The sequence below is a fragment of the Pinisolibacter sp. DMC19 genome (assembly GCF_056313985.1).
In genome coordinates this window covers 280837-336462 of record NZ_JBQUZF010000004.1, presented here as the reverse complement: position 1 = coordinate 336462, position 55626 = coordinate 280837, and the positions used below count along the sequence as shown (strand labels likewise).

The following is a 55626-nucleotide window of genomic DNA, read 5'->3' as shown; positions in this document are numbered from 1 at the left end:
CTGTCCCCGACCGTCGTCACCCGCGGCGGTGCGGTGGCGACGCCTCTGGCGCCGGGGCTGCTGCTGGCGGCGATCGCCCTCGCTCTGATCGACGGCCTCGTCGTCCTCGTCCCCGCGCTCGGCCTGCGGCTGCCGCGGCGAGAGACGACGACGGCCCTCGTCGCCCTCGCCTTCGCCGGCCTCGTCGCGCTCGCGCCCGGCCCGGCGCGTGCAGAAGGTCCGCCCGTGCCAGAGGTGACCCGCGACGCGGCGCTCTCGCCCCGCCTCGCCTGGGTCGCGACCGGCGATCCGACTGTCGACGACATCACCCGGCGCGGCCTCGAGGCCCTGTCGCGCACGCTCGCCGACCGCACCTCCTTCGAGCCGGCGGAACCCGTCGCCGTCGACCCCGCCCGCGACGATCTCTCGGTCTTGGCGCTGATCTATTGGCCGGTGACACCGAACGCCGCTTCGATCGCGCCCTCGACGCTCGCCCGCGTCGATGCCTTCATGCGCGGCGGCGGCACCGTCGTCTTCGACACCCGCGACGCCGACGAGGCCGATGCGCTCGGTGCCGGCCGCACCACCGCAGCCGGCGCGGCGCTCAGGCGCATGCTCGCCGGCCTCGACCTGCCCGAGCTCGAGCCGGTCCCCACCGACCACGTCCTCGGCCGCACCTTCTACCTGTTGCAGGGCTTCCCCGGCCGTTTCGACGGCCGCGTCTGGGTCGAGGCGACGAGCCGCGACGAGGCGAGCACCCCGGAAGGCCGCGTCGTCCGCACCAGCGACGGCGTCTCGCCGATCCTCGTCACCGGCAACGACTTCGCCGGCGCCTGGGCGCAGGGCGACGACGGATCGCCCCTGCTGCCGATGGGAACACCCGATCGCCGCGGCCGCGAGATGGCGCTGCGCACCGGCGTGAACCTCGTGATGTATGTGCTGACCGGCAACTACAAGGCCGATCAGGTCCATGTCCCCGCCCTGCTCGAGAGGCTCGGCCGATGAGCGAGGGCAGGAACCCATGACCTGGAGCCTCGGCTTCGCCCCCTTCGTCGATCTGTGGATCGTCGTCGCGATCGCCCTCGCGGCCGCCGTGATCGCCGGCCTCGGCCTCGCGCTTCGTCGGCGCGGTGGGATCCTTCGTGCCGTCGCCCTCGCCCTGCTGATCGCGGCGCTCTCAGGCCCGGAGATCCGTCGCGAGGCGCGCGAGACGCTGCCCGGCGTCGCCGTGGTGCTGACCGACCGCTCCGCCAGCCAACGCCTGCCCGGCCGCGAGGCGACGACCGAGGCCGCCCGCGTCGCGCTTCTCGAAAAGCTGAAGGCCGTCCGCAACCTCGAGGTCCGCGAGGCGATCTTCGACGACCGCGAGACCCCCGGCGAAGGCACACGCCTGTTCGAGGCGCTGTCGCGGACGCTCGCCGACGTGCCGCCCGAACGCGTCGCCGGGGTGATCGCGATCACCGACGGCGAGGTCCACGACGTGCCGGCGACGCCCGCCGCGCTCGGCTTCCGCGCCCCCGTCCATGCGCTGATCACCGGCCGCGCCGACGAGATCGACCGCCGCCTCGTCGTCCTCTCCGCGCCGCGCTTCGGCCTCGTCGGCAAGACGCAGCGCCTGTCGTTCCGCGTCGACGACGAAGGCACGACCGGCCCGCGCCCGCCGGTCACGGTGACGCTCGGCCGCGACGGGACCGAGATCGCCCGCGCCCGCGTCGTGCCCGGCCAGCCGTTCCATTTCGACGTCGACGTGCCGCATGCCGGCGAGATCCTGTTCGAGGCGGCGGTGGAGCCGCTCGCCGGCGACATCACGCCGCTCGACGACCGCGCCGTCGTGTCGCTGCGCGGCGTGCGCGAGAACCTGAGGGTGCTGCTGATCTCCGGCGAGCCGCACCCCGGCGAACGCGCCTGGCGCAACCTGATGAAGTCCGACGCCTCGGTCGACCTCGTCCACTTCACCATCCTGCGCCAGCCCGAGAAGCAGGACTTCGTGCCGGTCAACGAACTGGCGCTGATCGCCTTCCCGACCCGTGAGCTGTTCCAGGAGAAGCTCGGCGAATTCGATCTCGTCGTCTTCGACCGCTACCGCCGCCGCGGCCTCCTGACCTGGGCCTATTTTCGCAACATCGTCGAGCGGGTGAAGAACGGCGGCGCCGTGCTGGTCGCCTCGGGCTCCGACCTCGCCGACCCCGACGGCTTGATGGACACGCCGCTCGCCGAGATCCTGCCGGCGACGCCGCTCGATCGCACCGTCGAGGAGGCCTTCCGTCCGCACCTCTCGACCGTCGGCGCCCGCCATCCGGTGACGCGCGACCTGCCGCAGGGTGGCGACAACCCCTCCTGGGGCCGCTGGCTGCGCGCCTCGGCGGTGCGCCCCACCGACGATGCTCAGACCCTGCTCACCGGGCCGGAGGATCTACCGCTTCTGTCGATCGCCCGGCGCGGCAAGGGTCGCGTCGGTCTCATCGCGTCGGATCAGGTCTGGCTCTGGGCGCGCGGCTTCGAGGGCGGCGGCCCGCACGGCGCGCTGCTGCGCCGGCTGGCGCATTGGCTGATGCAGGAACCCGACCTCGAGGAGGAGACGCTGCGCGCCACCTCCGACGGCCGCACCATCGCCGTCGAACGCCGGACGCTGGGCGATGCCGTCGCCCCGGTCCGCCTCGTCGATCCGACCGGCAAGGAACACGTCGCCACACTGGCGTCCGAGGCCCCCGGCCTGTGGCGCGGAAGCCTTCCCGCCGACGTGCCCGGCCTGTGGCGCGCCTCCGACGGCACGCTCACTGCCCTCGTCCACGTCGGCCCCGCCGATCCGCTGGAATTCACCGCCATGCGCTCGACCGAGGCGAAGCTCGCGCCGATCGCCGCGGCGACCGGCGGCAGCGTGCGTCGTCTGTTACCGGTCGGAGCGAGCGAACCGGTCGTCCCCGGTGTCGCGCTGCGCGAGAGCATCAGTGGCGCGGCAGGCCGCGACACGCTCGATCTCCTCGCCTCGCGGGCCGTGGTCACGACGGGCGCGGAGACGACGCGGCTCGCTTCCGGATTGGCCGCCGCCGCCCTGCTCTTCGCCCTCTTCGCCGCCGCCTGGTGGCGCGAGGGCGGTCGCGGCGTCAGAAGCCCGCGCGACTGACGTCGCCCGACACAGCCTCGAGCGCACCCTCGACGAGACCGGCGACCAGCACCCGGCGCGGATCGACCGGCCCGGGCAGGCGCACCTTGTCGGGACCCACGTGGTGGAAGCCGAAACGGCCGTAATAGGGCGGATCGCCGACCAGCAGCACCAGCCGATGACCGGCGGCGCGCGCCCGCTCCAGCGTCGCCCGGACGAGCCGGCCGCCGATGCCGCGGTTCTCGAAGTCGGGATCGACCGCCAGCGGCCCGAGCAGGAAGGCCGCGTCGGTGCCGATGGTGATCGGCGTCATGGTGACCGAACCGGCGAGCCGGCCGCCGACCATCGCCACCAGCGACAGATCGGGATCGGCCGCCACGCCCTCGCGCAGACGCGAGGCGGTGCGCACGAAACGACCCGGCCCGAAGGCATGGTCGTGCAGGGCTTCGATCGCGGGCATGTCGGCGGCCGTCTGGGGCCGAATTTCAGGATTGGAGTAGGGCATCGGGGGCGTTTCCGGGTCGTCGTGTCGATCCGTCGCGCCAGCTCCGGCGCCCTTCCGGCCGCGCGTCCTTAAGGGGACGCGGGCAACGAGGCGCGGCACGGCGCGACGACGGCGTGGGCGGAGCCACGTCGTTCGGTTCGTCGTCGCAGGAAAACGGCCGTCGGCTGCATCGATACTCTCTCGTCACCCGGGTCGCGGGGTTCGAAGGCGGTTACACGACCGCGCGCGCCCATGCAAGAGGCAAGCGGTAAAACCGGGCATCACCAGTCGCGCGCCGGCGGCCGACCCTCGACGAATTCGGCGATCCGCCGCGCCGTCGCGCCCGTGACGCCCTCCGGCAACAGGCCGGGTGCGAAGAAGCCGACCTCGGCGATCTCGCCGGGGCGGGCGAAGGCCTGCACTTCCTCGGTGTCGCAATGGAAGAAGGCGACGTGATCCCGCCCCGACACGCGGGGGTTGACATGCAGCGAGATCAGACGCGGCCGGCCGGCGATGCGGATCGCGGTCTCCTCGAAGACCTCGCGCACCGCGGCCTCCGCCGCCGATTCGTGCGCCTCGACGCCACCCCCGGGGAAATACCAACCCGGCACGTAGCCGTGCCGGACGAGCAGGACGCGACCCGACGGATCGGTGACGAGCGCGCGAACGCCCAGCGTCGTGCGCGCCGAAAACCGCGCCTTGAGGATGGCCAACCGCTTCGCCGCGGCGCCGATCATGGGCCAGTCACGCATTCTTCACCCTGTTTTCCCTTCGTGGGGACTGCGTATCGTGAAAACACGGCCATTTTCCGCCGTCATGCACGGCATGCATGGGTGATCGACGGGCGGGCCTCTGTCTCATTTTTCGGCAATTGCATATATCTCGTGCATTCGATTTGCCCGAGGTGCTGCTGCTTCGATCCGCAACGGACCGAAGTCAACGTCGACCATGCCCGAAACCTGGTCGGCCCGCTCGCCCGAAAGAATGGACGTACCAAGATGTTCTCGCTGTTCCGCCGCAAGGCCCGCAAGGCTCCCGAGGCCGCCTATCAGTGGAAGCCGGCCCTGGACCTGACCGACCCGCGCGTGTCGGCGATCCTGCTGACCTTCGGCCGCGCCTGATACGGGCCGCCGATCTCGATCTCGAAAGGGCGATGCGCGCCGCGCATTGCCCTTTTTTTGTGCCTGCCTCGGAGCAGTTCCGACGCATGGCCGGCTGGACGCTGCGCGGCGGGAGCGGTAGTTCGGTCTGATGTTTCGGCTCGCTCACGTCTCCGACCCTCACCTCGGCCCGATGCCCGACGTTCGCCCGCGCGAGCTGATCGGCAAGCGCGTGCTCGGCTGGATCAACTGGCGGCTGAACCGCGGCCGCGGCGGCATGCGCCCGGCGGTTCTCGACGCCCTCGTCGCCGACCTGCGCGGCCATGCGCCCGACCACGTCGCCGTCACCGGCGACATCGTCAACATCGCGCTGGACGCCGAGCTCGAACCGGCCCGCCGCTGGCTCGCCTCGCTGGGGGCCGGCCGCGACGTCTCCGCCGTGCCCGGCAACCACGACGCCTATGTCCCGGGTGCCCTGAAGCGCACCTCGGAGTCGTGGAGCGCCTTCATGAAGGGCGACCACGACGCCGGCGACCATCACCGCTGGCCCTTCCTGCGCCGCCGCGGCCCCGTCGCGGTGATCGGCGTGTCGTCGGCCGAGGCGACGCCGCCCTTCATGGCGACCGGCCGTTTCGACGCCGGTCAGGCGCTGCGGCTCGCCGAACTGCTCGATCACACCGCCCACGAGGGGCTCTATCGGGTGGTGCTGATCCATCACCCGCCGGCGAAGAAGCCCGTCCACTGGGCCGGCCGCCTGATCGGCACCGAGCGCATGCGCGAGGTGATCCAGCGCCACGGCGCCGAGCTGATCCTGCACGGCCACACCCATCGCGGCACGCTGGAATGGCTCGCGGGGCCCGAACGGGCGGTGCCGCTGGTCGGCGTGCCCTCGGCCTCGCGCACGCCGGGTCCCGGGCGACGCGGCGCCGGCTGGAACCTGTTCGAGATCGACGGCGCCCCCGGCGCCTGGCGCACCACCCGCATCGAGCGCGGCTTCGCCGACGCCGGCTCCGGCATCGTCGAGATCTCGCGCGCGAAACTCCTGCCCTGAGAGACGCCGAGATGACCGAGACCGCCCTTCCCGACAGCGCCGCCCGCGTCGCCGCCGCCGCCCGCACGCTGGGGCTGGCGATCACCGTACGCGAGATGCCGGATTCGACCCGCACCGCCGAGGAGGCCGCCACCGCCTGCGGCTGCGCCGTCGCCCAGATCGTCAAATCGCTGGTCTTTCGCGGCAAGACCTCGGGCAAGCCGTGGCTCTTCCTCGTCTCCGGCGCCAACCGGGTGAACGAGAAGGCGGCCGAGACGCGGATCGGCGAACGCGTCGTCCGCATGGACGCCCGCGACGTCCGCGAGGTCACCGGCTATGCGATCGGCGGCATCCCGCCCTTCGGCCACGCGACGCCCCTCGACACCGTGATGGACGAAGACCTCCTCGTCTTCGACACCGTCTGGGCCGCCGCCGGAACGCCCTTCGCGGTCTTCTCCGTCGCCCCGCGGGCGCTGGCGGAGGCCGTCGGCGCGACGATCACCCGGGTGGATTGATCGCACGCAAGGGGAAGCAGGCCCCTTGCGGAGGCCCTTCATGCTGAGGTGCCCGACGAAGTCGGGCCTCGAAGCGCGAAGGGCCGAGAGGCAAGGCCTGTCGACGGCTTCGCCCTTCGAGGCTCGCTTCGCGAGCACCTCAGGATGAAGCCGAACGAAAAAGACGGCCGGCATTTCATCCCCTGATCGACCGCGTCGGCCGATTTCGCCTCGCCTCGCGCCGCCGGTGGCGCTAGAGGTGGAGCCTTCGACAGTCCGGGAACCGCCATGGGTCGCCTCGCCGAACTCCTGCCCGCCCTCGGCCGGCGCACGCTGGTGATGGGCATACTCAACGCCACGCCCGACAGTTTCTCCGACGGCGGGCTGTGGCACGAGCGCGACGCCGCCCTCGCCCATGCCCGCGCGATGATCGCGGAAGGCGCCGACATCCTCGATCTCGGCGGAGAATCGACCCGTCCCGGCCACGTGCCCGTCGCGGCCGAGGACGAGATCGCCCGCGTCGTCCCCGTTCTCCAGAGCCTCGCCCCCGACTGCCCGGTGCCGATCTCGATCGACACGTTCAAGGCGAAGACGGCCGAGGCCGCCTTCCGCGCCGGCGCGACGATCCTCAACGACGTGCGCGGCCTGCAGTACGACCCCGACATCGCCCGCGTCGCCGCCGACCACCGCGCCCCGGTGATCGTCATGCACGATCGCGACATCTCGGAAAGCCGCGTCGACGTCGTCGCCGATCAGCTCGACTTCTTCCGCCGCTCGATCGACATCGCGCTCGCCGCCGGCATCGCCGAAGAGGACGTGGTGATCGATCCCGGCATCGGCTTCGGCAAGTCGGCCGAACAGGACCTCGCCGCGCTCGCCCGGCTCGACGAGCTGAAGGTACTCGGCCGGCCGATCCTGCTCGGCACCTCGCGCAAGCGCATCGTCGGCCGCATCCTCGACGTGCCCCCGCCCGAACGGCTCCACGGCACGATCGCCACCAATGTCGTGGGCGCGTGGCTCGGCGCGGCGATCCTGCGCGTCCACGACGTGAAACCCCATGTCGACGCCGCCCGCGTCGCCGACGCCGTCATCCGGAGCCGCCCATGAGCGATCGCATCGTCCTGACCCGCATCGCCGTCTACGCCTATCACGGCCTCCACGCCGAGGAGGAACGGCTCGGCCAGCGCTTCTACGTCTCGCTCGACTGCGGGCTCGACCTGCGCCCGGCCTCGACCACCGACGACTGGAAGAAGACGGTCTCCTACGACCGCCTCGCCAAGATCGTCGTCGACACCGCCACCGAACGGCGCTTCTCGCTGATCGAGGCGCTGGCGGAGGTGATCGCCGGCAAGATCCTCGAGACCTGGCACCAGATCCACACCGTCACCGTGCGGGTCGAGAAGCCGGCGGCGCCGATCCCGACCATCCTCGAGGGCGTCGCCATCGAGATCGAGCGCAAGCGCGATGCCTGACGCGCTGATCGGCCTCGGCGGCAATCTCGGCGACGTCACAGCAACCTTCCGCGCCGCCCTCGCGGCGCTCGGGGCCGGCGGTTGTCGCCTTCTCGCCGCCTCGTCGATCTGGAAGACGCCGCCCTGGGGGAAGACCGATCAGCCGGCCTTCCTCAACGCCTGCATCCGCGTCGAGACCGAACTCTCGCCCCGCGCCCTGCTCGAGCTCTGCCTCGCGACAGAGACCGCGCTCGGCCGTGTCCGTACCGAGAAATGGGGCCCGCGCACGCTCGACCTCGACGTGCTCGACGTCGACGGCCGGCAGGTCGACGAGCCGGGGCTGGTCCTGCCGCACCCGTTCCTCGCCGAACGCGCCTTCGTGCTCCTGCCGCTGGCCGAGATCGTGCCGGAACAGACGATCGCCGGACGCCGCGTCGCCGACATGGCGGCGGCGGTCGACGCCTCCGGCCTCGAACGGATGGGACCGCTCGTCGGGGTCTGACGTCGGCCCTCAGGCCGCCGTACGACGCCGCGCGGCGAGCGACGCGATCAGCGCCTCCGCCTCGGCGCGGTCCTCGAACACCGCCTCGTAGCCGCCGCCGAAGTCGCGGAAGCCGCCGACGTTCTCGGCGGTGACGCCGACCAGCAGCGGCACGCCGAGTTCGACGGCCTTCTCGACCACCTGACGGAAGCCGTGACCCTCGATCTCGCGCTTGCCGAACTTGGAGAGGACGAGAAGATCGGGCAGCCGCTCGGTGTCGAGCGCGGCGAGCGCCAGACCGGCGGCCTCCTCGAGCGCGCCGTGGTCGAGCCGGCAGCCGTGCGCATCGGCGCCGCGATCCTGCGACAGATGGAACCGCCGTCCGGTGGCGAGGTCGACCAGCGACATGTCGCAGCGCCGCCGATTGGGGCGGCGCTCGTCGTGCTGGATCATGCCGGCGACTGCGAGGCCCGCGGCGGCGGCGATCTCCGCCATGTCGGCGAGCATGGTCCCCTCGCCGGTCGGATAGACCAGCGCGGCGAGGATAGGATCGTCGTTCATGTCACTTGCCCTTGGGCCGGAAGGCGACCATGCGCTCCGGCCGGGTTTCGAGCCGATAGCCGCCGGCGAGGTCGATGCAGTAGGGCACCGCCGGCATCACCGCGTCGAGGCAGTCGCGGATCGACGAGGGCTTGCCCGGCAGGTTGATGATCAGCGACGAACCGCGCAGGCCCGCCTCCTGGCGCGACAGGATCGCCGTCGGCACGATGGTCAGGCTCTTCGCCCGCATCGCCTCGCCGAAGCCCGGCATCATCCGGTCGCAGACGGCGAAGAGCGCCTCGGGCGTCACGTCGCGCGGCGACGGCCCGGTGCCGCCGGTCGTCACCACCAGCGAACAGCCGGCGACGTCGCACAGATCGATCATCGCCGCCTCGATCGCCGGGCGTTCGTCTTCCACCAGCCGCTTCTCGATGCGGAAGGGCGTCGCCAGCACTTCCTCGAGGTAGGCTTCGATCGCCGGCCCCGACAGATCCTCGTAGATGCCGCGCGTCGCGCGATCGGAAACGGTGACGACGCCGATCGGAACGGCGGTGGAAGTGACATCGGACATCATGACCCTCTGGGCACGCGCGGACTCGCTCGGGCGACGGGCCCGACCTTCGGCGCCATCAAAGCCCCATGCCTTGCCATGGATCAAGAGGCCGACCGCCCAGCCGTGGCAGGAGGTGGCGAAGTTGAACTTTGGACGGAGAAATCTCATGGCCCGTACCGCGGAAGGATACCGCGCCCATCGCGGCCCCACCTGGCTCACCGGCGGGTTTCGCCCGTTCTTCCTGGCGGCCGGCCTGTGGGCGGCGCTGGCGGTGGCGCTGTGGCTGCCGCTGTGGGAAGGCATGATCACCCTGCCGAGCCGGCTCGCGCCGATCGACTGGCACGCCCACGAGATGCTGTGGGGCTATGCCGGTGCGGCGATCGCCGGCTTCCTGCTGACCGCCATCCCCAACTGGACGGGGCGCCTGCCCGTCGTAGGTCAGCCGCTGCTGGTCCTCGTCGTGCTGTGGGCGATCGGCCGTATCGCGATCTTCGCCTCGGCGCCGCTCGGCGCGGTGGCGACAGCGATCCTCGACCTGCTCTTCCCCCTCGGCCTGACCTTCGTCGCCGCCCGCGAGGTGGTCGTCGGGCGCAACTGGCGCAATCTCAAGGTCGTCGGCCTCGTCGGCCTGCTCGCCGTGTCGAATGCCGTCTTCCACGTCGAACTGGCGATGCGCGGCACCGCGCCGCTCGCGATCCGCATCGCCATCGCCGCGATCCTGATGCTGGTGGTGGTGATCGGCGGCCGCATCGTCCCGAGCTTCACCGCCAACTGGCTCAGGCCGCGCGGCCCCGGCCGCATGCCGATGCCCTTCGTCCGCTTCGATCAGGTGGCGAGCCTCGTCGTCGGCGTCGCACTGGCGATCTGGGTGGTGCTGCCGGAACATCGGGTGACGGCTGTCGCCCTGCTGATCGCCGGCGTCGTCGATCTCGCCCGCCTCGCCCGCTGGGCCGGCTGGCGGACGACCGGCGAGGCGCTGCTGGTGGTGCTCCACGTCGCCCGCCTCTTCGTCGGCCTCGGCTGCCTCGCGCTGGCGGCGAGCATCGCCGGTGCGAACCTCGCCCCGACCGCGGCGCTCCACGCCTGGACGGTCGGCGCCATTGGCCTGACCACGCTGGCGGTGATGACGCGCGCAAGCCTCGGCCACGCCGGCCGGCCGCTCCACGCGACACGGCCGATCGCGGCCCTCTACGTCGCCTGCACCGTCGCCGCGCTCGCCCGCGTCGCCGCCGGCTTCGGCTGGGCCGAGTTCGCGCTGCTGCACGTGGCGGCGCTCGGCTGGATCGTCGCCTTCGGCGGCTTCTTCGCCATCTACCTGCCGATCCTCACCCGCCCCCGCGACTGAGACGGCACGGACGCTTCCGGCAAAGAACAAGGGCGGCCCCGAGGGCCGCCCTTTTGCGTCGCGTCGCGCCGCCGATCAGTGGCCGGTGTGGTTCATGCCGCCGCCGGAATGATCCATCGGCTTCTGTGCCTCGACGACGAAGTCGACGTCGACCGAGCCGGCCTTCTCGAACACCAGCGTGCCCTTGAAGTCCTTGCCCACCTCGATCGGTCCACCGAGGCCGATGAACATCACGTGGAAGCCGCCGGGCTTCAGCTCGACGGTCTTGCCGGCGGGGATCTCGATGCCCTTGTCGAGGGCACGCATCTTCATCACGCCGCCGTCCATGCTCATCTCGTGGATCTCGACCGTCTTGGCGACGTCGGACTTCACCGCCACCAGACGGTCGTCGGTGGTGCCGGTGTTCTTGACCGTGAGATAGCCGCCGCCGACCGGCGCCGCCTTCGGCGTGGCACGGCTCCAGGGATGGCCGATCTCGAGCGCGCCCACCTTGTAGCCGTGGGCGAGCGCCACACCGGCCGAGAGGAGGAGAGCGAGGCCGGAAGCGAGCGCGAGGGTCCGGATGGTCTTCATGAGTCTGTCTTTCGCGTGGAGGGCGATCGGGCCGCGCCGCGTCGGGCGTCCGGGCCGTCGCCGGGAAGGGAAACGTCGGTGGATGGACGGATCATGCCGCCGGCGGGCCGCGGGCCGTCGCCCGCGGCGCGAGGACCGTCGTCCCCGCTTCGTCCCGCCACGCCAGCCGATCGACCGCGACCAGCCGCGGCGCCGGCACCTCCGCCACCACCACGGCGCCGAGGCCGGGGGCGGAGAACAGCACGCAGGTGCCGCAGAAGTGATCGCCGTGATCGACGCGGTGGCCGGCGATGTCTTCGGCCGCGCGCGCGCCGTCGACCGGGGCGCTGCAGATGCCGGCGACGGCGATGCCCGACCCTTCGACCAGATCGGCTGCGGTGACGAAGCCCGGCAGCACCCGCGGCGCGAAGGCGACGAGCACCAGCGCCACCGCGAGCGTCGCGGCGGCGACAAGGCGCTTCCATCGTCCGGGCGTCCACATCGTCATCGCCCGACCATGCGGGCTGTGACCGCGTCTCGTCAATCCGTCGCGGTCCCTTCCCCCCTCACCCGGCCGGCCCTTGCGCCGATCGCGACCGGCGTCTACGATTCCTCCTGTGATGGTGCCGCGTCGGAGTCCTCCGAAGCGGTGAAAAGGGAACACGGAAGGGCCGAATCGTGCCCGAGCCGTGGCCGCCCCCGCGACTGTGAGCGGCGAGGGGTCCGAACGAAGATCGCCTGCGGGCGATCGGTCACTGATCGCCCCCGAGACCACCCGGGGGAGCACGATCGGGAAGGCCGTCCGGATCTCGACGACCCGCGAGCCAGGAGACCTGCCATCCGCATGAGCGTCGTTCGCGTCCCTCGGGCGGGGTGTCCCGGTTGGCGTTGTCGGAGTGACCCGCGTCGCGGGCCTTCGCTTCACGGGCGACGCGCTCGAAGATCGAGGTGGAAGACATGCACATCATGGAAGGCTTCCTGCCTGCGCCGCACGCGCTCGGCTGGACGCTGGTCTCCGCGCCCTTCGTGGTCGGTGGCTTCGTCTCGCTGCGCCGTACGCTGCGCGAGCGTCCCGAGGCGCGCCTGACGCTGGCCGCCGCCGGCGCCTTCACCTTCATCCTCTCGGCGCTGAAGCTGCCGAGCGTGACCGGCTCCTGCTCGCATCCGACCGGCACCGGCCTCGGCGCCGTGCTCTTCGGCCCCGCCGTGATGGCGCCGATCGGCGTCATCGTGCTCCTGTTCCAGGGCCTGCTGCTCGCCCACGGCGGCCTCACCACGCTCGGCGCCAACGTCTTCTCGATGGCGATCGCCGGCCCCTGGGTCGGCTGGGCGACGTGGAAGCTCGCCTCCCGCGTCGGCCTGCCCGCCACCGTCGCCGTCTTCCTCGGCGCGGCGCTGGCCGACCTCGCGACCTATGTCGTGACGTCGTTCGAACTGGCGCTGGCCTTCCCCGACCCGACGTCGGGCATCGCCGGGGCCTTCGTGAAGTTCGCCGGCATCTTCGCCGTGACGCAGGTGCCGCTGGCGCTCGCCGAAGGCCTGCTCGTCGTCGTCGTCATGAATGCCCTCGTCGGCCGCCTCCCCGGCGCCTTCGACGGCAAGATCGCGGAGGCCGGCCGATGACCTCGACGCTCTCCAACCGCACCTCGATCGCGCTCCTGCTCGTCGCCACCGCCATCGTCGTCGCCCCGATGCTGCTGCCCTTCGGCGGCGAGTTCCTCGGCACCGACGACGCCGCCTCCAAGGCGATCGAGGAGAGCCATCCCGGCTTCGAACGCTGGACCAAACCCTTCTGGGAACCGCCGTCGAAGGAGATCGAGAGCGCGCTCTTCGCCCTCCAGGCGGCCATCGGTGCCGGCATCCTCGGCTATGCACTGGGCCACCGCAGCGGGAGCCGCCGTCGCGATGACGCCGATCGATAGGATCGCCGCCGGCAACCGCTGGCGCGACCGCTCGCTCGCCGAGAAGGCCCTGCTCGGGCTCGGCCTTCTCGCCCTCGCCCTCCTCACGCCGCCCTGGCCGACGGCCGTCGCGATCCTCACGGTCGCGACGCTCGCCGTGACGTGGCGGGCCGGCGTGCCGTTGGCGACGTGGGCGCGCCTGCTCGCCGCCCCGCTCGGCTTCGTGCTGACCGGCGCGGCGACGCTGCTCGTCACCATCGGCTCGGACGGCATCGGCTGGGCGCCCGGCGGCCTTACCGCCGCGGCGACCCTGACGCTGCGCGCGAGTGCCGCCGTCGCGGGCCTGCTGACGCTCTCGGCCACCACACCGGCGACCGACCTCGTCGCCGGCCTGCGCCGCCTGCGCGTGCCCGACGAGTTCGTCGAACTCGCCCTGCTCGTCCACCGCTTCCTGCAGGTGACGGGCGAGACCGCCGCCGCCATGAACGCCGCGCGGGCCGCCCGGCTCGGCGACGTCGACTGGAAGAGCCGCATCCGCTCCGCCGGCATGGTCGCCGCCAACCTCCTGCCGCGCACGCTCGATCGCGCCCGTCGGCTCGAGATCGGCCTCGCCGCCCGCGGATGGAACGGCGGGGCGCTGGCCGTACTTTCGCCCGCCCGCCCGGTCTCGCCGACCGGCCTCGCCGCGACCGTCGCGGTGCTCACGTCCCTCGCACTTCTCGGATGGATCTTCGCATGAGCCTCCTCGCCGTCGAAGGCCTCTCCTACGTTTACCCCGGCGGGGTGACGGCGCTCGACCGCATCGACCTCACGGTCGAACGCGGCCGCCGCCTCGCCATCCTCGGCCCCAACGGCGCCGGCAAGACGACGCTGCTCCTCCACCTCAACGGCACCCTGCGCCCGAGCGCCGGCCGCATCGCGCTCGACGGCGCGCCCGTCGCCTGGGACCGTGCCGGCCTCGTCGCCTGGCGCCGCCGCGTCGGTCTGGTGCTGCAGGAGGCCGACGACCAGCTCTTCGCCCCGACGGTCTTCGAGGACGTCTCCTTCGGCCCGCTCAACCTCGGCCTGACGCCGGCCGAGGCGCGCGCCCGCGTCGAGGAGGCGCTGACGGCGCTCGGCATCGCCGACCTCGCCGACCGCGCCACCCACATGCTGTCCTTCGGCCAGAAGAAGCGCGCCGCGATCGCCGGTGCCGTCGCCATGCGGCCGGAGATCCTGCTGCTCGACGAACCGACCGCCGGCCTCGACGCCCGTTCCGCCCGCCGCCTGCTCGCCACCCTCGAAGCGCTGGAGGCGGCCGGCACGACGCTGGTCTTCACCACCCACGACGTCGCCATGGCCCACCGCTTCGCCCATGACGCCGTCCTCTTCCAGGACGGCCGCATCGTCGCGACCGGCCCCGCCGCGACCCTGCTCGCGGACGCGCAAGCCATGGACCGGGCGGGCCTGGACTCCGTCGAACCGGACGCGGCCGTCACCCCGATCGCCGCGACCGGAGGCTGAGCCGGTGCCCGCCGCCGATCGCCGCGATCCGCTGGCCGATCTCGAACGCCCCTTCGTCCTCGTCGAGGACCGGCTGGCGCCCAGCCGCCCGGCCTTCCTCTATGCCAAGCCGCATCGCGTCGTCCGCGCCGATCGCCCGGACGAGGTCGAGCCGGCACTCGCCGCGCTCGATGCCGCCCGCGCCGCGGGGCTCCACGCCGCGGGCTTCCTCTCCTACGAGCTCGGCCACGTGCTGGAGCCGACGCTCCTCGCCTCGCTCGCGCCCGATCGCCGCCTGCCGCTCTTGTGGTTCGGCCTCTTCGACGCCCCCGAACGGCTCGACGCGACGGCACTGGACGAAGCCTTCGCCGAGCGTGGCCCGCCCGCCCCGCTCGCAGACCTCGCGCTGGGCGTCGACCGCGACACTCACGTCGCCCGCGTGGCCGAGGTGCTGGAGCACGTCGCCGCCGGCGATTGTTGGCAGATCAACCTGACGCTGCCGATCGATTTTCGCTTTGCCGGCGATCCCCTCGCCCTCCACGCCGCGCTGCGCGCCGCCCAGCCGGTCGCCCACGGCGCCGTCGTCGCCTTCGACGAGGCGACGCTGCTCTCGGTCTCGCCCGAGCTCTTCGTGTCGATCGAAGACGGCATCGCCACCACCCGGCCGATGAAGGGCACGGTCGCCCGCGGCGCTACGCCGGAGGAGGACGCGGCTGCCCGCGCCGGCCTCGCCGCCGATCCCAAGCAGCGCGCCGAGAACCTGATGATCGTCGACCTGATGCGCAACGACATCGGTCGCATCGCCGAGATCGGCTCGGTCGCGGTGCCCGATCTCTTCCGCGTCGAGACCTATCCGACGCTCCACACCATGACCTCGACCGTGACCGCCAGGCTCGCCCCGGGCACCACCACCGCCGACGTGATCCGCGCCGTCTTTCCCTGCGGCTCGATCACCGGCGCGCCGAAGATCAAGGCGATGGAGGTGATCCGCACCCTCGAGGGTACCGCCCGCAACGTCTATACCGGCGCCATCGGCACCTTCCGCCCCGACGGTTCGGTCGATCTGAACGTCGCCATCCGCACCGCGACGATCATGGCCGACGGCCGCGGCCGCTGGGGCACCGGCGGCGGTATCGTCGCCGACAGCATCGCCGCGAGCGAATGGGACGAGGCGCTGCTGAAGGCCCGCGTCCTGACCGATCTCGCGACCGACTGGGGCCTGATCGAGACGCTGCGCTTCGCCCGCGGCGAAGGCTTCACCCGCTTGCGCCTTCACCTCGACCGGCTCGCCGCTTCGGCCGCGTCGCTCGGCTTCGCCTTCGACCGCGCGGCCCTCGAGGCCGATCTCGCCGCCCTCACTGCCGGCATCGCCGACGATCACCCGCGCCGCGTCCGCATCGAGCTCTCCCGCGACGGCCGGACCACGCTCGCCGCGCCCGTCCTCGCCGCCGATCCCGATCGCCCGCTCCGCCTCGGCCTCGCGGCCGAGCCGGTCGATGCCGGCGATCCGTTCCTCGCCCACAAGACGACGCGCCGCGCCCGTTGGGACGCCGCGACCCGCGAGGCCGCCCGGCTCGGGCTCGACGACATGGTCTTCGTCAATCGCGACGGCTTCCTCACCGAGACGACGCGGGCGAACATCTTCGTGGAAAGGAACGGCCGTCTCCTCACCCCCGCCGCCCGCCACGGCCTGCTGCCGGGCATCCTGCGGGCGGAGCTGCTCGAGACGGGCCACGCCGTCGAGGCCGATCTCCGGATCGAAGACCTCGACGGCGCCCGCTGGTTCGTCGGCAATTCGCTGAGGGGACTGAAGGAAGCGACGCTCGGCTGAGCCTCACGCCGCCAGCCGGTCGACGCCTTCCGGCACGCCCTTGCGGATCATCGCCGCGAGCAGCGCCAGCGCCTGTTGGCGCGGCGTGTTGACCCGGTGGATCAGCCGCACCCGGCGGAAATGGTGATCGCCCTCGAGCGGCCGCGTCTCGAGCCGGCCGACGAGGCCGATGTCGTTGCCGACCGCCAGCCGCGGCACCAGCGTGATGCCGTAGTTCGCCGCCGTCAGATGCAGCAGCGTCTCGAGCGAGGTGGCGCGGATGTCGGCCCCCGCCGTCTCGCCGCGATCGGGATGGCCGCAGAACTCCAGCGCCTGATCGCGCAGGCAATGGCCGTCGGCGAGCAGCAGCAGCGACTTCGGATCGAGATCCTCCGCCGCCACGACCTGCTTCGCCGCCAGCGGATGGCCGGGCGGAAGCACCACCCAGAACGGCTCGTCGAAGAGGAGATGCGAGGCGAGCCGCGGATCCTCCGGATCGGAGGCGACGATCGCCGCCTCGAGCCGCCCTTCCGCGAGTGCCGCGAGGAGATTGGCCGTCAGATCCTCGTAGAGCATCAGCGGCGCCGCCGGCAGAGCCTCCGCCGCAATCGGCAGGACGAAGGGCATCAGATAGGGCGCGAGCGTCGGGATGACGCCGAGGCGGAGCGGGCCGGCGAGCGGGTCGCGGCTGGCGCGCGCCAGCGCGACGATGTCGTCGGCCGCCGAGATCGCGCGCCGCGCATGGGCGAGGATCTGCTCGCCGACCGGGGTCGCCCGGATCGACCGGCCGATGCGTTCGAAGATGCGGACCCCGAGTTCGTCCTCGAGCTTGAGGATCTGCCCCGACAGCGTCGGCTGCGACACGTGGCAGGCTTCGGCCGCACGCCCGAAATGGCCGAGATCGGCGACCGCCAAAAGGTATTGCAGATCACGCAGGTTCATCGTCTCGCCCCGTCGGCGCACACCGTCACGGCGTGCGTACGATCGAAGATAGCGATGGAAGGCGCATTGTCGATCCGTCGCGTCGATGAAATTCATCGACGCGACGTGACCGATCAGTCGCGCGGGTCGATGCAGATCCCACCGATGAGCACTCGCGGCGGGGTGCAGATGATCGGCGGTGCCGCCGGCGCGGCGATCGTGGAGACCGAGCCGCCGTTGATCGCCTCGTCGATGCCCGGCGCATAGATGGGATCGTCCTCGCGGTGGCGCCGGATCAGCGGCTTGTCCTTCGCCCCCCAATAGACGCGCACGCCGGCCATCACCGCGCCGTCGCCGTGCTCGCCGAGCGAGCCTTCCGCGAAGACCGCGCCCGAATAGCCCCGGCCGATCGGGAAGGCCCATTCGGCGCTGCCGATGCCGGCATGGCGGCCGCCGGAATAGCGATGGCCGAGCGCCAGCTTCAGGTCGTCGGTCGCGTACCAGCCGACCTGGATCTTGTCGAAGACACGCGAATGCAGGTCGATGCGGGTGGTGGTGCCGGCCGGATCGACCACGTCGCGACGCGTGCCGCCCTCCCAACCGACCATGCCCTCGGCCGTGAAGCGACCGACGTACCAGGCGAACTCGACGCCGGCCCGACCGATGTCGATGCCGTTGTACTTGTCCCAGCGGCCATACTGGCCGATCAGCCCGAGCAGGCCGAGGCCGGGATCGCGGCGGAAGAGATGGACGGTCGAGCTACCGAGCGCCCGCCCGCCGAAACTGGCGAGCTGTCCGTCGACCTGGACGCCGTAGTGGTCGCCGATCGGCAGCGAGACCGCACCGCGCGCGCCCCACAGTCCACCGGCCTGCCCCTTGGCACCGCCGCCCGCCACGTCGAGCTTCCAGTTGAAGCCGTCGACCGCGCGGAAGGTCTGCGCCAGCGAAGCGGCCGTCCCGGCCTTGCCGAGATCCGCCGCCTGCGCCGAAGTCGCCGCCAGGAGCGCCGCGGCGGCGGCGAGGAAAATGCGCTTGGTCACGGTCGACCCCCGTCGATTCAAATTGCGCACCCGACGATCCGCATTTTCACCTAAGAGTCCAGAGCACAGGCGAGGCTGCGGCGTACAAGATCGCAACGGATCGCACGGAAGCCCGGCGGCGTTGCCGAACAGGCACGATCCGCGCGCGGACGGCTGCCGCGACGCGGCTATTCCTCCTCGTCCTCTTCCTCCTCTTCGGACTCCTCGTCCTCCTCCTCCGACTCCTCGTCGTCCGACTCCTCCTCGTCCTCGGATTCGTCCTCGTCTTCGGATTCGTCCTCGTCTTCCTCCGACTCCTCCTCTTCTTCTTCGGAATCGTCGTCCTCGGACTCGTCCTCCTCCTCGTCGGACTCCTCTTCCTCTTCGCCGTCTTCTTCCTCGGAGTCCTCTTCCTCGTCCTCGGAGTCCTCGTCGCTCTCCTCGTCCGTCTCCTCGGCGTCGTCCTCCTCGGAGTCGTCCTCCTCGTCGTCGGCTTCGTCTTCCTCTGCGTCGTCTTCCGACCAGTCCTCGTCGTCCTCGACCCAGTCGGCCTCGTCTTCGTCCTCGCCGTGGTAGTCCTCGCCCGAAGCCTCGTCCCAGTCGGGGTCCTGGTCGTGACCGAAGAACGTGTGCTCGACGTCGGCGTAGGCGTCCTTGGTGAACGCGGCGACGATGCCGCCGGCGATGCGGCCGAAATCCTCGATCAGCGAGCCCTCGTCGAGCACCCAGGTCTCCTGCGGATTGGGCACGGCGGAGGACGACCGCAGGATCCAGCAGTCGCCGCCGTTGAACTTGTCGCTCATCAGGTAGTCGTAGGGCATGTAGCAGTAGCCGTTGACGCCCCAGTCCGAGCCCCACGAGTTGCGCACCACGAAGACGTTGTCGATGTCGGAATAGCCGACGCAGAGCATGGCGTGGCGACTGTGGTCACCGCGCTTGACTTCCTTCGGCTTGGGCATCGGCACGACGCCGCCGTTGTCGGTGCAGTCGTCGAAACTGTCGAAGAGGGCGCAGCCGAAGACGATCGGAAAGCCTTCCGCCAGCGCCTTCTTCCACTGGTCGAGTTCGACCTCGACGCGCTGCATGTCGAGCGCCTTGAAGCGCGACGCCTCACCGTAGGAGGTCTTCGACGGCTTCTCCAGCACCGCCTTCTCGCGGTAGGGCCAGACGGTCTCGGGACAGGCGCCGTATTTCTTCAGGCTCTCCATCCCGTACTGGATGACCGAGCCTTCGTCCTCGTCCTGCGAGCCGTCGCGCCAGCGGGCATTGTAGTAGATGAACAGCCGGGACACGTCGAGCGGCCGGGTCAGGTGCTTCTTCAGCAGGTATTCGTAGGCGCCGGCGATGGCGTTGGCGGTGCAGGAGTTGAGGTTGCCCTGGTTCTCGACCGGCGTCATCAGCGGCCGGAGATCGACCTTGGGCGGCAGGTCGAAACGCCGGCTCGACCGATAGACCGCCGCATCCGGCGCCGCCTTGACGAAGCGATAGCCGCCGGCCCGCTTGCCATTGAAAGACCTGTTGGAATCCGTCACGCCCCACCCTCTCGCTCGCATGCGGGGGTGCGGCGCGACCCGACGCGCCCGGCCCCCCCCGATGCCGTCACGGCAGATTACAGGATTTCGCGAGGCCGTCGACGCGGGTTCGGTCCGCCATCCACGCCGCATCGGCCGGGCTCTCGTCCAAAATCGCCACTGACGTCGCGTGTTCCGATCGCCCGGCGCGCAGAACCCGCATCGACGCGACCCAGGGGCGGTAAGGTTAAGAAAGGGTTTCCGCGCGGCTGCGTTGAAGACCATCCACCACGAGCATAGCGTGCAGCCATCCACAACCGTGCAGAGAGAGCCCTCGCCCTCTCGCCCGATCGATCGGCAGGTTCGCCATGCAGACCTCGAGCGATTCGACACGACTGGGCTCGATCCAGATCCTGAGAGGCGTCGCGGCGCTTCTCGTGGTGGTCGCCCACGTGATCGAACATCCGCTGACGCAGATTCCCAACGCCGCCTTCGTCACCGGACGGTTCGGCGTCGACATCTTCTTCGTCATCAGCGGCTTCATCATCATGTAGGTCACGCCGGACGGCCCCTTCGCGCCCTTCGGCTTCGCTGCGCGTCGCGTCCTGCGGATCGTGCCGCTCTACTGGGTGTGCACCGTCGCGGTCTTCGCCCTGGCGATCGTCGCGCCCTCGGCCTTCAAACAGACGCCGGCGGATTGGAACTACTTCCTCCACTCGCTCGCCTTCGTGCCGATGCCGCGGCCGGGCGGCGTGAACGACTGGCGGCCGCTGCTCAAGCTCGGCTGGTCGCTGCAGTACGAGATGTTCTTCTATCTGCTGATCGGCCTGCTCTTCTGGTGCCGCAGCCGGCTGCAGCGCGCGGTGATCGTGACGGCCCTGCTCGCGCCGCTCGTCGCCCTCTCGCTCGTCGTCGAGCCGCGCGCCGACCTCTTCGCCCACTACGCGAACGTCAACCTCCTTGGATTTCTCGTCGGCGTCTGGCTCGCCGTCGCTCATCGAGCCGGGATCTTCGACCGTATTCGCCATGGCTATTTCGTACCCGCTGCTGGGGCGGCGGCGGCGGCGGCGGTAGTGGCTACGGCCATACTGTACGGTCGAACCATGCCGGAGATCATGATGATCTGGGATCAGGTGCCGATGACCATCGCCGCCGCCGCGATCGTCGCCACCGGCCTCTACGTCGAAGCCTGGAGCCGCGGGCGCAACCGGGTGCTCGAACGGATCGGCGACTGGTCCTACTCGCTCTACCTGACCCACATGTTCGTCGTCGGCGCCGCCTGGTCCGTCGCCGGCAAGCTGCACCTCGCCTCACCGCTCGCGCTCGCGGCCGTCGGGATCGGCGCCGTTGCGACCTCGCTCGCCGTCGCGGCGGTGACGTGGCGGCTGATCGAGGTTCCCGCCAACGCCCTCGGACGCCGCTTCGCCCTCGCCGGCCCGCCCCGCCTCCTCGATCGTCTGCACCCGGCCGAGCACCCGACCGTCGCGCGCTGAGCCGTCTCGCCACCCCGCGGACGAGCTCCGCAGGGTGGCGAGGCCTCCGCCGCGTACCATCGGTCGCTACCGCACGACCGACCGAGCGATCCCCTCGTGAGAAGGCAGTCGAGAGCGACGGTCACTCGAAGCACTCACCGGCATCCCCGCCCGGCCGTCGGCCCGCAGAACGCCGCGCCGGCCGCGCCCGCACTCCTGTTTGCGGCGCTCTCCCCACCTTGCCGCGGTCATCGCCCCTCAATTGCAAGTGACACGCATTCGATTCTTGACACCGCCGCGCGTCGGGTTTTGAATATGCAAATCAGTCGCATTAAAGAGACCGCGATCGGCATCGCGGGCGGGTCCGAGCCCGAGCATCCGGCGATGGCAGGGAGAACGAGAATGAAGGCCGATCGAACCACACCGCGCGGTTTGCGCCGCGCTCTCCGCCTCGTCGCCGCCGGCCTGGTGCTGGCTGTCGCGGTCACCGTCGGATCGAAGGGCAGCCGCGCCGCCGACGCCGAGACGAGCCCGGCCGTCGCGCAGATGGTCGCCGCGCAGGCATGACGCCGCGCCGCGATCCGAACGGGACCATCGCCGAAAACGAAAAATGCGACGGAATCCGTCGCATCGAAGAGGAAATTTTTGGTGGCGGGGGGCGGGATCGAACCGCCGACCTGAGGGTTATGAATCCTCCGCTCTAACCATCTGAGCTACCCAGCCAGCCGGGGGTCTATCTAGTTTCGGCGGAGGCCCCTGTCAAGCGATCTCGACCGCTCGCGCGCGATCGACCGCCCATGGGGAAAACCCACGCCGCGGCGGTGCACGAGGGCACCACCGCGGCCGATTTCGGCCGGATGAGCGGGATCACGCCCGGCGGCGCAGCACCGCCACGGTGAAGATGCCGAAGAGGCCGAGGCGCTTCTTTTCCACCAGTTCGAAGCCGCGACGGCCGAGAATGCGCTCGATCGGGAAGTCGGGACGCCAGCCGAGCTTCTTGGTGAAGGGGGTCAGGCGATGCTCGATCGCTTGCCGCCAGCCGCTCTCGGAAGCGAAGTGCGACACGAAGATCGCCTCGCCACCCGGCTTCAGCACGCGCTCGATCTCAGCCATCACCGCATCCGGGTGCGGCACCACGGTGATCGTGTACATCACCGCCACGGTGTCGAAGGAGGCGTCGTCGAAGGTCAGCCGCGTCGCGTCCATCTCGTGCAGTGCCGCGACGGTGGCGATCTTCTTCTCCTCGACGCGGCGACGCGCCACCGCCAGCATGTCGGGCGACAGGTCGATGCCGGTCACCTCGAGATGCGGCTTGTAGTGCGGCAGGGCGAGACCGGTGCCGACACCGACCTCGAGCAGCCTGCCCTGACGTTCGTTGATGATCTTGACCGCCAGCCGACGGCCGGCATCGAAGACGCGGCCGAACACCCAGTCGTAGATCGGCGCCCAGCGCGAATAGGCCGCGAGCACCGCCCGCTCGTCGAGCCGCGCCCCTTCGGTCGCCGCAACTCCGGCCAGAACGTCCGACGAGCGCAGCTCGCCCGCGTTGCCACCCTCGAACGCCTGCTTGTCGAACATCTCTCGCTCCTTCAGCGTGCGGCCAGCCTCGGACGGACCGCCTCTTCCACCGGGGCTTCCGCGGATGCCGCCACGCCGGCGATCGTGCCGCCGCCGAGCACCCGCGCCCCACCGTCCGGCGCGTCGTAGAAGACCGCCGCCTGGCCGGGGGCGACCCCGTGTTCTCCTTCGAGGAGTTCCACCACCACCCGGTCGTCGACCACCTCGAGCAGCGCCGGCTGGGGCGCACGGGTCGAGCGCACGCGCACCCAGATCTCCATCGCCTCCGCCGCCGATTCCGAGATCGGCCGATCGCCGAGCCAATTGACGTCACGAAGATGAAGCCTGCGTGTCATCAGGGCCTCGCGCGGGCCGACGATCACCCGGCGGGTGTCGGCGTCGAGCCGCACCACGTAGAGCGGTTCGCCGACCGAGACGCCGATGCCGCGACGCTGGCCGACGGTGAAGCGGATGATGCCGTCGTGATGGCCGAGCACGCGGCCGTCGACATGGACGATCTCGCCCGGCTCGACCGCGTTCGGCTTCAGCCGCTCGATGACGTCGGCGTAGCGGCCCGACGGCACGAAGCAGATGTCCTGGCTGTCCTGCTTCTCGGCGACCGGCAGGCCGAGGTCGCGGGCGATGTCGCGCGTCTCGCTCTTCGGCAGGTTGCCGAGCGGGAAGCGCAGGAAGTCGAGCTGCTCCTGCGTCGTGGCGAAGAGGAAGTAGCTCTGGTCGCGGTCGAGATCGGCCGGGCGGAACATGCCGCGATGGCCGGAAGCGAGCGGGCGGGTCGAGACGTAGTGGCCGGTCGCCAGCGCCGCGGCGCCGAGCTCTCGGGCCGTGTCGAGCAGGTCGTGGAACTTGACCGTCTGATTGCACGAGACGCAGGGCACCGGCGTCTCGCCCGCCAGATAGCTCTCGGCGAAGCGATCGATCACCGCCTCGCGGAAGCGATCCTCGTAGTCGAGCACGTAGTGGGGAATGCCGATCGTCTCGGCCACCCGTCGCGCGTCGAGAATGTCCTGTCCGGCGCAGCACGAGCCGGGGCGATGCGTCGCCTCGCCGTGGTCGTAGAGCTGCAGCGTCACGCCGACGACGTCGTAGCCCTCGCGTTTCAACAGCGCCGCGACCACCGAGGAATCGACCCCGCCGGACATCGCGACGACGACGCGCGTGTCTTCGGGGCGACCGGGAAGGTCGAGGGAGTTGATCATCGGGGTCACCTGTGGGTCATGCGGCGCGACGACGCCGTCCGGACGCCATCCGCGAGGGCGGAACTATAACGGAGCCCGCCCTCCGGGGAAACCCGCAAGACCCGCGCCGGGCAGCCCTTGCCCGACCGGCAGACTTTGCCCGCCGCCGGCCTGCGTCGCGCCGTCGCGCCGACGGTTCGCGCGGCCGAGGCCGACGCGGAAAAGCATGCGCCTTCAAAGACATTACGCGGCGGGAGCGGAGATCGCCGGCGCCGTGCGGCATCTGGCCCCGGCCTTGCAATGTCCTCCGGGAGATCCTTGCGTTCCCCTTCCCGGGAGGAAGACTTTGCCCACCGTCGACGCCAACAGTTCCGTCGCTTCCGCCGTGCGTACGATCGCCGCCGGCGCGAACATCGCCGCCCCCGGCGCCGGCGGAGCCTTCGCCGAACTGATGGCCGTGATCACCGCCGCGATCGGCGGCAACGTCGCCGCGAACGCCGAGACCGCCGTCACCACCGCGAACGCGGCGGCGGGGACCGCGGCGACGCCGGTCGTCGCGGCGAACGCCAAGGGCATCGTCGACCCGACGAAGATCGTGAGCACCGACGGCAAGACCGACGAGACGACCGACACGACGACCGACACCGCTGCGGCCGACACTGCTGCGGCCGACGCCGCCGCCGCCAAGGCGGCCGAGCTCGCCGGCGCCCAGGCCTTCACCGCCACGACGACGCCGATCGCGCTCTCCGATGCCGACGGCCTGCCCTCGCCCGCGACGCTCGGCGCCCGACGCGACACCGCCTCGGCCACCACCACGCCCAAGGCCGGGATCGACGCCACGCATACCCCGACCGACCGGGCCTCGGCTGCCCCGGTCGCGAGCGCCGCTACCGCCGTCGCGGCCGATGCCGACGCCCTCGCGGCGCTGGCGGCGGCCACTCCGACGACCGACACCGACACGACCGCCGCCGGATCGCAGACCACGACCGCGGCGGGCACCGCCGCATCGACGACGGCCGACGCCGCGCCGAAGTCCACCGCCGCAGCGAAGTCCTCCGACACGACGACTGCGCCCCCGACCACCACCAAGACGGTACCGGTCGAGACCTCGGTCCCGTCGGCCGTGGCCGATCGCGCCCGCGCCCTCTTCGCCGACGCCCGGGCCACCGTCCGCGGCGAGGCCGTCACCCCCTCCGACGCCACGACGACGGCCGCAGCCGCTCGTGCCACGCCCACCGGTGCCGCCGGCGTCGCTGCCGCTGCCGCGCGCTCCGACGTCGCCCTCGCCGCGGCGCGTGCCGCCGTGCCGAACACCGGTACCGAGGCCCCCGCCACGAAGACCGACGGGACCGGCGCGACCAAGAGCACCGCCGGCAGCACGACGACCGAGACCGCCGCCAAGAGCGCCGACCAGACCATCGTCCCCACCCTCCCGACCGAGCGCACCACCGCGACCCCGGTCGACCAGAAGGGCAAGCCGGTCTTCACCGCACCCGATGCCGCCCCGTCCGACACTGCCGCACCGACGCCGAGCGATCGCCCGACCATGCCGCGCGTCACCGAGACCGGTCACGGCACCGAGGCGACCGGCACCCAGGCAGCCGCCCCGCGCGCCGCCGAGCCGACGGCCCCCGAGCCGCATGTGGAGGCCCGTGCCCCCGAGATCGCCGAGGCCAAAGGCCGCGCCGATGCCGACGGCAAGGGCCCGGCCAATCCGCTCGATGCCGCCAAGCCGGCCGATCCGACCGCACAGGCCGCGCCGACCCGCGCCGCCGACGTCGCCACCACCACCAACGGCGCCACGCCGCAGCGCACCGCCGCCACGGACGTGTCGCCGGCGGTCGCCGCCTCTGCGATGGCCGGCCTCGCCGACGTCGTCGCCCGTCGCACCCATCAGGGTTCGAGCAAGTTCACGGTTCGCCTCGATCCGGCCGAGCTCGGCACCGTCGACGTCAAGGTCGAGGTCCGCGCCAACGGCGAGGTGAAGGCCCATCTCGTGGTCGAGCGCCCGGAGACGCTCGACATGATGCTGCGCGACCAGAAGCAACTCGAGCGCTCGCTCTCCCAGGCCGGCCTCGACGTCGGCAATTCGGGCCTGCAGTTCTCGATGCGCGATCAGCGCGGCAACGGGTCGCAGACGGGCGCGGAGACGCCGGTCGCCGCCGTCGCCGCGCCTTCGGAAGAGGAAGTTCCCCACGCCACTCAGGACGCGGTCATCGCCGCCTACCGCCCCACCCGGGTCGGCGGCCTCGACCTGCGCGTCTGAGCGGTCAGTACCCTGCGTAACGTCCCGGAGATCTCGCCATGTCCATCCTCGGTCTGACCACCCCGACCCTGACCAGTTCGACTTCCACCACGGCGAGCGACAGCAAGAGCCTCTCGTCGAACTACGAGATGTTCATGACCCTCCTGGTGACGCAGATGCAGAACCAGGACCCGCTGAGCCCCACCGACGCGTCGAAGTTCACCGATCAGCTGGTTCAGTATTCGTCCGTCGAGCAGCAGATCAAGATGAATGCACATCTCGCCAATCTCGAGGCTCTTTCGACGACGCAGAACGCTTCCAACCTCGTCGCCTACATCGGCAAGACGGTCGAGGCCGAGGGCAAGACCTCGACCTACGACGGCAAGAACGCCGCGACGTGGAACTTCACCTCGGATGCGAAGGCCACGGCGGCGACGATCAAGGTCTCCAATGCCAACGGCGACCTCGTCTATACCGGCACCCAGTCGCTGACGAGCGGCTCGAACACCTTCACCTGGAACGGCACGACGACGTCCGGCGGCACCGCCACGGCCGGCGACTACACCATCGCGGTCTCCGGCACGGACTCCTCCGGCAACGCGGTCAACATCTCGACCGCCGTCGAAGGCACCGTCACCGCGGTCGACTTCTCCGGCACCACGCCGATGCTGACGGTCGGCGGCCAGACCATCTCCGCCTACAAGGTGACGAACGTCTCCGGCGGCTCGTGAACGGCGGCGTTTCGTCGCGCCGACAACCGAAAAATTGCCGAATCACCCGATCCGACGCTCGAAAGAGCGCCGGATTTCGGCGCATTTCCGCGGAATTTCAACGCCTGCGGGCCACCCTCGCGAAAAATATCGAAGGGGCTGCCGGTGTTTAGCCATATTTTAAGTCCCGGCCCCGTAGTCTCGCTCTCGATGTGATCGCATCGAATGTGTGAGAGTACGATGACCGATCAAATGAGACCGCGTGTGAAATACGTCATCGGCCCGGACGGAAGCCCGTTGACCATCGCCGACCTGCCGCCGCAGGGAACGAGACGATGGGTCATTCGTCGCAAAGCCGAAGTGGTGGCCGCCGTTCGAGGGGGACTACTTTCCCTGGAAGAGGCGTGCAGCCGCTATACCCTGACCGTCGAAGAGTTCCTGTCCTGGCAGCAGTCGATCGACCGTCATGGTCTGGCCGGTCTGCGAACCACGCGCATTCAGCAATACAGGCAATGATCCTCCCGGATCCGCACGAGATCGAGGGCCGCCCCCAGGGGCGGCCCTTTTTTTCGTGCCCGCGACGCCAGGGTCGCCACTCCCTTGCGTAAACTCCGAACAAGGTATTGACGAGACCCGGCAAATTCGACCCGGCGATGGATCGGATGCGAGCGATTTTCTCGAGGATTTCCTCACCTCGACGTCCCGGAGCGGGACGGCGTTAACCACCCGTTTACCATCCACTGGGAAATTCTTGCCCAGTGGCCGAACGGATTCTCCGACCCCACCGGACCGTCGACAGCCACGCGCCGCCCACCCCCTGCGGCGCAGGTACCGGAAATCGCGCGGCCGGCCCCCACCCCCCGGGGACCGGTCGCCCCCTTCAACGAAGCGAAGACTGAAAGGTCGAGACGTGAACGGCGCCCTCGAGTTCCTCAAGAACCTCGGTCCCGCTCGCCTCGCCGCGATGGGCGTCGTCACGGCGCTGCTGATCGGCTTCTTCGCCTTCGTCATCACCCGGGCCACCGCGCCGGTGATGACGCCGCTCTACTCCGACCTCTCCGACCGCGACAGCTCGGCCATCGTCAAGGATCTCGAGGCCCAGGGCATCGTCTACGAGCTGCGCCACGACGGCTCGCAGGTCCTCGTGCCCAAGGACAGGGTGCTGCGCCTCCGGATGAAGCTCGCCGAGAAGGGCGTGCCGGCCGGCGGCAACGTCGGTTGGGAGATCTTCGACAAGACCGACAGCCTCGGCACCACCTCCTACGTCCAGAACATCAACCACCTGCGCGCCCTCGAAGGCGAACTGTCGCGCACCATCCGCTCGATCGACCGCGTCCAGGCCGCCCGCGTCCACCTCGTCATCCCCGAACGCCAGATCTTCCAGCGCGAGAAGAAGGAGCCGACCGCCTCGATCGCGCTGAAGCTCAAGGGCCAGATCGACCCGGCCCAGGTCCGCGCCATCCAGCATCTCGTCGCCGCCGCGGTCGAAGGCATGAAGCCGTCGCGCGTGTCGATCGTCGACGAGACCGGCCGCCTGCTCGCCTCCGGCGAGGGCGACAGCCCCGACGGCCTCGTCGCCGCCTCGCTGCAGGAGCGCACCTCCGCCTACGAGGCGCGGATCGAGAACCAGATCGAGTCGATCGTCGCCTCGATCGTCGGCCAGGGCCGCGTCCGCGTCCACGTCGCCGCCGAACTCGACTTCAACCGCGTCACCCAGACCTCCGACACCTTCGATCCCAACGGTCAGGTGGTGCGCTCGACCCAGACCAAGGAAGAGAGCTCGCAGAACGCCTCGACCGAGAAGGGCGTGACCGTGTCGAACCAGGTGCCGGGCGGCACCCAGGATCAGAACGGCGCCGGCTCCAAGGAGGCCTCCAACACCTCCGAGGAGACCGTCAACTACGAGATCTCCAAGACCACCCGCACCGAGATCCTCGAGGCCGGCCGCATGAAGCGGGTCTCGGTCGCGCTGCTGGTCGACGGCGTCTACGCCACCACCGCCGCCGGCGAGGTCACCTATCAGCCGCGCTCCAAGGAGGACCTCGACCGCATCGCTGCCCTGGTGCGCTCCGCCGTCGGCTTCGATCAGAAGCGCGGCGACGTGGTGGAAGTGGTCAACCTGCGCTTCGCCGAAGCCCCCGCCGCCCAGCCTCTCGAGAGCCAGAAGACCGGTATCGCCGCCCTGTTCGACTTCGGCCGCGACGACATCGTCCGCTTCGCCGAACTCGGCGCGCTGGTGCTGATGACCCTCCTCGTCCTGCTCTTCGCCGTCCGCCCGCTCATCACGCGCGTGCTCGCCCCCGAAGGCGGTGCGATCGCCGCCATCGCCGGCTCGGCCGGTGCCGAGGGCGCCGAAGGCGCGGGCGCGGAGGCGGGTGCCGCCGTGGTCCAGATCGGCGCCGACGGCCTGCCGATCGCCCTCCCCGCCGGCGAGGCGGGCGTGCCCAGCATGGTCCCGCACAACGACATGCGCCTCGACGAGGCCAAGGCCATAGGCGCCATGCAGGCCGGCTCGATCCGCAAGATCGGCGAGATGATCACCGAGACCCCGAACGAGGCCGCCGCGATCATCCGCGGCTGGCTCAACGAAGCCGCAGCCTGAGGTCGCTCCATGTCGGTTCCCGCGAAGTCCCATTCCGGCAGCCCGTCGCTGAAGGTCTCCCACACGGAGGCCTATCGCGAGCTCGCCGGTGCCGAACGCGCCGCCGTGCTGCTGCTCGCGCTCGGCGAGGAGCACGGCCGCAAGATCTGGGAACAGCTCGACGAACTCGAGGTGCGCCAGGTCTCGCTCGCCATGGCCAAGCTCGGCCCGGTCAATCCGGAGATGCTCGAGAACCTCTTCGTCGACTTCGTCACCCGGCTCTCGGCCCGCGGCTCGCTCAACGGCAACCACGACACCACCGAGCGCATCCTCGCCTCCGTCCTGCCCGCCGAACGCGTCAACGCGATCATGGAGGAGATCCGCGGTCCGGCCGGTCGCAACATGTGGGAGAAGCTGTCGAACGTTCAGGAGAACGTCCTCGCCAACTATCTCAAGAACGAATACCCGCAGACCGTCGCCCTGGTCCTCTCCAAGATCCGCGCCGACCACGCCGGCCGCGTCCTGGCGATCCTGCCCGAGGAATTCGCCCTCGAGGTCGTCAACCGCATGCTGCGGATGGAGAGCGTCCAGAAGGAGATCCTGGAGAAGGTCGAGCAGACGCTGCGCATCGAGTTCATGTCGAACCTCTCGACCACCTCGCGCCGCGACGCCCACGAGCTGATGGCCGACATCTTCAACTCCTTCGACCGCCAGACCGAAGCCCGCTTCCTCACCGCCCTCGAGGAGGAGAACCGCGAGAGCGCCGAGAAGATCAAGTCGCTGATGTTCACCTTCGAGGACCTCGGCAAGCTCGATGCCGGCGGCATCCAGACGCTGCTCAGGAACGTCGAAAAGGACAAGCTCGCCATCGCCCTCAAGGGCGCCTCCGAGCCGTTGCGCGACTTCTTCTTCCAGAACATGTCGAGCCGCGCCGCCAACATGCTCAAGGAAGACATGGAAGCCCTCGGCCCGGTGCGTCTGCGCGACGTCGACGACGCGCAGGCCGTCATGGTCAACGTCACCAAGGACCTCGCCGCCAAGGGCGAGATCGTCGTCTCCAAGTCGAAGGGAGAAGACGAGCTGATCTACTGATCGGCTCGCACGCACCATGGCAGCACCCGCGCGTTTCCTCTTCGATACCGATTTCTCCAGGCCCGACCCCGCCGAGGCGGCCGCGCCGGTCGAGCCGCCGCGTCCGACCATCGATCTCGAACAGCACCTCGCCGAACTGGTGCAGGTGGAGGAACGCGCCCGTACCGAAGGCTACGCGGAGGGCCGCGAGGAGGGCTTCACCGCCGGCCGTCTCGACGCCGAGGCGCGTGCCGCCGAACGCCTCGCCGATGCCGCATCCCAGCTCGTCGGCACCGCCCGCTCCCTGCTCGCCGCCCTCGACGCCGACCGCGCGGCGATCGAGGAGGCCGCCGTCCGCCTCGCCGTCGCCGCCGCCGAGAAGCTCGCCGGCCGTCTGATCGAACGCGAGCCGATCGCCGAGATCCGTACCCTGCTCGCCGAATGTCTCGGACCGCTGCGCAAGGCGCCGCATCTCGTCGTCCGCCTCGACGCCCGCGACGCCAAGGCGCTCGAGGCCGAGGTCGGCAAGATCGCGCGGGAGACCGGCTTCGAAGGCCGCGTCGTCATCCTCGGCGAAGACGGCATGGCCCGCGGCGACTGCCGCATCGAATGGGCCGACGGTGGTATCTTGAGAGATCGCGACTCGCTCGCCGCCGAGATCGAGGCGACGATCGATCGCTGGATCGCGACCCGCAAGCCGACCGACGCCGAGGATGCGGCGGACGACCCGTGGAGGAACGCCCGATGAGCGACATCGACGACACCGTGGCCGACGACGAGACCCGTCCCGGTCTGACACTCGATGCGATGGACGCCGAAGGCCGCAAGAGCACGCTCGACGACGGCGTCGCCCAGCCGCGCACCGCCGGCGATCTCGAGGCGGTGTTCGACGTCCCCGTGAAGGTCGCCGCCGTGCTCGGTCAGGCGCGCATGCAGGTCGCCGACCTCCTGAAGCTCAATCAGGGCACCGTCCTCGAGCTCGACCGCAAGGTCGGCGAGGCGATCGACATCTACGTCAACGACCGGCTGGTGGCGCGCGGCGAGGTCGTTCTGGTCGACGATCGGCTGGGCGTGACCATGACCGAAATCATCAAGTCGGACAAATGAGGAGAACGGCATGAGGCTCCTCATCGTCGGAACGCTCGGCGGCCAGCTCGCGGTCGCCTCGCGCATCGCCATGGATCGCGGCGCCACCGTCGGCCACGCCGACACGATCGACGTCGCCCTGAAGACGCTGCGCGCCGGCAAGGGCGCCGACCTGCTGATGATCGACGTCGGCCTCGACGTCGGCGATCTGGTCAAGAAGCTCGAGATCGAGCTGATCCACGTGCCCGTGGTCGCCTGCGGCGTCGCCAACGACGCCCGCGCCGCGGTCGGCGCCATCCGCGCCGGTGCCAAGGAATACATTCCCCTGCCGCCCGACCCCGATCTGATCGCCGCCGTGCTGGCGGCCGTGGCGGAGGAAGGCGGCGACCTCGTGGTGCGCGACGAGCTGATGGCTCGCGTCGTCAAGCTCGCCGATCAGGTGGCCGCCTCCGACGCCTCGATCCTGATCACCGGCGAGAGCGGCACCGGCAAGGAAGTTCTCGCCCGTCACGTCCACCGCAAGTCCAACCGCTCGTCGAAGCCCTTCATCGCGGTGAACTGCGCCGCGATCCCCGAGGCCCTGCTCGAGAGCGAACTCTTCGGCCACGAGAAGGGCGCCTTCACCGGCGCCGTCGCCCGCCGCATCGGCAAGTTCGAGGAGGCCGACGGTGGCACGCTGCTGCTCGACGAGATCTCCGAGATGGACCTGCGCCTGCAGGCCAAGCTCCTGCGCGCCATCCAGGAACGCATCATCGACCGCGTCGGCGGCAACCGCCCCGTGCCGGTCGACATCCGCATCCTGGCGACCTCCAACCGCAACATGGCGGAGGAGGCCCGCGCCGGCCGTTTCCGCGAGGACCTGCTCTACCGCCTCAACGTCGTGAACCTGAAGATCCCGCCCCTCAGGGATCGCCCCGCCGACGTCCAGGCGCTCGCCGACCACTTCCTCGACCGCTACGCCAAGGCCAACGGCATGAAGCCGCGGCCACTCGACCCCGAAGCGCGGCGCGAACTCACCCGCTTCCGCTGGCCGGGCAACGTGCGCGAGCTCGAGAACTGCATGCATCGCGCCGTGCTGCTCGCCTCCGGCGACACCATCGACCTCGACGCCGTGCGCACCCCCGACGGCGTCCGCCTCGACGAGGCCCACGGTGAGGGCGCCGCACCCGCCCCGGCCCGCGATCCCGCCACCCGTGCCGTCGAGACCGCCGAGGCCGTCACCCGCGCGCTGGTCGGCCGCACCGTCGCCGACGTCGAGCGCGAGCTGATCCTCGAGACGCTGGGCTCGACGCTCGGCAACCGGACGCACGCCGCCAACATCCTCGGCATCTCGATCCGCACGCTGCGCAACAAGCTCAAGGAATACGGCGACGACGGTTTCGACATTCCGCCGCCGGGCGGCGGCGTCGAAGCCGCGTGACCGTCGATCGCCCTTCCACGACGCCTCCGCCCTTCGGGACGGGGGCGTTTTTTTCTCGAGGGCGTCGCGCCGATCGAGGGAACCGATCGCGGCGAACCGAGTTGAAGAGGGAGTACGCCGCGAAACGACGGCCGGTCGACGACCGGTTCGCTACGTGATCCCGCGAAGTTCGAGGCATCGAAATAGGCAGGGACGATCGTTTACCCTCCGTTAACCATAGTACCGGCAATATTTGCCCATCGGCGTTAACCGACGTCGATGGCCGTGCGCGAAGGGACCCCCACCGGTGACCGAGAGCTTCCAGATCCTCGCAACGCTGTTCGCGCTCCGCATCGCCCTGGCGATGACCCCGGACGCGCACGTGCGTGGAGACGGAGCGGAGGTGCGTGCGCGTCTCGCCGCTACGGGCGGCGTGCTCTGCGGCGAGATCCTGATGGCGGTCCCTGCCCTCGCGCTCGCCGATCTGGCGACGGCGCTGCCCGGAGCATTCGCCGCAGCCGTGCGCATCGCCGCCGGTCTCTGGCTCGCGGTCGCCTGCATCCGCACCCTGCACCGCGCCTGGCATCAGCCGACCCCGCACGCCGTGGCCACCCCCGCCGTGCCGTTCGGTTCCCTCTTCGCCAACACGTTGCTGCGCCGGATCGCCGATGCCGGCGCCTTCCTGCGCACGCTCGCGCTCTTCGTGGTGACCGGCGCCGGCGCCGTCGGCACGCTGGCGCCGATCGCCGTCGTCGCCGCCGGCGGACTGGTCTGGAGCCTGGTGGTGATCGCCGCCGCCCTGCCCGCGCAGCGCCCGCGCCTCGACCACCATTTCGTCGGCGGCCGCCGCTGAGACGGCGAGAGTTTCGACCCGGCACGGCGCCGCATCCTCCACACGATCGGGCGAATGCCGCGCGAGCCGCCCTCCGACGGCCCCGGCGGCGCGCGTCCTTCCCGAGCGCATCACGCCGTCGCGGCCTTGTCGCCGCACCCGGCGCGACCGCGATCTTAACCACCCGTTAACCATGGACCCGGCAAGAATTGCCGGGTAGTGCGCATCGGATTCCCGAGGCGCGACACCCGCGTGACGCAGACCCGGAAGGCGCGATGAGCGACCAGACCGTCGGAACCCCGGCCGCCGTCTCGAGCGGCATGCCCTTCGGCCTCCCCGGCCCGAGAGAGCTGCTCGCCCACGCCAAGCGCGGCGACATCGGCCTCGCCCTCGGCGTGATGACGATCCTCGTCGTGCTGATCGTGCCGCTGCCGGCGGTCGTGCTCGACGTCTTCCTCGCGGTCTCGATCACGCTGTCGGTGCTGATCCTGATGACATCGCTGTTCATCCAGGCACCGCTCGAATTCTCGTCCTTCCCGACGCTGCTGCTCATCGCCACGATGCTGCGGCTGTCGCTGAACCTCGCCTCGACCCGCCTGATCCTCGGCCACGGCCACGAAGGGACGTCGGCCGCCGGTCACGTCATCGAAGCCTTCGGCAACTTCGTGATGGGCGGCAACTTCGTCATCGGCATCATCGTCTTCGCGATCCTGCTGATCGTGAACTTCATCGTCATCACCAAGGGTTCGGGGCGCATCGCCGAAGTCGCCGCCCGCTTCACCCTCGACGCCATGCCCGGCAAGCAGATGGCGATCGACGCCGACCTCTCCGCCGGCCTGATCGACGAGAAGGAGGCCAAGGCCCGCCGCAAGGAACTGGAGGGCGAGAGCGCCTTCTTCGGCGCCATGGACGGTGCCTCCAAGTTCGTCCGCGGCGACGCCATCGCCGGCCTGCTGATCACCTTCATCAACGTCATCGGCGGCATCATCATCGGCGTCGCCCAGCAGGGCATCTCCTTCGCCGAGGCGAGCCACGCCTACACCACCCTGACGGTCGGCGACGGTCTCGTCACCCAGATCCCGGCGCTGATCGTCTCGACCGCCGCCGGCCTGCTCGTCTCCAAGGCGGGCGTCTCCGGCGCCGCCGACAAGGCGCTGCTCGGCCAGCTCTCCGGCTACCCGCGCGCCCTCGGCATGTCGTCCTTCGTGATGATCGTCATGGCCCTGCTGCCCGGCATGCCCACCCTGCCCTTCCTGGCGCTCGCCGGCGGCGCCGGCGCGCTCGCCATGGGCGCCGAGAAGAAGCGCGTCAGGGTCGCCGCCGAGGCCGCCGCCGAGAAGCTCGCCGAGACCGCCAAGACCGCCCCTCCGCGCGAGGAGCCGATCACCGACAGTCTCAAGATGGACGATCTCAAGATCGAGCTCGGCTACGCCCTGTTGTCGCTGATCAACGGCCCCGAGGGCTCGGACCGCCTCACCGACCAGATCAAGGCGCTGCGTCGCCAGATCGCCGGCGACATGGGCTTCGTCATGCCGCCCTGCCGGCTGCTCGACAACGTCCAGCTCCAGCCCAACGAATATGTCGTCCGCATCAAGGAGGTGGAGGCCGGCCGCGGCAGTGTCTTCCCCAACCTCTACATGGTCATGGACCCGGACGGCCATCAGATCGACCTGCCCGGCACCCACACCACCGAGCCGACCTTCGGCCTGCCCGCCACCTGGGTCGACCCCTCGCTCAAGGAGGAGGCGGCGATCCGCGGCCTGACCGTGGTCGATCCGGCGACCGTCCTGTCGACCCACCTGACCGAGATCCTCAAGGCCAACATCTCGGATCTCCTGTCCTACGCCGACGTCGCGAAACTCATCGCCGAACTGCCGAAGGAACAGCACAAGCTGGTCGACGACATCGTCCCCGGCTCGATCACCGTCTCCGGCATCCAGCGCGTGCTCCAGGGCCTGCTGTCGGAACGCATCTCGATCCGCGATCTCTCGACCATCCTCGAGGGCATCGCCGAGGCGGTGTCCTTCACCCGCACCATCCCGTCGATCACCGAGCACGTCCGCGCCCGCCTCGCCCGCCAGATCTCCGCCGCCAACCTGTCGCCGATGGGCTACCTGCCGATCCTGTCGCTGTCGCCGGCCTGGGAAGTGGCCTTCGCCGAGAGCCTCGTCGGCGACGGCGACCAGAAGTCGCTCGCCATGGCACCCTCCAAGCTCGGCGAGTTCGTCACCGCCGTGCGCGACGGCTTCGAACTGGCGGCCCGCCAGGGCGAACTGCCGGTGCTGCTGACCTCGCCCGGCATCCGCACCCACGTCCGCGCCATCGTCGACCGCTTCCGCCCCCACACCGTCGTCATGAGCCAGGCCGAGGTCCATCCCCGTGTCCGGCTGAAGACCGTCGGCTCGGTGTGATCGGCGGGGCGCAGTCCGGTCGCATATCGTCGCTTGGCGCGCAGGACAGCAATTTGGTCGATTGTGGCGAATGCGCACTCGACCACGCCGGGCGCATCGGCCAAACATGGGCCACGGATCGATTTGCAGCGCGGCCGACCGCCCGCGCGCACCAGAGGTGATCATGCGTCTTCTCGTCGGCTTCGCCGCCCTCGCCACGCTCGTCGCGAGCCCGGCCCTCGCCCAGTCCTTCCCCGGCCCGCAGGACGATCTCGTCTTCACCGTCGGCGGCGGCCTCGCCGCCCGGCCCGACTGGGACGGCTCGAAGAAGATGGTGCTGGCGCCGATGCCGATCTTCGGCCTGAAGTTCCTGCGCTCGCCCTTCACCGGCAAGCCGTCGTCCGACACCGGCTTCGGCATCGCGCCCTCGGCGCGCTGGCTGTCGAAGCGCTCCTTCGGCGGCGGTTCGCCCCTCGCCGGCCTGCCCGACGTCGCCGACACCTTCGAGGCCGGCGTGACGGTCGACTACACCGACACCGCGTTCCGCGCCTTCGCCACCGTCCGCCAGGGCTTCGGCGGCCACCGCGGCCAGATCGCCGAACTCGGCCTCGACGGCATTCTCCACCCGCTCGACCGCCTGAGCATCAGCGCCGGTCCGCGCGTCTCCTTCGCCTCGGCCGACTACATGCGCGCCTACTGGGGCGTCACCGCCGCCGCGGCCGCCTCCTCGGGCGTCGCCGCCTACGACCCCGGTTCGGGCTATCGCGGCGCCGGCCTCGGCGCGATCGCCACCTGGAAGATCGACGAGCGCTGGTTCGTCAAGGGCGAGGCGTCGTGGACCCGTCTCTCCGACGCCTATGCCCGCTCGCCGATCGCCCGGGCCGAAGGCTCGCGCGACCAGTTCTCCGTCGGCGTCGGCATCGGCTGGAAGTTCGGCGTCGACGCATGGTGAGCCCGGCCGCGCCCGGACCGACCATGAGCTTTCCCGCCGACGGCTACGGCACCGTGCCCGCCGGTTGGATGGTCGCCGCCGTCACCTGGCTGGAGATGACCGCGCCGCCGACCGCCCCCGCCGCGCCTCTGCCGGCAAACGTCGTGCTCGAGCCGATCGTCGGCGACACCGCCGGCGTCGCCCGCTACCGCGCCCTCTTCCGCGCCGTCGGCGAGGACTGGCTGTGGTTCGGTCGCGCCGCGATGGCGGATGTCGATCTCGCCGCCCTGCTCGACGACCCCGCCACCTGGTGCCGCGCCGTGGTGCGCGACGGCGTCGACGTCGGCCTCGTCGAACTCGACGCGAGCCGGGCCGGCGAGGTCGAACTCGCCTATTTCGGTCTGGTGCCGGCGGCGGTCGGCAGCGGCCTCGGCCGCGCCCTGATGGGCGAGGCGTTGGCGGAAGCGTGGTCGCGCGCGCCCGAGCGCGTCACCGTCCACACCTGCCACCTCGACCACCCCGGCGCCCTCGGCTTCTACGTCCGCTCCGGCTTCGTCGCGGTGAAGCGCGGCCTCGAGCTCGGCCCCGACCCGCGCCTGACCGGCGTCCTGCCCCGCACCGCCGCGCCGCAGATCCCGCTGATCGAACCGTGACGATCGGACGCTGAAACGAAAAAAGCCGCCCGGAGGCGGCCAGTCTTCGTCTCTCACGACGTTTTCCCGTGCGAAAGAGGACGGCGGGGCGCGCCGTCCGGGAAACTCAGCGCCCGAAGGCGTGACGGCGCGAGGCCATCTCGTCGAGGGCGTCCTGCTCGCGGGCGTCGCGCTCGGCGCGTTCGCGGGCGTGGTCGCGTTCCTCGATCAGCTCGATCTTCTTCAGGTCCTCGACGGCGATCGACAGTTCCTCGCGCGCCGCCTCGAGCTTCACCTCGAGATCGCCGACCGACACCTTCAGGTTCTCCCGGCGCGAGATCGCGGCCTTGGCGAAGGTCGGGTAGGCGAAATGGGCGATGTCGTGGATGCCGACGCGGTTCTGCTCGCTCACGATCTGATCGTCCAGATCGGAGATCATGCGCTGGAAATCGGCGATCATCATTTCGATCTGGGTCAGCTGGCGACGCTTCTCGTCGACCTGGAACCGCTTCAGACGAATGAGACTGTCTCGGGACTTCATACTCGATACTCCCCCGTAGTGAAGACGAGCCTAGCCACAGACGGTTGCCAAATCGTGAGTCTTTTCCGTCAGGAAGCGAGAATCGCGGCGAGACGATCATAACCCTCGTTCAGTCGCGTCGATTCGCCCTTACCCTGTTGCAAAAATGCCTCGAACGCCGGTTCGAGCTCGATCGCTCGATCGACTTCCGGGCTCGAACCCTTGCGATAGGCACCCAGCCGGATCAGCTCCTCCATGTCGGCGAAGGTTGCCATCAGCCGCTTGGCCTCGGTGATCAACGGCCGCCGCGCCTCCGGGATCGACCGCGGCATGGTGCGCGACACGCTCTTCAGCACGTTGATCGCCGGATAGCGTCCGCGCTCGGCGATCTGCCGTTCCATCACGATGTGGCCGTCGAGAATGCCGCGGACCGCGTCGGCGACCGGCTCGTTGTGGTTGTCGCCCTCGACCAGCACGGTGAAGAGCCCGGTGATCGAGCCCGACCCGACCTTGCCCGGCCCCGCCCGCTCGAGTAGACGCGGCAACTCGGTGAAGACCGTCGGCGTGTAGCCCTTGGAGGCCGGCGGCTCGCCGGCGGCGAGACCGATCTCGCGCTGGGCCATGGCGAAGCGGGTGACCGAATCCATCATGCACAGCACGTCGCGACCCTCGTCGCGGAAGTGCTCGGCGATGGTGAAGGTGAGATAGGCCGCCTGCCGCCGCATCAGCGCCGGCTCGTCCGAGGTCGCGACCACCACGACGGATCGGGCGAGACCGTCCTCGCCGAGGTCGTCCTCGATGAACTCCTGCACCTCGCGACCGCGCTCGCCGACGAGGCCGATCACCGCGACGTCGGTCGAGGTGTAGCGCGCCAGCATCGACAGCAGCACCGACTTGCCGACGCCCGAGCCGGCGAAGATGCCCATGCGCTGGCCGCGGCAGCAGGTGACGAAGGTGTTGAGCGCGCGCACGCCGAGATCGATCGGCTCGCCCACCCGCATCCGCTCGCCGGCGGGCGGCGGCGGTTCGCGCAGCATGCGGGTGAGGCCGCCCTGCGGCAGCGGCCCCTTGCCGTCGAGCGGCTCGCCGAGGGCGTTGACGACGCGGCCGAGCCAGCCGTCGGAGGGCCGGACCGCCCCGTCGGCCGAGGCGATCACCGCCCGGCACCCCATCCGCACGCCCTCGAGCGCGCCGAAGGGCATGCACAGCGCCCGTTCGCCCTGGAAACCGACCACCTCGGCCGGCACCACGCGACCCGACGTCGCCTCGATCGCCAGCCGCGATCCGACGCTCATTTCGTGAACCGGACCGGCCACTTCGATCATCAGACCGCGCACCGCGACGACCCGCCCGAAGGTGGTCGTGGCGGCGAGGTCGCCGATCTCGCGAATGAGGCCGTCCATGGTTACGAATCTCTTCGGAAAGAGGGGCCTTTCCCCACGTCAGTAACGCGTTGTTAACGTCCTTCGTCAAACATTATGAACGAGCGAGCGATGTGGGGTCGCGAGCGACGCTTTCCGGGCGGCCTCGGAAGGGTGATTCGGCAGAATCGGTTGTGCGTCTTTCTTAAAGTGACGCATTAACCTCTGAATCTACGGATTTCCCCTTTCGATTCAGGAGCCTGGCGAGTTTTTTGGCTGAGGTCGAACTCGACTCTTGCCGTGGCGAATCACATTCTGTTAACCATTGCTCGGTAGGTTACCGAGTCGGAAATGACGGGGTGTTTCGCGAGCGGTCGGTCGGGGGGCCACGCGCCGAACCCGCCTTGGGCGACAAAGGGGATTGGCATGCGCGTACTGCTCATCGAAGACGACAGCGCCACCGCGCAGAGCATCGAGCTGATGCTCAAGTCGGAAAATTTCAACGTCTACACGACGGATCTGGGCGAAGAGGGCATCGACCTCGGCAAGCTCTACGATTACGACATCATTCTTCTGGATCTGAACCTGCCCGACATGTCGGGTTACGAGGTTCTCCGGACGCTGCGCGTGTCGAAGGTCAAGACGCCGATCCTTATCCTCTCCGGTCTCGCCGGCATCGAGGACAAGGTGCGCGGCCTCGGCTTCGGCGCCGACGACTACATGACCAAGCCGTTCCACAAGGACGAGCTCGTCGCCCGTATCCATGCCATCGTCCGTCGTTCGAAGGGCCACGCCCAGTCGGTCATCACCACCGGTGACCTCGTGGTGAACCTCGACACCAAGACGGTCGAAGTGAACGCCCAGCGCGTCCACCTGACCGGCAAGGAATACCAGATGCTCGAGCTGCTCTCGCTGCGCAAGGGCACCACGCTGACCAAGGAGATGTTCCTCAATCATCTCTACGGCGGCATGGACGAGCCGGAACTGAAGATCATCGACGTCTTCATCTGCAAGCTGCGCAAGAAGCTCGCCTCGGCGACCGGCGGCAAGAACTACATCGAGACCGTATGGGGTCGCGGCTACGTGCTGCGCGAGCCCGACGAGAACGACGTCTACCAGGACATCGCCTGAGATCGCGGACCGCCGGCTTTCCCCATCCCCTTTGGCCGGCCCCCACCGACGATCGATCCGAAACCCCGCCGCAAGGCGGGGTTTTCGTTTGCGACGAGGGTCGAGGCCCCTCCCCGGTACCGGCCACCGGCACGCCCGTCGGCACCACGAAACGAAAGAGGCGCGCCGTCACCGGCGCGCCTCTCGCGAACGTCATGGGATCTCGCCTCAGCGCGGCGTGCCGAAGAGCGGCCGTGTCGTCGGCTTGAACGTCGAGGAACTCGCGGTCGGCGCGCTCGTCGTGCCGAAACCGCCGCCACCGGCCGCGAGCCGCGGTTGAGCCGGAGCGGTCGCCGCGCCCTTGGCCGCCGCCGGCTGATAGAGGCCGCGGCGATCGGACATCGGCTTGTAGGCGTCCGTCAGGCCGACCACGGTCTCGGCCGCGCCGAGAACCAGGAAGCCGTCGGGCGTCAGCATCTTCGCCATCCGCTCCAGAATGTCGATCTTCGTCGGGTTGTCGAAGTAGATCAGCACGTTGCGGCAGAAAATGATGTCGAACTGGCCGAGCGCGGAGAAATTCTCGAGCAGGTTCAGCTTGCGGTACTGCACCATCGAACGCAGATTCGAGGAGATCTGCCAGGTGTCGCCGATCTGCGTGAAATACTTCAGCAGCTGATTGATCGGCAGGCCGCGCTGGACCTCGAACTGGGTGTAGATGCCGGCCTTGGCCTTCTCCAGCACGTCGTTGGAGAGGTCGGTGCCGATGATCTCGATGCGCCAGCCCGCGAGCTTCGCCTCGGCCTCCTTGAGGCACATGGCGAGCGAATACGGCTCTTGGCCGGTCGAGGCCGCGGCGCACCAGATCCGGAGCTTGCGGTCGCGCGCCCGAGCCTCGAGCATGCGCGGCAGCATCGTGTCGTTGAAGTGATCGAACGGCGTCTTGTCGCGGAAGAAGAACGACTCGTTGGTCGTCATCGCTTCCACCACGGTCGCCGCGAGCGTCGTCTGACCGGGTTCGCGGATCTTGGCGATCAGCGCCGAGAGCGTACCGAGCCCCGCCTTGCGGGCGACCGGCAGCAGCCGGCTCTCGATCAGATACTGCTTCTCGTTGGTCAGCACGAGGCCGGACTGCTGCTTGAGGAAGTTCCTCAGCCAATCGAACTCCTGCGGGCTCATCTGCGTCCTCCCAGCAGTCGAACGATTTTTTGGCCGATCTGGTCGAGCGGCAGGATCTCCGCCGCCGCGCCGGCTTGCGCGACCGCGCCGGGCATGCCCCAGACGACGCTGGATTCCTCGTCCTGGGCGATCACCGAGCCGCCGGCGTTGGCGATACGGGTCGAACCCGCCGCGCCGTCGTGGCCCATGCCGGTCAGGACGCAGGCGAGGATCGACGGTCCGTAGATCGCGACCGCGCTGTCGAACAGCGGATCGACGGCGGGCTTGCAGAAGTTGACCGGCGGCAGGTCGTTGAGCAGCACGCAGGTGTCGGCGCCCTGCTTGCCCACCACCATGTGCCGCCCGCCGGGCGCCACGTAGATGCGGCCGGGCATCAGCGGCTCGCCGTGCACACCCTCGGCAGCACGACGGCCCGAGGCCTTGGTCAGGTGCTCGGCGAGGATCGCGGTGAAGGTCGCCGGCATGTGCTGGGTGATCAGCACCGGCACGTTGGCGATCGCCGGACCGATCTCGGCGAAGAGCTTGGTCAGCGCCTGCGGGCCACCGGTCGACGAACCGACCAGCAGAACCTTGGGCATCACCGACGAGTAGGCCCGGGTGGTCGGCGTCGCGGCCGGCCGGCCGAGCGCGGAGGTCAGCGGCCGGGCCGCCGCGGGCGCGGGCGCCGCGCCGCGGGCGAGGCTCGGTGCCGGCGCGGCGGACGGTGCCGACTGGATCCGGCCGGCCCGCGCCAGGGCGCGCTGTCCGAGCGTCTTGATCTTCTGGATCACCTCGACGCGGAAGTCGGACGAGGTGGTGACGCCGGAATTCGACTCGGGCTTCGGCACGTAGTCGGCGGCACCGAGCGACAGGCACTTGAGCGAGATCTCGGCATTGCGACGCGTCAGCGTCGAGGCCATCACCACCACGAGGCCGGGCTTGGCCTTCAGGAGCAGCGGCAGAGCCGTGATGCCGTCCATTTCGGGCATCTCGACGTCGAGCACGACGACGTCGGGGTTGGAGCGGGCGACGTCCTCGACCGCCAGTTTTCCGTTGCGATGGCTCGCCACCACGGCCAGCGCCGGGTCCTCGTCGATCCATCGACCGATGAGTCCACGCACGACGACGGAGTCGTCGACAATCATGACGCGTACCGGATCAGTCACCATCGTTCGCGGCTGCATGGCAGCCGCCCCTCCCGTCGCCAACATGTCGGCCTCCCGCTCAGATCAGGCCGACCTCGGCGAATTTCGCTTCGACGATCTCGCGATCGAAGGGCTTCATGATGTATTCGTCGGCCCCCGCACGCATCGCCTTGGCGATATGGGCGACGTCGTTCTCGGTGGTGCAGAATACCACCTTCGGCTTCTCGCCGCCGGGTTCGCGACGGAGCTGGGCGAGGAACTCGAGCCCGTCCATCACCGGCATGTTCCAATCGAGCAGAATGGCGCTCGGCATTTCCTTGCGACAGACGTCGAGCGCCTGCGCACCGTCCTCCGCCTCGGTGATCTCGAACGCGAGATCCTCGAGGATGCGGCGCGCCACCTTGCGGATCACACTGGAATCGTCGACGACCAGACAGTTCTTCATTGCCGTATTCTCCCCGGCGACCCCGTGTCCGTCGCCCGCTTGCGGCGTTCGGCCCGGGGGGCCGCGCCCGTTTCCCTTCAGACCGGGTCCCGCCGCGGTCGCGCGGCGGCACCTCAGGCCGCCAGCGCCTCGCTCATGCCGCCGAGCACGCGGTCGACGTCCAGGATCACCATCAACTGCCCGGACAGGCGATGGACGCCGCCCGAGATCGCCGCCCAGCGGCTGTCGAGGTTGACCGGATTGGGCTCGCGACCGTCGGTCGGCAGGTCGAGGACCTCGCCGACGTTGTCGATCAGCAGGCCGTAGCTCTCGCCCTTGTGCTCGATGCCGACGGCCATCGCCTGGCCGCCGTCGGCGCGCGGCGGCAGATGCAGCCGCCGACGCATGTCGATCGCGGTCACGATGCGACCGCGCAGGTTCAGGACGCCGGCGATCTCCGGCCGCGACAGCGGCACGCGGGTGATCGATTCCGGCATGAAGACGTCGTGGACGCGCTCGATCGGCAGCCCGAAGAGCTGCCCGCCGATCACCACCGTGACGTACTGGATGCTTTCGCCGTGCGTGTTGACGTCGTCGGTCATGCCGCCATTCCCATGTCGTGGTGGTTCGTGACTTCCTTCAGCGCCGCGATCAGACCGGGCCGGTCGAACTTGGCGATGTAGTCGTCGAAGCCGGCCTGACGGCCGCGCTCGATCGAGGCGGGCGTGCAGACGCTCGACAGCGCCAGGATCGGCATGTCGCGCAGGCGCGGATGACGCCTGACCGCTTCGGCGAACTCGAAGCCGTTCATCTCCGGCATCTCGATGTCGGAGACGACGACGTCGAAGCGACGGCCGTCCTCGAGCATCGCCAGAGCCTCGACCGCCGAGGCACAGACCGTGACGCGGTAGCCGGCGGCCTTGAGCACCGGGCCGAGCAGGTTGCGGAAGAACGGCGCGTCGTCGACGAAGAGCAGCGAGCGGGTGAGCGCTTCGACGGCGATCTCCTTGCGACGGAACCAGTCCTCGAAGGCCTGCGGCAGGAAGTGGCCGATGTCGACCACCTCGGTCGCCTTGCCCTTGACGACGGCCGAACCGAGAACGCCGGGACGTTCCGAGCCGACCTCGATGTCGAGACGGTCCTCGACGATGTCGATGATCTCGTCGACCACCAGGCCCATGGAGCGGCCGGCGTCGGAGAAGACCAGCATCGGCAGCGAGCCTTCGCTCTTGCGCTGGGCATATTCGTCGAAATAGACGAGCGGCATCAGCGAACCGCGGTACTGCACCAGATCGCGACCGTTGGAGCGCTCGACCTTGTCGACCGAGAACTCTTCGAGGCGGGTGACGAGCGACAGCGGAACCGCCTTCGGCTCGGCGGAGCCGGCGCGGAAGAGCAGGAGCGAAACCATGGTGGCCTCGTCGCGGGCGCGTTCTTCCTCGTGTTCGGCCATGCCGTCGAGATCGGTCGCCTGAGACGGGCCGATCGCCTGGGCGATGCCGTTCGGGTCGACGATCATGATGACGGAGCCGTCGCCGAGGATGGTGTTGCCGGAGAACATCGTGATGTGACGCAGCATGGTCGACATCGGCTTGACGACGATTTCCTCGGTGTGGAACACCGCGTCGACCACCACGCCGAAGGTCTGCGGACCGACCTGCATCACCACGATGAAGCCGTCCTCCTCGCTGACCGGCTCGGTCGCCTCGCCCGAGAGCGAGGTGATGTCGAGCAGACGCGAGAGATGCACCAGCGGCAGCAGCTTGTTGCGCAGGCGGAGCACCGGCGTGTCGCGGATGCGTTCGATGCGGTGCTCGGAGTTCTGCTGCGCACGCACCAGCTCGACCACCGACAGCTGCGGGATCGCGAAACGGTCGCCGGCGCTCTCGACGATCAGCGTCGAGACGATGGCGAGCGTCAGCGGGATCTTGATGGTGAAGGTCGTGCCCTTGCCGGCCGCCGACTTCAGATCGACCGTGCCGCCGATCGCGTCGATGTTGGTCTTGACCACGTCCATGCCGACGCCGCGGCCCGACACGTTGGTGACCTTGGCCGCCGTCGAGAAGCCGGGGGCGAAGACATACTTGTAGATCTGCGCTTCCGACATCTTCTCGAGTTCGAACTCGGAGGCGAGGCCGTTGTCGACGATCTTCTGCTTGATCTTGTCCATGTCGAGACCGCGACCGTCGTCGGAGATCTCGATGATGATGTGGCCGCCCTCGTGGTAGGCGGAGAGGCGGATCGTGCCCTTCTCCGGCTTGCCGTTCGCGCGACGGATGTCGGGCGTCTCGAGGCCGTGGTCGGCCGAGTTGCGCACCATGTGGGTGAGCGGATCCTTGATCAGCTCCAGGACCTGACGGTCGAGTTCGGTCTCCTGACCGATCATCTCCAGCTCGATCTGCTTGGAGAGTTCGTTCGACAGGTCGCGCACGATGCGCGGCAGCTTCTGCCAGGCGTTGCCGATCGGCTGCATGCGCGTCTTCATGACGCCTTCCTGCAGCTCGGCGGTGACGTTGGACAGGCGCTGCAGCGGCACCTTGAATTCGCTGTCCTCGTGACGACGGACGATCTCGAGCAACTGGTTGCGGGTCAGCACCAGCTCGGAGACCATGGTCATGAGGTGTTCGAGCGTGTCGACCGCGACGCGGATCGACTGCGAGGAGACGCCGCCGGCCTTGGCCTCGCCGTCTTCCTTGTGCTCCTTCGGTTCCTTCGCCTCGCGGGCCGGAGCGCGGTTGCGGGCCGGCGCGGCTTCCGCCTTGATCGGCTCGGGCGCAGGCGCCGGCGCGGGCTCTTCGACGGCGGCGACCGGCTCGTCGTAGGTCGCTTCGCGGAAGGCCTTCTCGAGATCGTCGAGCGACACTTCGCCCGGGCGCAGCTGGCGCTCCAGGACCTGATAGACCAGCGCACCCTCGGTGTGCTTGGGCGGCTCGGCCACCGCGGCCGGCTTGCCGGCTTCCGACATCTGCTCGAGCTGCGAGATCAGATCACGGTCGTCGCCGACCGGCTCCTGCTCGGTGGTCTCGAGATCGGCGACGAGCTGCTTGATCCGGTCGATCGAGCGCAGCACCAGCGTCACGGCGTCGCCGGTCACCGGCACGCCGTCGCGGAACTTGCCCATCAGCGTCTCGGCGGCGTGAGCGATCGCTTCGAGCCGCGGCAGCCCCAGGAACCCGCACGTGCCCTTGATGGTGTGCACGAGCCGGAAGATGTTGCCGAGGATCTTTTCGTTGTTGGGATCTTGCTCGAACTTGACCAGCTCGACGTCCACGACGTCCAGGCTCTCGTTCGTCTCGGTGAGAAATTCGCGAAGCAGATCGTCCATGGCCCCTACCTTGTGCAATCGTCGACGGGGACGTCGTGAGGGGGCTCCCCCCGGCACTCAGGGCAGTATCGAGACAAAGCGTTAAGAGAGGATTTCCGGAAAACTTCGCACTAACCCGCAGAAAGACCACGGCTGAAAAATATCACTCGCACCGATTGCCGGTGGTAAACAACTCGTCCGGAAATGCCGGCGACGCCTCCGCAAAACAGGCATAAGTCCGCGCTCGAGCCCCGCGCCGAAGACATGGCGCGCGACTTCGAAGAGTTCTGCGACGTCGATCGTCGAAAAGTCGTAGAGAGATCAGACGGCCTCGACGGAAACCTTCGGACGCGCGGTGAAGATCACCGCCTCTTCCGTCTTTTCCACCAAAACAGCCATGCCGGCGGCCTGGGCGAGGAGCCCGGCGTAGATCGGCTGAATCGAATGGGCGTCGGGACCGTGGTCGGTGGCGAGCTTGCCGGCGAGCGCGTCCTCGACATTGGCCGGGATGCGCGAGTTGGTGCCCTTGCAGGTCAGCGTGAAGGTCGGCCGTTCGGCCTCGCCGGTCACCACCACCTCGATCACGCCGCCGCGCGGGATGGCGTGGCCGGAGATCAGGATCAGGTTGAGCAGCAGCTTGACCAGGTTCTTCGGCATCAGCACGCGGGTCGCCGACCAGGTCAGCTCCGCCTTCTCGCCCGCCATGAAGCCCTTGGCCACCGTCTCGGCGTCGCCGAGGTCGATCGAGGCGCCGGCCGAACCGGCGGCACCGAAGGCGAGCCGCGCGAACTGCAGCTTGGCCGAGGCCTGCCGGGCGCTCTTGCGGATCAGCTCCATGGCGAATTCGCGCATGTCGTCGGTCTGGTTCTCTTCGGCGAGAACCTCGAGGCCGTTGTTGATGGCCCCGACCGGCGAGATGATGTCGTGACAGACACGGCTGGCGATCAGCGCGGCGAGATCGAGAGCGGAGATGTCCGACGTGGCGTCCATGGGTGATCGGCTCCGTGGCAGAGATACGGCACGACGCGCGAAACGCCCCGAACGAATCGGCACGACCACGTCACCACGAGCGATACAGGGGCGGCGCCGTCATTTCAAACGCCGGGTGGCATCGAGCCGCCACTTCGGGCCGTCGCGGCGTCGTGACGCCGCCCGCCCGTTCTGCCAAGATCGCGCCGGACCGCGCCCCTCGGCGCGTCGGAGGGTTCATGGGCAGTCTCCCGATCACGACGTTCACCGCCGCGCTCGCGGCTCTCGCGCTGGTGGCGCTCTCGGTGCCGGTGTCGATGCGCCGCTTCGCCGTGCGCCGGCCCTCCGGCGACGGCGGCGACGCCATCCTCGCCCGCCGCATCCGCACGCAGGCGAACTTCATCGAATACGTGCCGATCGCGCTGATCGTGCTGGCACTGGTCGAGGGTGGCGGCTCGCATCGCGCCTGGGCGCTGACGATCGCCGCCCTGCTGATCGTCGGCCGCGCCTTCCACGCCGTCGGCATGCGCGGACCCTCCGTCCGCCTCAAGGCCTTCGGCATGGTGGCGACGTGGTCGTCGCTGGCGGTGGGCGGGATCGCGCTGTTGCTGCGTCTCTGATCCGACGCGCGCGCCCCCGCGCGCGTCACGGCAGGCGATAGTGATGCGACTTCGGCCGCGTCAGTGTCTCGTAGCCGACCGCCGACAGCGCCGCGCCGCGGCCGGTGTCCTTGACGCCGGTCCACACGAGGCCCGGATCGACGTAGTCGCAGCGATTCATGAAGACGGTGCCGGTGTCGAGCTCGGCGTCGATCTCCCGCACGGCCTCGACGTCGCGCGTCCAGATCGAGGCCGTCAGCCCATAGCGGCTGTCGTTCATCAGCCGCACCGCCTCGGCGTCGTCCTTCACCTTCATCAGGCCGACGACGGGGCCGAAGCTCTCCTCGCGCATCACCGTCATGGTGTGGTCGACGCCGGTCAGCACCTGCGGCATGAGGTACGGCGTCCCCGCCTTCGAAGCCGGGAACCGCGCCGGATCGATCACCGCCCGCGCGCCCTTGGCGAGCGCCTCCGCCGTCTGCGCCCGGACCGTCTCGGCGAAGGCCGTGCGCGCCATCGGCCCGATCGTCGTCGTCGGATCGAGCGGGTCGTCGAGCACATAGCCCGAGGTCAGCGCCGCGAAGGCGTCGAGGAAGCGGTCGTGGACCTCCTCGTGGACATAGATGCGCTCGATGCCGCAGCAGCACTGGCCGGAGTTGAAGAAGGCGCCGTCGACCAGGCTCTCGACCGTCGCCTCGAGATCGGCGTCGGGGCGGACATAGGCCGGATCCTTGCCGCCGAGTTCCAGCCCGCAGGTGGTGAAGGTGCCGGCGCAGGCGCGTTCGATGGCGCGGCCCGCCTCGACCGAGCCGGTGAAGGCGACGTGGTTGACGTGGCCACCGGCGATCAGCGCCGTGGTCTGGTCGTGGTCGAGCACCAGATTGCGGAAGAGACCCTTCGGCAGATCGGTGGCGTCGAAGGCCGCCTGGAAGCGCTCGCCGACGCCGAGCGTCTGCGCCGCGTGCTTGAGGATCACCGCGTTGCCGGCGATCAGCGCCGGGGCGATCGAGTTGACCGTGGTGAGATAGGGATAGTTCCACGGCGCCACCGTGAAGACGATGCCGAGCGGCTCGCGGCTGACCCAGCGCTCGAAGCCCGGCCGCGCCGGCGGCACCACCGGCGCCAGCGCCGTCGCGGCGATCGCCGCCATGTGCTCGACCCGCTCGCGCGCCGTCTTCGGCTCGCCGCCGCCGTAGCGCACCGGCCGGCCCATCTGACGCGTCAGATCCTCGCCGAGCGCCGGGCCCATGGCGTCGAGCGCATCGAGGAAACGCACCACGATCGCCGCCCGCTCCGCGACCGGCACGCGCCGCCATTCCCGCTGCGCCGCGCGGGCCTCGGCGATCGCGGTGGCGATCTCGGCCCCCGTCGCCGTCGGGCGACGGATGTATTCCCGCCCGTCCACCGGAGAAATGCAGACGATCTCACGCGCCATGATCAACCCTCGCCTCGACCGATCCCCTCGACCGGCGAAAGAATGTGATCACATTTTTTCAGCATGGAAAAGGCCCCTCACACGGGGCGTATGCCGACGCGTGGGGGCCGCGTGATCACGAAAGCGTGGCGGATGGGGTCTCAGTCGCGCGACTTCGCCGCCTCGCGCTCGTCGGCGATGCGCTGCAGCTCGCGGATGCGCTGGGCGAGGCTCGGCTGGCCGCTCTCGCCGGCCGGCTCGCCGCCGCCGGCCGAGATCCGGTCGATCGACGAGGAGGCGCCTTCGGCGAGCCGCGTCAGATGGACGATGCGGGCGGCGAGATCGGAGAGACTGACGCGCAGATCGGCCCGCGCCTCCTTGGAGGCGTCGGCGCCGAGGCCGGCGAGCTTCTCTTCCAGTTCGTGATTGCGGTTCTCGAGCTGGGTCAGCGAGCGCAGCAGATTGTCGCCCGCCGCCGCCGTGCCGTCGCCGGCCCCGCCCATCGCCGCGGCGCGGGCATTGGCGAGGACGAGGGCCTGACGGGCGCGTTCGAGTTCGCGGCCGACCCGGTCGATCCGCTCCTCGCGATCGGCGACGTCCTCGACCAGCCGGGTGATCCGCTTGTCGAGCCGGTCGGCGCGGTCGCGCTCCTGCCCGACCGCCGCCAGCGACAGACGGTGCGCCGTCTCCTCGGCCTCGAGCCTGGTCCTGGCCTCGGCCAGTTCGAGCCGCGTCTTGCGCAGCGTTTCCTCGAGCCCGACGATGTCGGCGCGGCGGAAGGCGAGTTCCTCGGCCGCCTTGGCCGTCGCCTCGGCATGGGCCACCGCCGTCTTGGCGATGTCGGCCTCGCGCACCGCGGCGGCCTGATCGAGCACCCGGCCGCGTTCCAAGGCCCCCTCGAGGGCGCTCGACAGTTCGGCGATCCTGGCGTCGCGCGCCGCGATCGTCGCCGCCTGCTCGGCCTCGCGCGCCTCGCCGGCGATCCGGGCGTCGCGCTCGGCGAGATGTTGCACGCGGACCTCGTCGAGCTCCTGCCGCGCGCGCCCGACCGACAGCCGGGCATCGGCGTTCTGGCGGCGCATGTCGGCGACGGCGAGTTCCATCGTCCGCCGGTCGCGGGCGTGGCGCGCGCGCATCATGTCGGTCTCGGCGAGAACGTCGGCGACGCCGGAGGGCACCGAGGCGGAGACGCGGCGCGTCGTCAGACGCACGGCGCGGCGCCACACCGCCCCCATCAACAGGAGCGCGACGATGCCGGCCGACAGGAAGCCGAGAGCGAACCACATCGCCCATTCGATCGTCATGCGCTTCCTTTCGGATCGGTCGCTCGCCCGTGGGCGCGTCAGTGAGGCCGGCGAAACGCCCCTTGCGGGGCGTCCGCGTGCCCGAGGCCGGTCAGAAGGGGTTCCAGGTCGGCTTGGGCGTGAACTTCAGATACCCGATGTTGACGCCGAGGCGAAGCCCCACGCCGGAACGAACCGGCACGACGTAGATCCGGTCGGCGACCAGAGCCGTCATGCCGAAGCCGCCGATGAAATAGGCCGAGCCGTCGACACCGGCGAAACGCTGCCACAGCGCCTGGGTGGCCGGCAGGTTGTAGACCAGCATCATCGTGCGGGCGCCGTCGCCGCCGAAGTCCCAGCCGATCGACGGACCCTGCCAGTAGACCTTGGTCTTGCCGCGGTCGCGGGTGTTGAGCATGCCCTCGCCGTAGCGCAGGCCGCCGACGATGGCGCCGCCGCCTTCTTCACCGAGGATGTAGCCGTTGGGCTGGCCGTAACGCGAGACGGCCTCTTCGATCACCGTGGCGAGGCCGCCGGAGACGGTGCCGAAGAACTTGTGGCCGGTCTTGACCAGTTCGTCGGTGGAATAGGTTCCACCGCGATCCTGGGCGAGGACCGGCGACGTCCCGCCGACGAGCACCGCGAAGACCGCGGCGAGAAGGAGACCCAGCATCGGGGTCCCGAGGAATTTCGTCACGTCGCGCTTGCGCATGCGTCCCCATCCCAGCTTTCTTGACCTACCGGGGCGAACCGGCGATTCGCCCCGTCGCGCAGATCTGCGTCTCGGGTGAGACGCGCCTCGAATACGCGAGGTCGAATCGTACATGCACGAGTTTAGCGGAATTCGGGCAAGGACGGGGCGATGCCGGTTTTTCGCGCGGCGACGCGACGACGCGGCCGCGGGGGCGCTCGCCCCCGTCGGCCTTCTCGCCCTCGCCCTCCTCCTCGCCGCCGCGCCCGCGAGCGCCAACAGCAGCAGTCACGAGGCCGCGCCGAAGCCCGCGCCGGCCGCCGCAGAACAGCCCGCGCCCCCTCCCCCGCCGCGCCCGCCGCCGCCGCCGCCGAAGCTCGACGGTCCGATCGCCAAGGCGTCGCCGACCCCGGTCGTCCGCTTCCTCGCCGACCACACGACCGGCCGCGCGCTCGGCGGCATCGATCCGGTCGGCTACTTCATGTGGAACGAGGCCCGCATGGGCGACGAGGCGCTGCAGGTCGACTGGGCCGGCGTCACCTGGCTCTTCGTCGACGAGGGCACCCGCGCCGCCTTCCTCGGCGCCCCCAAGACCTATGCGCCGATGTTCGGCGGCCGCTGCGCCTTCGCCGTCTCGCAAGGGCGGCCGGCGGAAGGATCGCCGCGTCACTTCGTCATCCACGACGGCCGGCTGCTGCTCTTCGCCGATCCGGCTTCGCGCGCCGCCTTCCTGCTCGATCCCGACCGGCTCCTCGCCGAAGCCGAACGACGGTGGCCGGCCATTCTCACCGACCTGCCCTGAGGAGCGCACCCGGCGGGCACCGCCCGGCTCCACAGTGATCTCCGCCTTTCCCCATTGCGCAACGCCGCGCATTGGGATTTGATCGCCGACACGGGAGACCGGGTCGTTCGCGATCGGGTGGATTTTCGAGCAAATGCTCCCCTTCCAGGCCTCGACCGGAATGCCGGAATCGGCATCCGCTTCGGGCGGGGAAGGTTTTTCCCGGTCGGGATGTCCACCGACCGGTCTCCTCGCAACCGTTCGACCCCGGCAAGAGACCGGGGCCACGCGAAGGAGCCTCCTCGATGAAACGGACTCTCTTCACCGGCGTCGCCACGCTCGCCGTCATGATCGCTCTCGGCGCGACCGCCGCGTCCGCCAAGACGCTGGTCTACTGCTCGGAAGGAAGCCCCGAGAACTTCACCCCGGCGCTGAACACCACCGGCACCTCGTTCGACGCCGCCCGTCCGGTCTTCAACCAGCTCGTCGAGTTCGAGCGCGGGTCGACCAACGTGGTTCCCGGCCTCGCCGAGAAGTGGGACATCTCCGAAGACGGCCTGACCGTCACCTTCCATCTGCGCAAGGGCGTGAAGTTCCATTCCGGCGTCAACGGCTTCAAGCCGACCCGCGACTTCAACGCCGACGACGTGCTGTTCTCGTTCAACCGCCAGTGGAAGGATGATCACCCCTACCACAAGGTCTCCGGCGGCGCCTACGACTACTTCTCCGACATGGACATGCCGAAGCTGCTGAAGTCCGTCGAGAAGGTCGACGACTACACCGTCAAGATGGTGATGACCGAGCCGAACGTGACGATCATCGCGAACCTAGCGATGGACTTCATGACCATCCAGTCGGCCGAATACGCCGACTACCTGCTCAAGAAGGGCACGCCCGAGCAGTTCGACCAGATTCCGGTCGGCACCGGTCCCTTCTCCTTCGTCGCCTACCAGAAGGACGCGGTGATCCGCTTCAAGGCCTTCCCGGCCTATTGGGGCGGCAAGTCGAAGTTCGACGATCTGGTCTACGCCATCACCGGCGACGCCACCTCGCGCTACGCCAAGCTGAAGAAGGGCGAATGCCAGGTGATGTTCGGCCCGAACCCGGCCGACCTCGAGGCGATCGGCAAGGACCCGACGCTGAAGCTGATGAGCCAGCCCGGCCTCAACATCGCCTACTGGGCCTTCAACCTCGAGAAGCCGCCGTTCGACAAGAAGGAGGTCCGTCAGGCCTTCGCCATGGCGATCGACAAGAACGCGATCATCAAGGACGTCTACCAGGGCGCCGGCCAGGCCGCGAAGAACCTGATCCCGCCGACCATCTGGTCCTACAACGACAAGGTCGTCGACTACGCCTACGATCCCGCCAAGGCCAAGAAGATGCTCGAGGACGCCGGCGTGAAGCTGCCGCTCGAGATCGACCTCTGGTACATGCCCAAGCAGCGCCCCTACAACCCGAACGGCAAGCGCATCGGCGAGATGATGCAGGCCGATCTGGCCAAGGTCGGCGTCAATGCCAAGCTCGTCACCTACGAGTGGGGCGAGTATCGCAAGCGTCTGCAGCAGGGCGAGCACATGACCGGCCAGCTCGGCTGGACCGGCGACAACGGCGACCCGGACAACTTCTTCTTCCTGCTCGGCTGCGCCGCGGCGCGTCCCGGCGGTCAGAACCTGTCCAAGTGGTGCAACAAGGACTTCGACGACCGTCTGAACGCGGCCAAGAAGCTCACCGACAAGGCCGCCCGCACCAAGCTCTACGAAGAGATGCAGCAGATCGCCCACGACGACATGCCGTCCTACAACATCGCCCATTCGGTGGTGTTCGAGGCGACGACCAAGAACGTGATCGACTACAAGATCTCGCCGTTCGGCCGTCACGAGTTCTACGGCGTCGGCCTCGAGTGATCGATCGACATTGCGCGCGGCCCCCGGCGAAGAGACCTTCACCGGGGGCCGCCCGTCGTTCCCGGGAGGAGCATCTACGACATGTTTTCGTTCGTCCTGCGCCGCATGGCGCTGACGGTTCCGACCCTGTTCGCGCTGAGTTTCCTGACCTTCGTCGCCATCCGGCTGGTGCCGGGCGATCCGATCGAGGTCAGGCGCGGCGAACGCGGCATCTCGCCCGAACGTCTCGAGTTCTTCCGCCACGAGCTGGGCCTCGACCAGCCGGTGTGGAAGCAGTTCCTCGACTACGTCTGGAACCTGCTGCACGGTGACTTCGGCACCTCGATCATCAGCCAGGAATCGGTGCTGAAGGAGTTCCTGACGCTGTTCCCGGCGACCATCGAGCTGTCGATCTTCGCCATGGCCTTCGCCGTCCTGCTCGGCGTGCCCTTCGGCGTTCTGGCTGCCCTGAAGCGCGGCTCCTCCGTCGACCACGGCCTGATGGGCGTCGCGCTCTTCGGCTATTCGATGCCGGTCTTCTGGTGGGGTCTGCTGCTCGTCCTGTTCTTCTCGGTGACGCTCGACCTGACGCCGGTCTCCGGCCGCATCGATCTCGTCTACTATTTCGAGCCGATCACCGGCTTCATGACGATCGACAGTCTGCTCTCCGACCAGGAGGGAGCCTTCTCGTCGGCGCTGTCGCACCTGATCCTTCCGGCGATCGTGCTCGGGACCATCCCGCTCGCGGCGATCGCCCGCATGACGCGGTCCTCGATGCTCGAGGTGCTGGAGGAGGACTATGTCCGCACCGCCCGCGCCAAGGGCCTCTCGCCCTTCCGCGTCGTCGGTCTCCATGCGCTGCGCAACGCACTGATCCCAGTCGTCACCACCATCGGCCTGCAGGGCGGCACCATGCTCGCCGGCGCCGTGCTGACCGAGACGATCTTCGCCTGGCCGGGCGTCGGCAAGTGGCTGATCGAGTCGATCTTCCGCCGCGACTATCCGGCGCTGCAGGGCGGCGTTCTCCTGATTTCCACCCTTCTCGTGCTCGTGAACATGTCCGTCGACATCCTCAACGCCGTGATCAACCCGCGGATCCGCCATGGCCGATGACGCTCTCGCCCTCGAC

55 protein-coding genes, 1 tRNA gene, 1 pseudogene and 1 riboswitch (2 of these 58 cut by a window edge) are annotated in these 55626 nt (G+C 69.6%); of the genes and pseudogenes, 34 read left to right on the top strand and 23 right to left on the bottom strand.

What is annotated here, in order from left to right; translation table 11 throughout:
- Together ACT53U_RS12720 and ACT53U_RS12715 are read left to right on the top strand one after the other, a co-directional pair.
- A protein-coding gene (locus tag ACT53U_RS12720) for a DUF4159 domain-containing protein (RefSeq protein WP_476155602.1) crosses the window boundary here: on the top strand, positions 1-984 show its end. It extends 1857 nt beyond the left edge of the window; the window shows 984 of its 2841 coding nt (coding positions 1858-2841); its start codon lies beyond the left edge, outside the window; it ends in the stop codon at positions 982-984.
- A 16-nt stretch (positions 985-1000) separates the two neighbouring features.
- A complete protein-coding gene (locus ACT53U_RS12715; RefSeq protein WP_476155600.1) occupies positions 1001-3103 on the top strand; it encodes a hypothetical protein in 2103 nt (700 codons plus the stop codon).
- Here ACT53U_RS12715 and ACT53U_RS12710 read toward each other — a convergent pair.
- Complete coding sequence (locus ACT53U_RS12710) at positions 3084-3587, bottom strand: GNAT family N-acetyltransferase (RefSeq protein WP_476155598.1); 504 nt, start codon at positions 3585-3587, stop codon at positions 3084-3086. The genes ACT53U_RS12715 and ACT53U_RS12710 overlap by 20 nt on opposite strands.
- Before the next feature lie 260 nt (positions 3588-3847).
- On the bottom strand, positions 3848-4318 hold the full coding sequence (locus ACT53U_RS12705) for an NUDIX domain-containing protein (RefSeq protein WP_476155596.1): 471 nt from the start codon (positions 4316-4318) through the stop codon (positions 3848-3850).
- A gap of 246 nt (positions 4319-4564) precedes the next feature.
- Between ACT53U_RS12705 and ACT53U_RS12700 the strand changes: the two genes are divergently transcribed.
- From ACT53U_RS12700 to folK, 6 genes are all read left to right on the top strand, one after another.
- Positions 4565-4687: a hypothetical protein gene (locus ACT53U_RS12700; RefSeq protein ID WP_476137629.1), complete on the top strand. Its 123-nt coding sequence runs from the start codon at positions 4565-4567 to the stop codon at positions 4685-4687.
- A 130-nt stretch (positions 4688-4817) separates the two neighbouring features.
- A complete protein-coding gene (locus ACT53U_RS12695) occupies positions 4818-5717 on the top strand; it encodes a metallophosphoesterase family protein (RefSeq protein ID WP_476155594.1) in 900 nt (299 codons plus the stop codon).
- A gap of 11 nt (positions 5718-5728) precedes the next feature.
- Positions 5729-6211 (top strand): YbaK/EbsC family protein, encoded by a 483-nt coding sequence (locus tag ACT53U_RS12690; protein ID WP_476155593.1) that lies wholly within the window; start codon positions 5729-5731, stop codon positions 6209-6211.
- A 267-nt stretch (positions 6212-6478) separates the two neighbouring features.
- Positions 6479-7297: a dihydropteroate synthase gene (gene folP, locus ACT53U_RS12685; protein WP_476155591.1), complete on the top strand. Its 819-nt coding sequence runs from the start codon at positions 6479-6481 to the stop codon at positions 7295-7297.
- Complete coding sequence (gene folB, locus ACT53U_RS12680) at positions 7294-7662, top strand: dihydroneopterin aldolase (RefSeq protein WP_476137625.1); 369 nt, start codon at positions 7294-7296, stop codon at positions 7660-7662. The genes folP and folB overlap by 4 nt, the downstream gene beginning before the upstream one ends.
- Positions 7655-8143, top strand: a complete 489-nt coding sequence (folK, locus tag ACT53U_RS12675; protein WP_476155589.1) for a 2-amino-4-hydroxy-6-hydroxymethyldihydropteridine diphosphokinase — start codon at positions 7655-7657, stop codon at positions 8141-8143. The genes folB and folK overlap by 8 nt, the downstream gene beginning before the upstream one ends.
- Positions 8144-8152: 9 nt before the next feature.
- Here the strand turns inward: folK and ACT53U_RS12670 are convergent, their stop codons facing one another.
- Complete coding sequence (locus ACT53U_RS12670) at positions 8153-8683, bottom strand: DUF2478 domain-containing protein (protein WP_476155587.1); 531 nt, start codon at positions 8681-8683, stop codon at positions 8153-8155.
- A gap of 1 nt (position 8684) precedes the next feature.
- Entirely contained in the window at positions 8685-9233 is a 549-nt protein-coding gene (mog, locus tag ACT53U_RS12665; RefSeq protein ID WP_476155585.1) for a molybdopterin adenylyltransferase, read from the bottom strand.
- Between the two features lie 148 nt (positions 9234-9381).
- On the opposite strand from mog, the gene ACT53U_RS12660 reads away from it, so the two are divergent.
- On the top strand, positions 9382-10560 hold the full coding sequence (locus tag ACT53U_RS12660; protein WP_476155584.1) for an NnrS family protein: 1179 nt from the start codon (positions 9382-9384) through the stop codon (positions 10558-10560).
- 75 nt (positions 10561-10635) lie between these two features.
- On the opposite strand, the gene ACT53U_RS12655 is transcribed toward ACT53U_RS12660, so the two are convergent.
- Positions 10636-11133, bottom strand: coding sequence for a copper chaperone PCu(A)C (locus ACT53U_RS12655; protein WP_476155582.1), 498 nt, complete (start codon positions 11131-11133; stop codon positions 10636-10638).
- A 91-nt stretch (positions 11134-11224) separates the two neighbouring features.
- Positions 11225-11620: a hypothetical protein gene (locus ACT53U_RS12650; RefSeq protein WP_476155580.1), complete on the bottom strand. Its 396-nt coding sequence runs from the start codon at positions 11618-11620 to the stop codon at positions 11225-11227.
- A gap of 96 nt (positions 11621-11716) precedes the next feature.
- A riboswitch (cobalamin riboswitch) is annotated at positions 11717-11968 on the top strand.
- 101 nt (positions 11969-12069) lie between these two features.
- Here ACT53U_RS12650 and ACT53U_RS12645 point away from each other — a divergent pair.
- Genes ACT53U_RS12645 through ACT53U_RS12625 form a run of 5 tightly spaced genes read left to right on the top strand, consistent with a single transcriptional unit; the run spans position 12070 to position 16326 of the window.
- On the top strand, positions 12070-12735 hold the full coding sequence (locus ACT53U_RS12645) for an energy-coupling factor ABC transporter permease (protein ID WP_476155578.1): 666 nt from the start codon (positions 12070-12072) through the stop codon (positions 12733-12735).
- Complete coding sequence (locus ACT53U_RS12640) at positions 12732-13034, top strand: energy-coupling factor ABC transporter substrate-binding protein (protein WP_476155577.1); 303 nt, start codon at positions 12732-12734, stop codon at positions 13032-13034. The genes ACT53U_RS12645 and ACT53U_RS12640 overlap by 4 nt, the downstream gene beginning before the upstream one ends.
- Entirely contained in the window at positions 13018-13752 is a 735-nt protein-coding gene (gene cbiQ / locus ACT53U_RS12635) for a cobalt ECF transporter T component CbiQ (RefSeq protein ID WP_476155575.1), read from the top strand. The genes ACT53U_RS12640 and cbiQ overlap by 17 nt, the downstream gene beginning before the upstream one ends.
- The gene (locus ACT53U_RS12630) at positions 13749-14516 is read left to right on the top strand and encodes an energy-coupling factor ABC transporter ATP-binding protein (protein WP_476155573.1); all 768 of its coding nucleotides are present in this window, start codon (positions 13749-13751) and stop codon (positions 14514-14516) included. The genes cbiQ and ACT53U_RS12630 overlap by 4 nt, the downstream gene beginning before the upstream one ends.
- A gap of 4 nt (positions 14517-14520) precedes the next feature.
- Complete coding sequence (locus ACT53U_RS12625) at positions 14521-16326, top strand: aminodeoxychorismate synthase component I (protein WP_476155571.1); 1806 nt, start codon at positions 14521-14523, stop codon at positions 16324-16326.
- A 3-nt stretch (positions 16327-16329) separates the two neighbouring features.
- On the opposite strand, the gene ACT53U_RS12620 is transcribed toward ACT53U_RS12625, so the two are convergent.
- The 3 genes from ACT53U_RS12620 to ACT53U_RS12610 form a co-directional block, all read right to left on the bottom strand.
- Entirely contained in the window at positions 16330-17247 is a 918-nt protein-coding gene (locus ACT53U_RS12620; protein WP_476155570.1) for a LysR substrate-binding domain-containing protein, read from the bottom strand.
- Between the two features lie 113 nt (positions 17248-17360).
- Positions 17361-18266 (bottom strand): hypothetical protein, encoded by a 906-nt coding sequence (locus tag ACT53U_RS12615; RefSeq protein WP_476155568.1) that lies wholly within the window; start codon positions 18264-18266, stop codon positions 17361-17363.
- Positions 18267-18433: 167 nt separating this feature from the next.
- Entirely contained in the window at positions 18434-19777 is a 1344-nt protein-coding gene (locus tag ACT53U_RS12610) for a C1 family peptidase (protein ID WP_476155566.1), read from the bottom strand.
- A 347-nt stretch (positions 19778-20124) separates the two neighbouring features.
- Between ACT53U_RS12610 and ACT53U_RS12605 the strand changes: the two are divergent.
- Together ACT53U_RS12605 and ACT53U_RS12600 are read left to right on the top strand one after the other, a co-directional pair.
- Positions 20125-21249: pseudogene (locus ACT53U_RS12605) on the top strand (acyltransferase family protein).
- Positions 21250-21630: 381 nt separating this feature from the next.
- Positions 21631-21795 carry a hypothetical protein gene (locus ACT53U_RS12600; RefSeq protein ID WP_476155564.1) on the top strand — a complete coding sequence of 55 codons (165 nt, stop codon included), beginning with the start codon at positions 21631-21633 and terminating at the stop codon, positions 21793-21795.
- 79 nt (positions 21796-21874) lie between these two features.
- On the opposite strand, the gene ACT53U_RS12595 is transcribed toward ACT53U_RS12600, so the two are convergent.
- The 3 genes from ACT53U_RS12595 to mnmA form a co-directional block, all read right to left on the bottom strand.
- A tRNA-Met gene (locus tag ACT53U_RS12595) sits at positions 21875-21951 on the bottom strand.
- Positions 21952-22095: 144 nt separating this feature from the next.
- Complete coding sequence (locus ACT53U_RS12590) at positions 22096-22806, bottom strand: class I SAM-dependent methyltransferase (RefSeq protein ID WP_476155562.1); 711 nt, start codon at positions 22804-22806, stop codon at positions 22096-22098.
- A gap of 11 nt (positions 22807-22817) precedes the next feature.
- Positions 22818-24002, bottom strand: a complete 1185-nt coding sequence (mnmA, locus tag ACT53U_RS12585; RefSeq protein WP_476155561.1) for a tRNA 2-thiouridine(34) synthase MnmA — start codon at positions 24000-24002, stop codon at positions 22818-22820.
- Positions 24003-24327: 325 nt separating this feature from the next.
- On the opposite strand from mnmA, the gene ACT53U_RS12580 reads away from it, so the two are divergent.
- The 12 genes from ACT53U_RS12580 to ACT53U_RS12525 all read left to right on the top strand — a co-directional run bounded on the left by ACT53U_RS12580 (position 24328) and on the right by ACT53U_RS12525 (position 37879).
- The gene (locus ACT53U_RS12580) at positions 24328-26247 is read left to right on the top strand and encodes a flagellar hook-length control protein FliK (protein WP_476155559.1); all 1920 of its coding nucleotides are present in this window, start codon (positions 24328-24330) and stop codon (positions 26245-26247) included.
- Between the two features lie 38 nt (positions 26248-26285).
- Positions 26286-26957 (top strand): flagellar hook assembly protein FlgD, encoded by a 672-nt coding sequence (locus tag ACT53U_RS12575; RefSeq protein WP_476155557.1) that lies wholly within the window; start codon positions 26286-26288, stop codon positions 26955-26957.
- Positions 26958-27176: 219 nt separating this feature from the next.
- A complete protein-coding gene (gene sciP / locus ACT53U_RS12570; RefSeq protein WP_476137602.1) occupies positions 27177-27452 on the top strand; it encodes a CtrA inhibitor SciP in 276 nt (91 codons plus the stop codon).
- Positions 27453-27846: 394 nt separating this feature from the next.
- Entirely contained in the window at positions 27847-29538 is a 1692-nt protein-coding gene (gene fliF, locus ACT53U_RS12565; protein ID WP_476155555.1) for a flagellar basal-body MS-ring/collar protein FliF, read from the top strand.
- 9 nt (positions 29539-29547) lie between these two features.
- Complete coding sequence (fliG, locus tag ACT53U_RS12560; protein ID WP_476155553.1) at positions 29548-30609, top strand: flagellar motor switch protein FliG; 1062 nt, start codon at positions 29548-29550, stop codon at positions 30607-30609.
- A gap of 16 nt (positions 30610-30625) precedes the next feature.
- On the top strand, positions 30626-31336 hold the full coding sequence (locus ACT53U_RS12555; protein WP_476155551.1) for a FliH/SctL family protein: 711 nt from the start codon (positions 30626-30628) through the stop codon (positions 31334-31336).
- A gap of 59 nt (positions 31337-31395) precedes the next feature.
- Positions 31396-31695: a flagellar motor switch protein FliN gene (fliN, locus tag ACT53U_RS12550; protein WP_476155741.1), complete on the top strand. Its 300-nt coding sequence runs from the start codon at positions 31396-31398 to the stop codon at positions 31693-31695.
- A 10-nt stretch (positions 31696-31705) separates the two neighbouring features.
- Positions 31706-33094 carry a sigma-54-dependent transcriptional regulator FlbD gene (flbD, locus tag ACT53U_RS12545; RefSeq protein ID WP_476155549.1) on the top strand — a complete coding sequence of 463 codons (1389 nt, stop codon included), beginning with the start codon at positions 31706-31708 and terminating at the stop codon, positions 33092-33094.
- A gap of 286 nt (positions 33095-33380) precedes the next feature.
- The gene (locus ACT53U_RS12540; protein WP_476155547.1) at positions 33381-33926 is read left to right on the top strand and encodes a hypothetical protein; all 546 of its coding nucleotides are present in this window, start codon (positions 33381-33383) and stop codon (positions 33924-33926) included.
- A 299-nt stretch (positions 33927-34225) separates the two neighbouring features.
- On the top strand, positions 34226-36316 hold the full coding sequence (gene flhA, locus ACT53U_RS12535; RefSeq protein WP_476155740.1) for a flagellar biosynthesis protein FlhA: 2091 nt from the start codon (positions 34226-34228) through the stop codon (positions 36314-36316).
- Between the two features lie 163 nt (positions 36317-36479).
- Positions 36480-37247, top strand: coding sequence for a MipA/OmpV family protein (locus ACT53U_RS12530; protein ID WP_476155546.1), 768 nt, complete (start codon positions 36480-36482; stop codon positions 37245-37247).
- A 23-nt stretch (positions 37248-37270) separates the two neighbouring features.
- Positions 37271-37879 (top strand): GNAT family N-acetyltransferase, encoded by a 609-nt coding sequence (locus ACT53U_RS12525; RefSeq protein ID WP_476155544.1) that lies wholly within the window; start codon positions 37271-37273, stop codon positions 37877-37879.
- 106 nt (positions 37880-37985) lie between these two features.
- Here the strand turns inward: ACT53U_RS12525 and fliJ are convergent, their stop codons facing one another.
- Positions 37986-38399 (bottom strand): flagellar export protein FliJ, encoded by a 414-nt coding sequence (gene fliJ / locus ACT53U_RS12520; RefSeq protein WP_476137591.1) that lies wholly within the window; start codon positions 38397-38399, stop codon positions 37986-37988.
- Between the two features lie 68 nt (positions 38400-38467).
- Positions 38468-39781: a flagellar protein export ATPase FliI gene (fliI, locus tag ACT53U_RS12515; protein WP_476155542.1), complete on the bottom strand. Its 1314-nt coding sequence runs from the start codon at positions 39779-39781 to the stop codon at positions 38468-38470.
- Positions 39782-40165: 384 nt separating this feature from the next.
- Between fliI and ctrA the strand changes: the two genes are divergently transcribed.
- Positions 40166-40870 (top strand): response regulator transcription factor CtrA, encoded by a 705-nt coding sequence (gene ctrA / locus ACT53U_RS12510; RefSeq protein ID WP_476155540.1) that lies wholly within the window; start codon positions 40166-40168, stop codon positions 40868-40870.
- Between the two features lie 207 nt (positions 40871-41077).
- Here the strand turns inward: ctrA and ACT53U_RS12505 are convergent, their stop codons facing one another.
- From ACT53U_RS12505 to chpT, 6 genes are all read right to left on the bottom strand, one after another.
- Complete coding sequence (locus tag ACT53U_RS12505) at positions 41078-42025, bottom strand: CheR family methyltransferase (protein ID WP_476155538.1); 948 nt, start codon at positions 42023-42025, stop codon at positions 41078-41080.
- Positions 42022-43215, bottom strand: a complete 1194-nt coding sequence (locus ACT53U_RS12500) for a protein-glutamate methylesterase/protein-glutamine glutaminase (protein ID WP_476155536.1) — start codon at positions 43213-43215, stop codon at positions 42022-42024. Before ACT53U_RS12500 ends, ACT53U_RS12505 begins: the two co-directional genes overlap by 4 nt.
- Positions 43216-43228: 13 nt before the next feature.
- Positions 43229-43594 (bottom strand): response regulator, encoded by a 366-nt coding sequence (locus ACT53U_RS12495; protein ID WP_476155534.1) that lies wholly within the window; start codon positions 43592-43594, stop codon positions 43229-43231.
- A 113-nt stretch (positions 43595-43707) separates the two neighbouring features.
- Complete coding sequence (locus ACT53U_RS12490) at positions 43708-44175, bottom strand: chemotaxis protein CheW (protein WP_476155532.1); 468 nt, start codon at positions 44173-44175, stop codon at positions 43708-43710.
- Entirely contained in the window at positions 44172-46898 is a 2727-nt protein-coding gene (locus tag ACT53U_RS12485; protein ID WP_476155530.1) for a hybrid sensor histidine kinase/response regulator, read from the bottom strand. Before ACT53U_RS12485 ends, ACT53U_RS12490 begins: the two co-directional genes overlap by 4 nt.
- A 300-nt stretch (positions 46899-47198) precedes the next feature.
- Positions 47199-47867, bottom strand: a complete 669-nt coding sequence (chpT, locus tag ACT53U_RS12480; protein ID WP_476155528.1) for a histidine phosphotransferase ChpT — start codon at positions 47865-47867, stop codon at positions 47199-47201.
- Positions 47868-48085: 218 nt separating this feature from the next.
- Between chpT and ACT53U_RS12475 the strand changes: the two genes are divergently transcribed.
- Entirely contained in the window at positions 48086-48466 is a 381-nt protein-coding gene (locus ACT53U_RS12475) for an MAPEG family protein (protein WP_476155526.1), read from the top strand.
- A 25-nt stretch (positions 48467-48491) separates the two neighbouring features.
- Here the strand turns inward: ACT53U_RS12475 and ACT53U_RS12470 are convergent, their stop codons facing one another.
- The 3 genes from ACT53U_RS12470 to ACT53U_RS12460 form a co-directional block, all read right to left on the bottom strand.
- Positions 48492-49880 (bottom strand): aldehyde dehydrogenase family protein, encoded by a 1389-nt coding sequence (locus tag ACT53U_RS12470; protein WP_476155524.1) that lies wholly within the window; start codon positions 49878-49880, stop codon positions 48492-48494.
- Between the two features lie 140 nt (positions 49881-50020).
- Entirely contained in the window at positions 50021-51163 is a 1143-nt protein-coding gene (locus ACT53U_RS12465) for a hypothetical protein (protein ID WP_476155522.1), read from the bottom strand.
- A 91-nt stretch (positions 51164-51254) separates the two neighbouring features.
- Positions 51255-51854 (bottom strand): DUF1134 domain-containing protein, encoded by a 600-nt coding sequence (locus tag ACT53U_RS12460; RefSeq protein ID WP_476155521.1) that lies wholly within the window; start codon positions 51852-51854, stop codon positions 51255-51257.
- A gap of 112 nt (positions 51855-51966) precedes the next feature.
- On the opposite strand from ACT53U_RS12460, the gene ACT53U_RS12455 reads away from it, so the two are divergent.
- The 4 genes from ACT53U_RS12455 to ACT53U_RS12440 form a co-directional block, all read left to right on the top strand.
- The gene (locus ACT53U_RS12455) at positions 51967-52635 is read left to right on the top strand and encodes a YHS domain-containing (seleno)protein (protein ID WP_476155519.1); all 669 of its coding nucleotides are present in this window, start codon (positions 51967-51969) and stop codon (positions 52633-52635) included.
- A 284-nt stretch (positions 52636-52919) separates the two neighbouring features.
- Complete coding sequence (locus ACT53U_RS12450; protein WP_476155517.1) at positions 52920-54518, top strand: ABC transporter substrate-binding protein; 1599 nt, start codon at positions 52920-52922, stop codon at positions 54516-54518.
- 81 nt (positions 54519-54599) lie between these two features.
- A complete protein-coding gene (locus ACT53U_RS12445; protein ID WP_476155515.1) occupies positions 54600-55610 on the top strand; it encodes an ABC transporter permease subunit in 1011 nt (336 codons plus the stop codon).
- A protein-coding gene (locus ACT53U_RS12440; RefSeq protein WP_476155513.1) for an ABC transporter permease subunit crosses the window boundary here: on the top strand, positions 55600-55626 show its 5' portion. Its footprint extends 882 nt past the window's final position; the window shows 27 of its 909 coding nt (coding positions 1-27); its start codon is at positions 55600-55602; its stop codon lies off the right edge, out of view. The genes ACT53U_RS12445 and ACT53U_RS12440 overlap by 11 nt, the downstream gene beginning before the upstream one ends.

Excerpts from the sequence above, each read along its gene's own strand:
- ACT53U_RS12470 (WP_476155524.1), bottom strand. The coding sequence starts at position 49,880 with ATGGCGCGTGAGATCGTCTGCATTTCTCCGGTGGACGGGCGGGAATAC.
- ACT53U_RS12445 (WP_476155515.1), top strand. The coding sequence starts at position 54,600 with ATGTTTTCGTTCGTCCTGCGCCGCATGGCGCTGACGGTTCCGACCCTG.
- fliJ (WP_476137591.1), bottom strand. The coding sequence starts at position 38,399 with ATGAAGTCCCGAGACAGTCTCATTCGTCTGAAGCGGTTCCAGGTCGAC.
- ACT53U_RS12630 (WP_476155573.1), top strand. The coding sequence starts at position 13,749 with ATGAGCCTCCTCGCCGTCGAAGGCCTCTCCTACGTTTACCCCGGCGGG.
- mnmA (WP_476155561.1), bottom strand. The coding sequence starts at position 24,002 with ATGATCAACTCCCTCGACCTTCCCGGTCGCCCCGAAGACACGCGCGTC.
- cbiQ (WP_476155575.1), top strand. The coding sequence starts at position 13,018 with ATGACGCCGATCGATAGGATCGCCGCCGGCAACCGCTGGCGCGACCGC.
- ACT53U_RS12660 (WP_476155584.1), top strand. The coding sequence starts at position 9,382 with ATGGCCCGTACCGCGGAAGGATACCGCGCCCATCGCGGCCCCACCTGG.
- ACT53U_RS12690 (WP_476155593.1), top strand. The coding sequence starts at position 5,729 with ATGACCGAGACCGCCCTTCCCGACAGCGCCGCCCGCGTCGCCGCCGCC.
- flhA (WP_476155740.1), top strand. The coding sequence starts at position 34,226 with ATGCCCTTCGGCCTCCCCGGCCCGAGAGAGCTGCTCGCCCACGCCAAG.
- ACT53U_RS12590 (WP_476155562.1), bottom strand. The coding sequence starts at position 22,806 with ATGTTCGACAAGCAGGCGTTCGAGGGTGGCAACGCGGGCGAGCTGCGC.
- ACT53U_RS12490 (WP_476155532.1), bottom strand. The coding sequence starts at position 44,175 with ATGACCGACGACGTCAACACGCACGGCGAAAGCATCCAGTACGTCACG.
- sciP (WP_476137602.1), top strand. The coding sequence starts at position 27,177 with ATGACCGATCAAATGAGACCGCGTGTGAAATACGTCATCGGCCCGGAC.
- ACT53U_RS12620 (WP_476155570.1), bottom strand. The coding sequence starts at position 17,247 with ATGAACCTGCGTGATCTGCAATACCTTTTGGCGGTCGCCGATCTCGGC.
- ACT53U_RS12530 (WP_476155546.1), top strand. The coding sequence starts at position 36,480 with ATGCGTCTTCTCGTCGGCTTCGCCGCCCTCGCCACGCTCGTCGCGAGC.
- fliN (WP_476155741.1), top strand. The coding sequence starts at position 31,396 with ATGGACGCCGAAGGCCGCAAGAGCACGCTCGACGACGGCGTCGCCCAG.
- mog (WP_476155585.1), bottom strand. The coding sequence starts at position 9,233 with ATGTCCGATGTCACTTCCACCGCCGTTCCGATCGGCGTCGTCACCGTT.
- folP (WP_476155591.1), top strand. The coding sequence starts at position 6,479 with ATGGGTCGCCTCGCCGAACTCCTGCCCGCCCTCGGCCGGCGCACGCTG.
- fliG (WP_476155553.1), top strand. The coding sequence starts at position 29,548 with ATGTCGGTTCCCGCGAAGTCCCATTCCGGCAGCCCGTCGCTGAAGGTC.
- ACT53U_RS12655 (WP_476155582.1), bottom strand. The coding sequence starts at position 11,133 with ATGAAGACCATCCGGACCCTCGCGCTCGCTTCCGGCCTCGCTCTCCTC.
- ACT53U_RS12505 (WP_476155538.1), bottom strand. The coding sequence starts at position 42,025 with ATGAGCCCGCAGGAGTTCGATTGGCTGAGGAACTTCCTCAAGCAGCAG.
- ACT53U_RS12495 (WP_476155534.1), bottom strand. The coding sequence starts at position 43,594 with ATGAAGAACTGTCTGGTCGTCGACGATTCCAGTGTGATCCGCAAGGTG.
- chpT (WP_476155528.1), bottom strand. The coding sequence starts at position 47,867 with ATGGACGCCACGTCGGACATCTCCGCTCTCGATCTCGCCGCGCTGATC.
- folB (WP_476137625.1), top strand. The coding sequence starts at position 7,294 with ATGAGCGATCGCATCGTCCTGACCCGCATCGCCGTCTACGCCTATCAC.
- ACT53U_RS12465 (WP_476155522.1), bottom strand. The coding sequence starts at position 51,163 with ATGACGATCGAATGGGCGATGTGGTTCGCTCTCGGCTTCCTGTCGGCC.
- flbD (WP_476155549.1), top strand. The coding sequence starts at position 31,706 with ATGAGGCTCCTCATCGTCGGAACGCTCGGCGGCCAGCTCGCGGTCGCC.
- ACT53U_RS12705 (WP_476155596.1), bottom strand. The coding sequence starts at position 4,318 with ATGCGTGACTGGCCCATGATCGGCGCCGCGGCGAAGCGGTTGGCCATC.
- ACT53U_RS12460 (WP_476155521.1), bottom strand. The coding sequence starts at position 51,854 with ATGCGCAAGCGCGACGTGACGAAATTCCTCGGGACCCCGATGCTGGGT.
- ACT53U_RS12485 (WP_476155530.1), bottom strand. The coding sequence starts at position 46,898 with ATGGACGATCTGCTTCGCGAATTTCTCACCGAGACGAACGAGAGCCTG.
- ACT53U_RS12455 (WP_476155519.1), top strand. The coding sequence starts at position 51,967 with ATGCACGAGTTTAGCGGAATTCGGGCAAGGACGGGGCGATGCCGGTTT.
- ACT53U_RS12475 (WP_476155526.1), top strand. The coding sequence starts at position 48,086 with ATGGGCAGTCTCCCGATCACGACGTTCACCGCCGCGCTCGCGGCTCTC.
- folK (WP_476155589.1), top strand. The coding sequence starts at position 7,655 with ATGCCTGACGCGCTGATCGGCCTCGGCGGCAATCTCGGCGACGTCACA.
- ACT53U_RS12670 (WP_476155587.1), bottom strand. The coding sequence starts at position 8,683 with ATGAACGACGATCCTATCCTCGCCGCGCTGGTCTATCCGACCGGCGAG.
- ACT53U_RS12525 (WP_476155544.1), top strand. The coding sequence starts at position 37,271 with ATGAGCTTTCCCGCCGACGGCTACGGCACCGTGCCCGCCGGTTGGATG.
- ACT53U_RS12575 (WP_476155557.1), top strand. The coding sequence starts at position 26,286 with ATGTCCATCCTCGGTCTGACCACCCCGACCCTGACCAGTTCGACTTCC.
- ACT53U_RS12710 (WP_476155598.1), bottom strand. The coding sequence starts at position 3,587 with ATGCCCTACTCCAATCCTGAAATTCGGCCCCAGACGGCCGCCGACATG.
- ACT53U_RS12700 (WP_476137629.1), top strand. The coding sequence starts at position 4,565 with ATGTTCTCGCTGTTCCGCCGCAAGGCCCGCAAGGCTCCCGAGGCCGCC.
- fliI (WP_476155542.1), bottom strand. The coding sequence starts at position 39,781 with ATGGACGGCCTCATTCGCGAGATCGGCGACCTCGCCGCCACGACCACC.
- ACT53U_RS12640 (WP_476155577.1), top strand. The coding sequence starts at position 12,732 with ATGACCTCGACGCTCTCCAACCGCACCTCGATCGCGCTCCTGCTCGTC.
- ACT53U_RS12450 (WP_476155517.1), top strand. The coding sequence starts at position 52,920 with ATGAAACGGACTCTCTTCACCGGCGTCGCCACGCTCGCCGTCATGATC.
- ACT53U_RS12500 (WP_476155536.1), bottom strand. The coding sequence starts at position 43,215 with ATGTTGGCGACGGGAGGGGCGGCTGCCATGCAGCCGCGAACGATGGTG.
- ctrA (WP_476155540.1), top strand. The coding sequence starts at position 40,166 with ATGCGCGTACTGCTCATCGAAGACGACAGCGCCACCGCGCAGAGCATC.
- ACT53U_RS12695 (WP_476155594.1), top strand. The coding sequence starts at position 4,818 with ATGTTTCGGCTCGCTCACGTCTCCGACCCTCACCTCGGCCCGATGCCC.
- ACT53U_RS12650 (WP_476155580.1), bottom strand. The coding sequence starts at position 11,620 with ATGACGATGTGGACGCCCGGACGATGGAAGCGCCTTGTCGCCGCCGCG.
- ACT53U_RS12715 (WP_476155600.1), top strand. The coding sequence starts at position 1,001 with ATGACCTGGAGCCTCGGCTTCGCCCCCTTCGTCGATCTGTGGATCGTC.
- ACT53U_RS12555 (WP_476155551.1), top strand. The coding sequence starts at position 30,626 with ATGGCAGCACCCGCGCGTTTCCTCTTCGATACCGATTTCTCCAGGCCC.
- ACT53U_RS12600 (WP_476155564.1), top strand. The coding sequence starts at position 21,631 with ATGAAGGCCGATCGAACCACACCGCGCGGTTTGCGCCGCGCTCTCCGC.
- ACT53U_RS12645 (WP_476155578.1), top strand. The coding sequence starts at position 12,070 with ATGCACATCATGGAAGGCTTCCTGCCTGCGCCGCACGCGCTCGGCTGG.